Origin of the sequence: Planococcus citreus (assembly GCF_003664125.1) — a bacterium.
Taxonomy (GTDB): Bacteria; Bacillota; Bacilli; order Bacillales_A; family Planococcaceae; genus Planococcus; species Planococcus citreus.
In genome coordinates this window covers 346,029-403,699 of the sequence record NZ_RCCP01000002.1, presented here as the reverse complement: position 1 = coordinate 403,699, position 57,671 = coordinate 346,029, and the positions used below count along the sequence as shown (strand labels likewise).

The following is a 57,671-nucleotide window of genomic DNA, read 5'->3' as shown; positions in this document are numbered from 1 at the left end:
GCGGAAATCGAAGCGGAGACACGCGACTTGCTATCATCACTAATCGAAGAATACGATATCGGCATTTCCGTCTTGGCGGTCAAGCTTCAGGATGTGGAGCTGCCGAACGAAGAAGTTCGCGCAGCGTTCACGAACGTGACGGATGCCCGTGAGACGATGAACACGAAAATCAACGAGGCGAATAAATACGAAAACCAGAAACGCAACGAAGCTCTAGGCGAGAAATCCGCCATTAATTCACGGGCGGAAGCTCAGAAAGTCGAACGAGTTGAGCAAGCGACAGGGGATGTAGCGGTATTCGATAAACTGTATGCTGAATACGAAGGCAATCCCGAAGTGACGAGGCAGCGTTTGATCATGGAAACCTTGGAGTCGGTGCTACCGGATGCCAAATTGTATATCATGAATGACGATGAAGGAACAATGAAATATTTGCCGCTCGGTGAAATGCAGACTGTGGTACCGCCGGCAGCGGAAGAAGAAACTGATGAAGGGGGCGGCAACTGATGGATCCAAAACAGCCATTCGGCAACTCCAATACAACGGACATCTTCGGCAATAAAAATCGGGCCAAAAAACCGAGAGAACCGAGAGAGCCGATCAATTACCGGAAATACTGGAAACCGATTCTCATCTCGACCATCGTCTTTTTCGCGCTGTTGATCGTCTTGACCAACACCTATATCGTAAAAGAAAACGAATATCGCGTTGTCCGGCAGTTCGGGGAAGTTGTTAAAGTCCAGGAAGACCCGGGCATCAAGATGAAAATCCCGTTCATCCAAAGCATCACGACGATTCCGAAATACCAGATGACTTATGATGTGTCGGAAGCGGAAATCAATACAAAAGACAAAAAACGCATCTTGATCGATAATTACGCAGTATGGCGAGTGACTGACCCACTGAGCATGATTTCGAATGCCGGTACGATCATCAATGCTGAATCGCGCATGGAAGAGTTCATTTATTCTGTCGTGCGTACCGAGCTAGGCCAGTTAAATTATGATGAAATCATCAACGATGAAAATTCATCGCGCGGCAGCTTGAATGATACGGTGACAGAGCGAGTCAATGAATTGCTCAACACCGACCAGTACGGCATCGAAGTTGTCGATGTCCGCATGAAACGCACCGACTTGCCGGCAGAAAACGAACAAGCCGTCTTTACGCGGATGATCTCGGAGCGGGATTCAACTGCACAGGATTATTTGTCGCAAGGCGATGCACGCAAGCGTGAAATCGAAGCGCAAGCCGACCGCGAAGCACAGGAAGTCATTGCGACCGCTAAAAAAGAAGCGGCCTTGATCCAAGCTGACGGGGAAGCGGAAGCCGCCCAGATCTACAACGAATCGTTCTCGAAAGACCCTGAATTTTATGAGTTATACCGTTCACTCGAATCGTATTCGAAAACGGTCGGTGAAGATACGGTCATCATCATGCCGTCGGATTCACCTTATGCAAGACTGTTATCCGGAAATCTTGAATAGTGACTGGAGCCGTCATTTCTCTTCTATTTGCCTGCGTGGTAAAATAAAGGGAATGACGGCTTTTTTTATGGAAAGGGGTAATTTTGTGTCAAAGAAAATCTTATTGCTTGATGGCAACAGCCTGGCATACCGCGCATTTTTCGCGCTGCCATTATTGACGAACGACAACGGAGTGCACACGAATGCAGTCTACGGCTTCACGACGATGCTGCAAAAGCTATTGGAGGAAGAAAAGCCGACGCATATGATGGTGGCATTCGACGCCGGGAAAACCACTTTCCGCAACGAAGCCTATAAAGAATACAAAGGCGGCCGGCAAAAGACTCCGCCGGAACTGTCCGAACAGTTCCCGTATTTGCGTAAGCTGCTTTCAGCATACAAGATCAAACAATACGAACTCGATAATTACGAAGCGGATGATATCATCGGCACGTTGAGCCTTCAAGCCGAACAGGCGGGCGACCAGGTCGTCGTCGTTTCGGGAGACAAGGATTTGACGCAGCTCGCCTCAAACTCGACGGTCGTCTATATCACCCGCAAAGGCATCACCGATATCGAGAAATACACAGTGGACCATATCCAAGAAAAATACGGCCTGACGCCGCTGCAGATTATCGATATGAAAGGCTTAATGGGCGATTCCTCCGATAACATTCCGGGCGTTCCAGGCGTCGGGGAAAAGACGGCCTTGAAGCTGCTCGCCAAACACGGGTCGGTTGAAGGTGTCTATGAAGCGATAGAGGAACAAAAAGGCAAAATGAAAGAAAAGCTCGTGGAAAATGAAGAGCTTGCCTATTTGTCCAAAAAACTAGCGACAATCGAACGCCAAGCGCCCGTAGAAGTGTCGATCGATGAACTTGATTATGCAGGGCCTGACCAGGATGAATTGGTGCGCATCTGGAACGAGCTCGCATTTAAATCATTGCTGGAGAAGCTGGATTATACGGCTGAGGAAACTGAAAAGGAAGACTTGAATTTTGAAGTGCTCGAAACGGTCGATGCGAGCCTGTTAGAGGACGGCATGTCGGTGCATCTGGAATTATACGACGAGCATTACCATAGCTGTGATTTGCTTGGTGTTTCATTGGCGTCCGAAAAAGCGACATATGTCATCCCGATGGAAGTAGTGGTGGAGTCGGATGCGCTGAAAGCTTGGCTCGAAGATGCATCCGTTAAGAAGTATATGTCCGATTCCAAAGCGGCGACAGCAGCATTCCTAAGAAAAGGCATCAAAATCGACGGTGTCGACTTTGATCTAATGCTCGGGGCCTATATTGTCAATCCATCGCTGAAGTATACGGATTTAGCCGATATCGTCCGTGAATACGGGTATTCGGATGTGTCGACCAACGAACAGGTCTACGGCAAGGGAGCAAAGAAAAAAGTTCCGGAAGCTGACGATTTAAATGAGCATATGGCAAGAAAAGCGAGAGCCATTTTCAACGTACGCCCAGTAGTGGTCAAAAAGCTTGAGGAGAATGAGCAATTCGATTTATACGATAAATTGGAGCTGCCGCTTGCAAAAGTGCTCGGCCAAATGGAATCGCTCGGCGTCAAAGTGGACCGCGAGCAATTGGCAGATATGGGCGTGGAGTTGAAGCGCAAGCTCGGCATGATCGAACAGGAAATCTATTCGCTTGCCGGACAGGAATTCAATATCAATTCGCCGAAGCAACTTGGGGTTATATTATTCGAACAGCTCGGTTTGCCAGCTATCAAGAAAACCAAAACCGGCTACTCGACGGCTGCGGATGTATTGGAGAAATTGGAAGGCAAACACGAAATCATCCACCATATCTTGATGTACCGCCAGCTCGGTAAATTGCTGTCGACGTATATTGAAGGATTATTGAAAGAGATTCACGAGGACGGCAAGGTCCATACGCGTTTCCAACAAGCCTTGACGACAACGGGCAGGCTCAGTTCCACGAACCCGAACTTGCAGAACATCCCGGTACGCTTGGAAGAAGGGCGCAAAATCCGCAAAGCGTTCGTCCCGTCACAACCTGGCTGGATCATGGTCGCAGCGGATTATTCACAGATCGAATTGCGCGTACTTGCCCATATGTCGAAAGACGAAAGCTTGATCGAAGCGTTCCAATCGGATCTGGATATCCACACGAAAACAGCCAGTGACGTGTTCAATGTATCGCTCGAAGAAGTGACTTCAGATATGCGCCGTGCGGCCAAAGCGGTCAATTTCGGCATCGTTTACGGCATCAGTGACTACGGCTTGTCGCAAAACTTGAACATTACCCGCAAAGAAGCAGCTGACTTTATCGAGCGGTATTTGGCAAGTTTCCCTGGAGTGCAGGGCTATATGACCTCAATTGTCGAACAGGCGAAAAAAGATGGCTTTGTCACAACCTTAATGAACCGCCGCCGCTATTTGCCGGACATTAACAGCTCGAATTTCAATTTGCGCAGTTTTGCGGAACGTACCGCGATGAATACGCCAATTCAGGGAAGCGCGGCCGATGTCATCAAGCAGGCGATGATCGAAATGGATATCGCGCTTGAACGCGAAGGGTTGCAGTCGAAGATGATCTTGCAAGTGCATGATGAATTGATCTTTGAAGCGCCTGCCGAAGAACTCGAAAAACTCATGGAACTGGTTCCGGAAGTGATGGAGTCCGCCGTGAAACTTAATGTGCCACTGAAAGTAGATATCGCGTCAGGTGATACTTGGTACGATACAAAATAAGGAGGAATGTGTGATGCCGGAACTTCCGGAAGTAGAAGGGGTGGTCCGGCAAATCCGCCCCGTGTCGATCGGCAAACGCATCGTCTCGGTCGATGTGTCCGATACGATCCGAAAATCAAAACAATCGGGTAAAGAAGCGATCTTGAAGCGCATCGAAGCGGATGACTTTCAAGAGCGCCTGACTGGTGCCCAAATTCTCGCTGTCGAACGGCGCAGCAAATATATTTACATGACCATGAAAAGCGAGCAGGAATTCTTGCTCGTCAACCATCTGGGCATGTCGGGTGCATGGTTTTTCGTCGATAGCCTGCTGGCGATCCCGGAAGACAAGTTCAGGCGCCACGTCCATGTTGTGCTGACGCTCGATGACGGCAACTTGTTGGCGTTCTCGGATATCCGCCGTTTTGGGGAAATGCGGGTATTGGAGACAGAAGGGGATTTTCCGCCGCTTCTGTTAATGGCGCCGGAACCTTTCGCTGACGAAGCCCTGGAATGGTTTTTGCAGCAATCGGAAAGCCCGAAATTCCGCAACAAACCGATCAAGGAAGTCATCATGGACGGCACGGTCATCTCTGGATGCGGCAATATATACGCCACAGAAGCGCTGTTCCGCATGAAAATCCACCCAAAACGCGCCGCAAGCCGTATCAGCCGCAAACGCAAAATTGAATTGTTCCAGACCATTGCCGCCATTTTGCTCGAGAGCATCGAAGCAGGGGGCAGCACGATTTCCGATTACCGCAATATCAACGGGGAATCAGGCAGCATGCAGAATCGTTTTGGCATGTATGGCAAGAAGACGTGCACGGTTTGTGGAACGGAAACTAAAACAGTGAAAATCGCGAGCCGGGCGTCTGTTTACTGCCCGTCTTGCCAGAAATGAGGAAACTACATGATCATCGGATTGACCGGCAGCATCGCGAGCGGCAAAAGTACCGTCTCGCAAATGCTCAAGGAATTGGGATATCCGGTCGTTGACGCAGATCTGGTTGCCAGACAAGTTGTCGAGCCCGGAACGGACACATTGAACAGCATCGAGCAAGCTTTCGGCGCGGAAGTGATACGCGCTGATGGGTCGATGGACCGCGAGAAAGTTGGGGCAATCATCTTCAACGACCCGGCGAGCAGAAAAAAATTGAATGATATCATCCACCCGGCAATACGCCGGGAAATGCTTAGGCAGCGCCAAGCATTTTTGGATGAAGGATATGAAACCGTTATCATGGATATTCCGCTGTTATTCGAAAGCAAACTCCAACACATGGTCGACAAGATCCTGGTCGTCAGCGTGTCGGAGCAGGAACAATTAAAACGGCTCATGGAGCGCAACGGATTGGCCGAACAGGAAGCCAAAGCGCGTATTGCGTCACAGTTGCCGATCAGCGTCAAAGAACAAGGAGCCGACGAAGTGCTCGATAACAACGGTTCTCTTGATCACACCAAGGGCCAATTAATGCGCATATTAGCCAACTGGCAGACACGCCCGTAAAAAAGTATGCGCTTTCTTTCGTTTTCAGGTTCTCTAAACTGAATAATGTGTTATACTATATATCGAATTGAAAATATGAGTATGACTTATTTAATTGGGGGACAAATACATGACAGTTTCGATTGCAATTAACGGGTTTGGCCGCATCGGCCGTATGGTTTTCAGACAAGCAGTTTTGATGGATGACGTGACGATTTCGGCGGTCAACGCCGGTTATCCGGCAGAAACACTTGCTCACTTGATTAAGTATGACACAAATCACGGTACCTTCTCCGGTGAAGTGAAAGCGGAAGAAAATGCGTTGGTTGTAAACGGAAAGCGTATTCAATTGGTTAACGAGCGCGACCCATTGGAACTCCCGTGGGGGGAAATGGGCGTCGATATCGTCATCGAAGCGACAGGCAAGTTTAACTCGCGCGATAAAGCTGCTCTTCATTTGGAGGCAGGAGCAAAGAAAGTCATCTTGACTGCTCCTGGCAAAAACGAAGACATCACGATTGTGATGGGCGTCAATGATGATAAATTGGATGTCGAAAAACACCACATCATCTCAAATGCCAGCTGCACGACGAATTGCTTGGCGCCTGTCGCTAAAGTGCTGAATGATGCATTCGGCATCGAAAACGGATTGATGACGACTGTCCATGCGTACACTAATGACCAAAAGAATTTGGACAACCCGCATAAGGATCTTCGCCGCGCACGCGCTTGTGGACAGTCAATTATCCCGACTTCGACAGGGGCTGCAAAAGCTTTGTCCTTGGTTCTACCTGAACTGGAAGGGAAAGTGCACGGTTTGGCACTTCGCGTCCCGACGCCGAATGTGTCACTTGTCGATCTTGTCGTCGATGTCCAACAGGATGTGACGGTAGAAGACGTCAACCGTGCATTCACGGAAGCGTCGGAAGGGGCACTAGCGGGCATCCTCGATTTGACAATGGAGCCGCTTGTGTCGATCGATTTCAATACGAACCCGAGCTCTGCAATCGTTGACGGTTTGACTACCATTGTCATGGACGACCGCAAAGTGAAAGTGCTCGCTTGGTACGATAACGAATGGGGCTACTCGGCCCGTGTTGTCGACTTGATGAAAAAGGTAGCCAATTCTATGGCTGTCGCTTCAAAATAATGCAAAAAGATTCCGCTTTTCTTCTTATTGAAAAGCGGAATCTTTTTTGTCGTTATATTAAAAAAAATGCCCACTGGAGCATTTATTTATTGCATTTCGAAAACATTCATCATATACTATGAATCGTAGCCAAAAACGGCTGCCACTTCTCAATTCTATTTATTATGTAGAGCAAGGAATTAGGAGCGTATATTATTATTCTTATGACTGCTTAAAGGGTTAGGACCTCTCTGGACTAACTTTCCCCCGTGGTAGTCAACTTTGAATATTTTGCGCAAAACCAAAATGTTATCAAAGGGGGAAACGAACCATGGAAACTATGGGACGTCACGTAATCGCAGAACTTTGGCAGTGTGATTTTGACAAATTAAACGATATGGACTATATCGAAAAGACTTTTGTTGATGCAGCACTCAAATCAGGTGCGGAAATCCGCGAAGTCGCTTTTCATAAATTTGCACCACAGGGTGTCAGCGGCGTAGTCATCATTTCGGAATCACACCTGACTATCCACAGCTTCCCGGAACATGGGTACGCGAGTGTCGATGTGTACACTTGTGGAGATCTTGATCCAACAATTGCAGCTGATTACATCGCGCAAGCTTTGGATTCAAAGCAGAGCGAAGTAACTGAAGTGCCACGCGGCATGGGACCAGTCGGCGCCGGAGCGACAAAAGTGTCACTGACGGTGTAATTGACCGCTAATAACGCAAAACACAAGCAGAGGAGAAAATCCTCTGCTTTTTCTAATGTTTGGGGAATTTTTTTGTTATACTGTTACTACCAGATAGAGAATTTTCGGGGAGATGTCTACCATGAAATGTCCAGCTTGCCAGCATAACGGCACCCGCGTAGTAGATTCGCGGCCAATAGATGAAATGAAATCAATCCGCAGGCGTCGTGAATGTGAAGCATGCGGCTATCGCTTCACCACCTTCGAGAAAGTGGAAGAGATGCCGCTGATCGTCGTGAAAAAAGATGGCTCCCGTGAAGAATTCAGCCGCGAGAAAGTGTTGCGCGGCTTGATCCGCGCGTGTGAAAAACGCCCAGTCTCGCTCGACATGCTTGAAGGGGTCGTTTTCGATATCGAAAAAGAACTTCGCCGGAGCGGCAATCCTGAAGTGAAATCGGAAGAAGTCGGAGAACTGGTCATGAACCGTTTGGCGGATATCGATGAAGTGGCCTATGTCCGCTTCGCTTCCGTCTATCGCCAGTTCAAAGACATTACGGTCTTCATCGATGAACTCAAGGATCTGCTTGATCGCAATCCCGGTGACAAGGACAGCAAATAAGGCGGTGACCACATGACGATGTACAAAGAACTTCAGCCCGCCGACTTGTACCGGATCCGCATGCCGTATCCATTTTCCAATTACGACCGCCAATTGCTGACGCTCCTCTATCAGCCGATGATCGGGTCTGACGCCATCTCCCTTTACTTGACGCTTTGGGCCGACGGTGAAATGCGGTCTGAGGATTCGACGCATTATACACTGATGAACACGCTCGGAAAACCCGTCAAGGCGATTTTTGAATCCCGCATCCAACTCGAAGCGATTGGCTTATTGAAAACTTTCCGGAAAGACGGGGAAAACCGTTCCTTCATCTATGAACTGTGCCCGCCGCTCGACCCGAAAACCTTTTTTGCCGACCCGCTATTGTCGATGTTCCTGTTCAGTAAAATCGGGGAATCGTCTTATCGGCGCGTCCGCGATCGTTTCGTCATCCAGACGCCGCTCGCAACGGGATACACAGAAGTTTCCAGGACTTTTACGGATATCTTCCAGCCGGTGCATGCGAAGTCGGGGTACCCTGCAGACGAAAAAGAGCTTGAATCCCGGACAGACGGGGAATATGAGATGGAACAGGACTTTGATTTTGCGCTATTACGCCAAGGACTGTCCGAACAGCTTGTGCCGAAGCGCGTGCTGACGCCGGCTATCCGCCATTTTATCGTAAAGCTTTCATTTCTCTACGGTTTCGGCCCGCTTGAGATGCAAAAGGTCGTATTGCTGGCGATTGAAGATGATTACCGGATTGATGAGGAAGGGCTGCGAAAAGCTGCTTCCGATTATTATAAAATGACCGTCACGACAACTGCGCCGAAACTCGAGCCTGTCAAAAAGGCAGAACCGAAAACGCAACAACCTGATGCACAACAAGGACCTGTAAACAAAGAAGACGAGTTGATCGCATATTTGGAATCAGCGTCGCCGCTTCAAGTGCTGCGTGACATTGCAGACGGCAAAGAACCACTGCCGGCCGATGTGCAATTGGCGAACCAGTTGGTGACGCAGCATGGCATGGAGCCGGCTGTCGTCAATGTGTTGCTTCAATATGTCCTATTGCGCACGGATATGAAACTGACAAAAGCGTATGTAGAGAAAATTGCCTCACATTGGCTGAGAAAAAATGTCACGACAGCCAAGCAGGCGATGGAATTTGCACGCATCGAACATACACAGTATATGAAATGGAAAAATGAATCAGGTGCCGCCCCTAAAAAAGCGGCATCTTCGGGCCGCAAGCCGATCCGAGAAGAAAAGCTGCCTGAATGGTTCAATAAGAAAGACGAAGTGGAAACGCCTGGACAAGGAGCTTCTAGCGAACAGCTCGAACAGGAAAAACAGAAATTGCTTGCGAAGCTTGCGTTGAAGAAAAGAAAGGGTGATTAGATGGAACCGATTCGTGAAACGATGAAGCGAGTGGTCAATGCGCCCTCATTTTCCGAGCGCTATGATGCGATGAAGAAAGAAGTGCTGGAACATCCCGGCGTCCTCAAATTCCTGAAAGAACACGAAGAGGAAATTGACGGCCCGACAGTGGAAAAAGGCATGGGCAAGCTATACGAATATATCGACCAATCGCATGACTGCAATAAATGTCCAAACCTCGGCGGCTGCATCAATCATCTAAAAGGATTCGAACCGAATCTCGTATTGGAGCGCGGCAATATCGGCATCTCGTATACGAAATGCCGTTTGAAGACCGCTGAAGACAATAAACGCCATGCTTCTTCCTTGATCCACAGCATGTATATGCCAAAAGAAGTGATGGCGGCGAGAATCGAAAACTTCGAGCTCGATGACCGTAGGCTGCCAGCTTTCCGCGCAGTCGATGATTTTCTGGAGAAAGCGACAGGCCCGGATTCGCTTCCGGAAAAAGGCTTGTATTTATACGGCAAGTTCGGGACTGGCAAATCCTATTTGCTAAGCGCGGTCGCGAATGAACTCGCGGAGATCAATGTGAAAACGGTTCTTGTGTTCGTGCCGGAATTCATGCGCGAAATGAAACAAGCGATTGGTGACCATACGCTGCAGGAAAAAATAGAATACGTCAAAAAAGCCGATGTGCTCATGCTCGATGATATCGGAGCTGAAGCGATGTCGAGCTGGACGCGCGACGAAGTACTAGGTACGATCCTTCATTACCGGATGGCAGAGAAATTGCCGACTTTCATGAGTTCGAACTTTAGCTATTCTGAACTCGCGCACCATTTGACCTATTCGCAGCGCGGCGAAAAAGAAGACTTGAAAGCAGCGCGCATCATGGAGCGCATACAGGCATTGACCGTTCCCGTGAAACTTGAAGGCGAAAACCGCCGCAACAAGTAAGAGAAACTATTGCCTTTTGATTTTTTTCATCGTATAGTAAGAATCATCAATAATGATTTACATGCAACGACAAGGACATGAGCGATCACGCATGGCACACAGAGAGGGAAGACACGGCTGAAAGCTTCCCGGCACAGCGTTTTTGTTTACCCCCTTCGAGCAGCGCCTGCGAACTCCAGTAGCAGGCGACGGTACCGGCCCGTTAGCCGATGCAGAGCTTCATTCCGTGCGCAAAAAATGTGCGGAAGAGAAGAAGGGTGGAACCACGAACAGAGCTTCGTCCCTTTTGGGATGGGGCTTTTTGTGTGGAAAAAAAGAAAAGCGGAATCGCCTGTTCAGCTCCGACAGGCTTAAGGCACACTGGCGAAGCGGCGCTTTCTGCCGCACAGCCAGGGTGACTTAAGACCCCGAGGAGCTAGGCGCTGAAGCTAGACATCAAGAAAAGCGAAGGCAGCCAAAAGCGGAAGCTAACCTAAGTGCGCGACGTCCTGTCGCAACGGTTAGCTGACCCACATCCTGCGACCCTCCGACAGGCTTAAGGCGCACTGGCGAAGCGGCGCTTTTTGCCGCAAAAGCAAATTGGCTTGTGACCTCGAGGGTCTGGCTGCCGGAGCTAAACACCAAGAAAAGCGGAAGCTGCCGTTCTGGCTCGACAGGCATAAGCCGGGTTCCCGAAGCGGTGCTTTTTGCCGCACAGGGAAACTGGCTTACGACCCGAGAGGCAGGCAGCTGAAGCTAGACACCAAAAACCCTGAAGAGCTGAACCAGATCCTGTGGTTCGCGATTCACCCGATATCATTCAAAGGAGAGATTCATATGGCAGACATGATTCAATTAACATTCCCGGACGGCGCAGTAAAAGAGTTCGCCAAAGGAACATCTACAGAGGAAATCGCTCAGTCCATCAGCCCGGGCCTTCGCAAAAAAGCGGTGGCAGGCAAGCTTTCCGGCAACTTGGTCGATTTGAAAGCACCTCTTGAAGCGGATGGCGAGATCGCGATCATCACGCCGGAATCCGAAGAAGCATTGGAAGTACTACGCCACAGCTCAGCGCATTTGATGGCTCAAGCAGTCAAGCGCCTGTATCCGGATGCCAAGCTTGGGGTGGGGCCGGTCATCGAAAACGGCTTCTACTATGATATCGATACAGAGTCGGCGATTACAGCTGAAGATCTGCCGGTCATCGAAAAAGAAATGAAGAAAATCATCAATGAAAACTTGGACATCGTCCGCGTGGAAGTATCGAGAAACGAAGCGCAGCAACGCTTTGAAGCGATCAACGATCCATACAAGCTGGAGCTTCTAGAAGCGATCCCAGAAGATGAGCAAGTGTCGATCTACGAACAAGGCGAATTTTTCGATTTGTGCCGCGGCATCCACGTGCCATCAACTGGAAAATTGAAAGAATTTAAATTATTGAGCGTCGCTGGAGCTTACTGGCGTGGCGATAGCGACAATAAAATGCTTCAGCGTATCTACGGAACTGCCTTCTTCAAAAAAGAAGAATTGAAAGCGCATCTCGAAATGCTCGAAGAAGCGAAAGAGCGCGACCACCGCAAAATCGGTAAAGAGCTCAATTTGTTCATGAATTCCCAAAAAGTCGGCCAAGGCCTGCCGATGTGGCTGCCGAAGGGTGCAACAATCCGCCGCATCATCGAACGCTATATCGTCGACAAAGAAGAGCGCATGGGCTATGACCACGTCTACACTCCGGTTATGGGCAGTGTCGAATTGTATAAAACAAGCGGCCACTGGGATCACTACCAGGAAAACATGTTCCCGGTCATGCAAATGGACAACGAAGATTTGGTGCTGCGCCCGATGAACTGCCCGCATCACATGATGATCTACAAGCAAGGCATTCATTCCTATCGCCAATTGCCGATCCGCATCGCAGAACTTGGCTTGATGCACCGCTATGAAATGTCAGGTGCCTTGTCCGGCCTGCAGCGCGTGCGCGGCATGACATTGAACGATGCCCACCTATTCGTGCGTCCGGATCAAATCAAAGAAGAATTCAAACGCGTCGTCAATCTCGTCATTGAAGTGTACAAAGACTTCGATTTAAAAGATTATTCGTTCCGCGTATCTTACCGCGACCCGGCTGATAAAGAAAAATACTATGACGATGACGCCATGTGGGACCGTGCGCAATCGATGCTGAAAGAAGCGATGGATGAACTGGGCCTCGATTATTTTGAAGCAGAAGGTGAAGCAGCGTTCTACGGGCCAAAACTCGACGTTCAAGTGAAAACAGCACTTGGCAAAGAAGAAACTTTGTCGACTGTCCAGCTTGATTTCTTGTTGCCGGAAAAATTCGATTTGACGTATATCGGCGAAGACGGCAAACAGCACCGTCCGGTCGTCATTCACCGCGGCGTCGTTTCGACAATGGAGCGTTTTGTTGCCTTCCTAATCGAAGAATACAAAGGTGCATTCCCGACTTGGCTCGCGCCGGTGCAAGTGGAAATCATTCCGGTATCGCTCGATGTGCACAGTGAATACGCAAAAGAGCTTCAGGAGAAAATGCAGCAGCATAAATTGCGCGTCGACATCGATGAGCGTGACGAAAAACTGGGCTATAAAATCCGCGAAGCACAAATGCAGAAAGTTCCATACATGCTCGTTATCGGCGATAAGGAGCTCGAAAGCGGCTCGGTCAACGTACGCAAATACGGCGAGCAGAACTCGGAGAGCATGCCGTTCGAAGACTTCCTTAAACTCGTCCAATCCGAACTTCGCTAAAGTGCTTGACAGTAAAAGCGCTGCGTGATATTCTTATTTAGGTTATTGAATACTTATATGTGCAAGCAGGAGCGCCCGCTTCTCACCTGATCGACCGATTGTTGGCAGGTAGACACGATTGACTTTTACATGCATCTAGCATGTGTCATATTATGGCGGGCGAACTCCTCGGGGTTCGCCCGCTTTTTGTTTGCGCCTGTGAACCGGATCGTCCGGTTTACACATTTAAGCTATTCGCGACACTACCCGGAGGTGGATCATTATTAGCAGAGACAACAATGTAAACGAAGGCATTCGTGCACGTGAATTACGGGTTATTGACCAAAATGGTGAACAGCTCGGAATCAAATCACGCAACGAGGCGCTCGAGATTGCAGCTCGTGTCAACTTGGATCTAGTACTAGTGGCTCCTCAAGCTAAGCCGCCGGTCGCACGGATCATGGACCACGGCAAGTTCAAATTTGAACAGCAAAAGAAAGAGCGCGAAATTCGTAAAAACCAAAAGATCATCAACGTCAAAGAGGTTCGTTTGAGCCCTGGCATCGATGACCACGATTTTAACACGAAGCTCCGCAATGCCATCAAGTTCCTTGAAAAAGGCGACAAAGTGAAAGCTTCAATCCGTTTCAAAGGCCGTGCGATCACGCACAAAGAAATCGGACAACGCGTCCTTGAGCGCTTCGCAGAAGAGTGCAAGGAAGTCGCGACGGTTGAACAGCGCCCGAAAATGGAAGGCCGCAGCATGTTCTTGATGCTGAACCCGGTCAACGAGAAGGAATAATAGCATAATTGTTTAGGAGGAACCCGAAATGCCGAAAATGAAAAGCCACAGTGGAGCGTCTAAACGCTTCAAGAAAACTGGAACTGGTAAAGTAAAACGCAACCGTTCCCACACAAGCCACTTGTTCGCAAACAAGTCAACTAAGCAAAAACGTAAGCTCCGTAAGGGCTCATTGGTTTCTGCAGGCGACTTGAAACGCATCAAATCATTGATCTACAACATGAAGTAAGAACGAAAAGCGGAAACGGCCGCTCAGCTCCGGCCGACTTAAGATGTACTTCCGAAGCGGCGCTTTATGCCGCACAGGAAGGGCAGCTTAAGGCCGAGGAGTTGGCCGTTGAAGTCTAGACAACACCCACAACTACAAAAATCGAATTTTTCATATTCAAGCAGGAGGTAATTCAATATGCCACGCGTAAAAGGCGGAACAGTGACGCGCAAGCGTCGTAAAAGAGTATTAAAATTAGCTAAAGGTTATTACGGTTCGAAACACTTACTATTTAAAGTAGCGAACCAACAAGTCATGAAGTCAGGTAACTATGCTTACCGTGACCGTCGCAACAAAAAACGTGATTTCCGCAAATTGTGGATCACTCGCATCAACGCAGCAGCTCGTTTGAACGACATTTCTTACAGCCGCTTGATGCACGGATTGAAACTTGCTGGCATCGACATCAACCGTAAAATGCTAGCTGAAATCGCTGTATCTGATGCAGCTGCTTTCACAGCTTTGGTTGACCAAGCGAAAAAAGCATCTAACAACTAATTCACACTAGGCCTAGTGCCTGGTTCGATAGAAAGGAGGCCGGCTAATTGCCGGCCTTTTTTTGTTGAAGCCGATCGGGAGGGAAGAGAATGATCATTTTGGCAGCTTATTTAGCCGCCATGTCGAGTTTTGCTTTTATCATGATGTGGGCAGACAAAAGGCAGGCGCAAGCACGTGGGCCGCGCATCCCGGAAAAACGCCTGTGGCTAGTCGCAGTAATCGGCGGGGGCATCGGGGCATATCTGGGAATGATGCTGTTCAGGCATAAAACAAAGCATACGAATTTCCGCATCGGATTCTTTGCCTTGGCATTGGTACAGGCAGGCTTGCTCTTATGGCTCGCAATGGCATAAGAAAAGAGGAAGAAGCTCAGGCTTCTTCCTCTTTTTTCATCAATTGTTCGATTGGGCTTTTCCAGGAAATGTCCGCATCCGGATAATTCATGCGGATCTCCTTCTCCAGGAAATGAAAATCCTCTTTCGAGAAGCCGATCAATTTGTCAGGCGTTTCGGTCCAGATGAAAATGGAGACGACATCAAATGCCTCTTTTGTGGTCCCTAAATATTTCTCGCCTTCAAACAGAACACCGCGCATGGCGATAAAAAAATTCTTGCGGACGTTCCCCACATCGTCATGGAAATAATAAGTGCCGGATTCAAGCGCGGCATCGAGCTTGCGCTTTGGGTCAAAAATGAATTTGAGGAGACGGTAAAACAAGTAAATGATCAAGGCGATGATGATCAAGCGAATCAAAAATGCCATCGGATTGCCCCCCCTTACTAGGATAGTCTTGTGTATAATACGTAACAGAAGCTTGGAAGTTTCACTAATTTGGTCGAAAAGGAGAAAGTCTATGAACCTTCAGGAATTATTTCACATGCAGCGGGAGCTTGACCGCTATATCCAATCGAACAGAAACGTCGAGGAATCGGTGTTCCGCAAGAAAGTGCTAGCACTTCAAGTAGAATTATCGGAACTTGCCAACGAAACGAGATGTTTCAAGTTCTGGAGCACAAAGGGGCCGTCAGATAAAAATACCTTGTTGGAGGAGTATGTGGACTGCATTCATTTCATCCTGTCGCTTGGCATTGAAAAGGGCTTTGATTCACTGGAAAAATGGCCAGCCCCGACCAGTGAACAAGACCTGACGGAACTGTTCCTCTCTGCCCATCAAGGCGTCGGCCGGTTTGCAGAACAAGCAACGCACGAAGAGTATTTGAGCTTATGGCAGACCTTCGGGGCACTAGCAAAAGCACTCGGTTTCAGCTATGAAGAAGTGCTGACAGCTTATATAGAAAAGAATGAAACCAATTACAAGCGCCAGCAGCAAGGGTATTGAATGAATCTTTTGATAACGTAACCGCTTTCCTATATACTGAAAAAGCAATGACTATTTAGGAGGTCGAAATAATGTCGAAATTAGATGAAACACAACAAATGCTGAAAGAACTTACAGATGCGAATGGCATTCCCGGCAACGAACGCCAATCCCGCGAGGTTATGAAGAAATACATAGAGCCGTTTGCCGATACGATCGAGACGGATAATCTCGGGAGCTTGATCGCTAAAAAAGAAGGGCTTGCAGATGGGCCGAAAATCATGGTCGCCGGACATTTAGATGAAGTCGGCTTCATGATTTCACAGATTGACGACAAAGGATTCCTGAAATTCCAAACGGTCGGTGGCTGGTGGAACCAGGTCATGCTTGCTCAGCGCGTGACGATTACAACGCGCAGCGGAAAAGAAATCACAGGGGTTATCGGATCCAAACCGCCGCATATCCTGTCTCCGGAAGCACGCAAAAAACCGGTGGAAATCAAGGATATGTTTATCGACATCGGCGCATCTTCACGTGAAGAAGCAAAAGAATGGGGCGTAACGCCAGGCGATATGGTCACTCCTTATTTCGAGTTCACTGTCATGAACAACGATAAGCTATTGATGGCGAAAGCTTGGGACAACCGCATTGGCTGCGCAATTGCCATTGATGTTTTGAAAGGCTTGAAAGGCGTCGACCACCCGAACATCGTGTATGGCGTCGGAACGGTCCAGGAAGAGGTCGGCTTGCGCGGCGCGAAAACGGCGACTTCATTCATCCAGCCAGACATCGGTTTTGCAGTGGATGTCGGGATCGCAGGTGACACGCCAGGCGTCACATCAAAAGAATCCAACAGCAAAATGGGCGACGGCCCGCAAATCCTGTTGTTCGACGCCTCGATGGTGTCTCACCGCGGCTTGCGTGAGTTGGTAGTCGATACAGCGGAAGAATCAGGAATCCCGTTCCAGTTCGAAACGATTGCAGGCGGCGGAACAGATGCCGGCTCGATCCATTTAACGGCAAACGGCGTACCGGCCTTGTCGATCGGTGTAGCGACGCGCTACATCCATTCACACGCAGGCATCTTGCACCGCGACGATTACGAAAATGCTGTAAAATTGATCATTGAAGTAATCAAGAAGCTCGACCGCGACACAGTAACGAAAATTACATTCGATTGAATAATGAAACCCCTCCAATTTTTGTGGAGGGGTTTTTTATTGGTTAAAAGCCGAAGTGAAATTGCAAAAAAGCGTTTATATTTCGCATATAAAATAAGCCAATTGGCAAACAACCAGAGAAATACCACAAATAAATCATAGGGTTTTGCAAAGAACGGTAACCATCCCGCAAACAAAATGATTGGAAAAGCCCATAAGCGCCAATTTGTGGTGAAAGAGGCATCGCCGAATGCTATACTTCAACTATCATATTAGGAGGTGTTCAATGGGCAAAAAAGAAATAGCATTATTATCTGAAACAGAGTCGCTGGAGAGTCTATTACATCGATTGCCTGACAATCATTCGCGCCGGGAATTTATCCAAGTTGAAATTTTTAAGGCAATGGCCGGAAAAAGGGGCGAAGAGAGGATGCACCGGAAAATGATTGAATTCGAGACAGAGGAACAACACCGATTTTTGAAAAATGTATGCTTGTCAAGAGATCGGTGGAAAGTCCAAGTGGATGGATTGTTATTGACGGAGCGCGGGGCAATCGTCATTGAATCGAAAAATATTAGCGGCCAACTTTATTTTGATGATAAAACCGGTGAATTTTCAAGAACCAATATAGAAGGCGTAAAAACGATAATGGAAGATCCGACGATCCAGTTGAACAAGCATATCCGTTTCTTGAGGTTATTTTTCAAAAGGCAGAATATCGATTTGCCCGTTTCGGGGATTGTCGTATTTACATCTAAACATTGTGAATTTCTGGCTAAGCCAAAGCAACACCACGTCTGCAAAACATATCAATTGGTCGATTATTTATTCAACATCCTTCAGGAATTCCCCCTAAAAAGCAATCCTCATGATTTATCGGAAATTCAGGAACTCCTCGAGCAATCTAGTACCCCTTATAAGAGAAAACCATTGTGTCATTTATATTCAATAGAAGAAACCGAGCTGTATATGGGTATACTGTGCACAAGCTGTAAAAATCTTAGTATGATGCGAAAGCATAAGAAAGGATGGATTTGTGCCGACTGCCAAGCGGTGGACCCGCTCGCTTTTCAACATACAATCCGGGAATATTTTTCGCTGATTAATACACACCTTAGCAATAGGAAACTCCGGAAATTCTGCAATCTCGAATCGCCTTATATTACTTCCCGTCTGTTAGGGATATATGATTTAGAGACTGCTGGTGCTTTGCGCAATCGGACGTACTCTTTAAAGAAAAAAGACTAGCTTTTCACGAAATGTGAAAAGCTTTTATGGGGTTATGCAAATAAATCGATGTATTCCGCAAACAATGAATAGTATTCCGCAAATAACTCAACGAATTTCACTAATAACCTAATGCATTCGGCAAAGAATCCTCCATATTCCGCAAATATATCGAAACTCCCCAATAAAATAATTGCTTCTACATTAGCTTTACTTGATAAAATGTTAAGTGTAGTATACATTATGTTATATAAACTTAACATTTTTGAAGAAAGGATGAAGTGGATGCTGAAAAACCGGGTGAAAGAGTTGCGGGCTCGCTATGGGTTTACACAAAGCGAGCTGGGCAAGCAAGTGGATGTGACGCGACAGACGATCGCGTTTATCGAGAAAGGCGAATTTTCACCGTCAATTACATTGTCTTTGAAGCTCGCTAAGGTCTTGCAAGTGGAAATAGGAGATTTATTTTGGTTGGAGGAGGAGTAAAGATGAAACAGGATTTTCGCATGACATACCCACTGTGGAATATGGCATTTATCTTGATACTGGCAGTGATGGCGGTCGGGTTCACTTCAAGCTTCGTCAATGTCACCAAGACTGATTCGAGCTTGAGCATAGAAGCGCAAGCGGTGGAAGGGTTCTTGCTGTTCGCGGCACTGATCGCGTATTTAGTATTAATCACGATTTATTTGATTGCTTTGCAATCATACAACCGAAAAAATCCAGAAAGAAAAATTTCGGCGTTCTCGATCCGTCCCCCTGAATACATGGAACAAGACGAGGGAATGACGTTCATCACAAGAAAAGCGGTACAGAAAGTGTATACATTCATCACCTGGTCACTGCCGTTTTTGGCGCTCATCGTCATGCTAGCGCCGATTCCGAAACTATATATCGTCTGGGGAATCCTCGCTGTCGCATTCGGCCAGAACCTGATTTATTATATGGAGATGCGCAGGCATCTGAAGGAGGCGGCTGAATGATTTATGAATACGCATTAATATTCCTCGGGGCGGCGATTCCGTGGTTAGAAATCGCGCTCGTCATCCCGCTCGGCATTGTCTGGGGCTTGTCACCGGTATGGGTCATGATCACGGCATTTGTAGGGAATATGCTGACGGTGATGCTGCTTATTATCGGCTTCGACAAATTCCGAATCTGGTACGATAAGCGCCAGGAAGCAAAAGGCAAGGAGCCGTCGAAGAAAAACGAACGCGCAGTGCGCATCTGGAACAAATACGGGCTGCCGGGGCTATCGCTTTTAGGGCCGATCTTGATCGGCACGCATATCGCGGCATTCATCGGCATGACTTTGGGTGCGACGAAGCGCAATACGACCGTCTGGATGATTATCAGCATCGGGGTCTGGACGCTCGCGTTCGGGATTTTGACAGCACTTGGCTTTGATTTCTTTACTGCGTAAATCGGCCCTATGCTATACTGGAGCTATTCTGAAAAAAGTGGTGAACGTATTATGAAACGAATTGAATCATTGCAGAACTCGCTCGTCAAACATTGGAAGAAACTGAGCACAACCCGTAAAGAGCGCGATAAATTCGGGGAATTTCTCATCGAAGGATTTCATTTGACGGAGGAGGCATTGAACAAGAAAGACGGCATCAAAGGCTTGATCGTCCGAGAAGGCACGGATATTCCGGATGCTTGGGACATTGAAGGTCTGGAGCTTTATGTAGTGACGGCGCAGATCGCCAAGGAAATTGCGGAAACTGAGCATACGCAAGGCATTTTCGCCCATTGCACACAGTTGGAGTACGGTGAGTCCATTCAAGAGCAATGGCAGACTCTGCTATTGATCGATGCCGTGCAAGACCCGGGCAATGTCGGGACGATGATCCGCACCGCGGCAGCTGCCGGGATTGACGCTGTCGTTCTCGGAAAAGGTTCGGTGGATGCGTACAATCCTAAAACGGTGCGCTCTGCACAAGGTGCTCATTTCCAGGTGCCGATCGTTAAAGGCGATTTGTTCGATTGGGTTGAACGCTTGAAAGGGCGGGACATTCCGGTTTACGGGACGGCGCTTTACCAATCGGTGCCAATGTACGAGGCGGAATCGAAAGAGCGTTTCGCGCTGATTGTTGGAAATGAAGGAAGCGGCGTCGAGCCGCAACTGCTCGAGCAGACCGACCAGAATCTCATGGTGCCGCTTTACGGACCGGCAGAATCATTGAACGTAGCCGTAGCAACTGGAATTCTATTGTATAGCCTCGTTCCAAAAACTGGTGTTTGATTAACAGGCGGAAGTTCATTATAATAGAAGAGAAATAAACAAGCGTTGACCGGGAAAAGTACGTAGTCCCCTGCATACAAGGAAGTCCGCCCTCGACTGAAAGCGCGGATATGCAGGAACTCCGGAAGTTCACCCCGCGAGCTGCTAGAAGGGGACCGGCCGAGTGCCGTAAAGTCTAGCCGGTGATGAGCCGTTATTCAATGGAGTGATCGCCTACGCGCGATAACTAGGGTGGTACCGCGAATCAATGCCTCGTCCCTTTTTGGGGTGGGGCTTTTTTATGTTCAAGGAGGAGAGAAAATGGAAGCAAGATTGCAGGAATTGAAAAATGAAGCATTGGAGAAAATCCAGGCAGCGCAAACAGTCAAGGAATTGACGGACGTGCGCGTAGCGTATTTAGGGAAAAAGGGGCCGATCACCGATGTCCTGAAAGGCATGGGCAAATTGCCGGCGGAAGAGCGTCCGAAGATGGGCGCGCTCGCAAACGAAGTGCGTGCAGAAGTGACTGAGTCGCTCGAAGTGCGCATGGTCCTGCTGGAAGAACAGGCGATCAATGAAAAGCTGCAAAGCGAAACGATTGATATTTCTTTGCCAGGACGTCCGGCGAAGACAGGCAATCCACATCCACTGACGCGGGTTGTCGAGGAAATCGAAGATCTTTTCTTGTCGATGGGATACGAAATCGCAGAAGGCCCGGAAGTCGAGAAGGATTATTATAATTTCGAAGCACTCAACTTGCCAAAAGGGCATCCAGCGCGCGATATGCAGGATTCCTTCTATATAACAGAAGATATTTTGCTGCGCACGCATACCTCACCGGTGCAGGCGCGCACGATGGAAGCAAAAGGCGGAGAGCCGATCAAGATCATTTGCCCGGGCAAAGTGTACCGCCGCGACAATGACGATGCGACGCATTCGCATCAATTCACGCAAATCGAAGGGCTTGTTGTTGGCGAGGACATCCGCATGAGCGATTTGAAAGGGACTTTGTCCGTCTTCGCCAAGAAGATGTTCGGCGAAGACCGCGAAATCCGCCTGCGCCCGAGCTTCTTCCCGTTCACGGAGCCTTCCGTTGAAATGGATATTTCTTGCTTTAAATGTGGCGGGTCTGGCTGCAATGTCTGCAAAAAGACCGGCTGGATCGAAATTCTGGGCGCCGGCATGGTGCATCCGAACGTTCTGGAAATGGCCGGCTATGATTCGAAGCGCCTTACAGGATTTGCATTCGGCATGGGGCCGGAGCGCATTGCGATGCTGAAATACGGCATCGAAGATATCCGCCATTTCTACACGAACGACGTGCGTTTCTTGACGCAATTTCAACGGACGGAACTTTAAGGAGGAACTTTCATGTTAGTATCGACAAAATGGTTGAAAGAATATGTAAATACACAAGATTTGCCCCCAGTGGAGCTAGGTGAAAAAATTACGCGCGCAGGAATCGAAGTTGACGCCGTAATTGACCGTTCGGAAGGACTGGCCAATTTGGTCGTCGGTTATGTGACGGAATGCGCGAAGCATCCGGAAGCCGATAAACTATCGATTTGCCAAGTGGATGTCGGCGGTGGGGAAATCGACCAGATCATCTGCGGCGCACCGAACATCGCACAGGGCCAGTCGGTCATCGTGGCGCGTCCGGGCGCGAAACTTCCGGGCGGCATGAAGATCAAAAAAGCGAAGCTGCGCGGGGAAGTGTCGAACGGCATGATCTGCTCGCTGCAAGAACTTGGAATCGAAACGAAATTGGTGCCGAAAAGCTATGCAGAAGGCATCTATGTCTTGCCTGAAAAAGCAGAGCCTGGCACAGACGTGCTGTCCTATTTGGACTTGGACGATACGGTCCTGGAACTTGGCCTCACGCCGAACCGTGCGGATGCAATGAGCATGCTCGGTGTCGCTTATGAAGTCGGCGCGATTTTAGAAGAGGAAGTCAGCTTGCCGGAAATCGAATATGCCGAAGCAGCGGACTCAGCGGAAAGCATGCTATCGCTCGAAGTGGATGCACCAGAAGCGAATCCTCTTTATGTCGCGAAAGTCGTGCGCAACGTCAAAGTGAAGGAATCTCCGCTTTGGCTGCAACAGCGTTTGATGGCAGCCGGCGTGCGCCCGCATAATAATGTCGTCGACGTGACCAATTATATTTTGATGGAATACGGCCAACCGCTCCATGCGTTTGACTATGATTCTCTTGGGACAGGAAACATCACCGTTCGCCAGGCAAAAGAAGGCGAAAAAATCACTACCCTTGATGATACGGAACGCACCTTATCTGCGCATCAATTGGTCATCACCAACGGCACAGACCCTGTTGCACTTGCCGGCGTCATGGGCGGTGCGAATTCGGAAGTGAGCGACGAGACGACAACGGTCGTCATCGAGTCCGCTTATTTTGCTTCAGATTCGATTCGCCGTACGTCGAAAGACCATAACTTGAGAAGCGATGCGAGCTCACGCTATGAAAAAGGCGTCGACCCGAACCGCGTCATCCCGGCTGCAGAACGCGCTGCCCAATTGCTGTCTGAACTGGCAGAAGGGGAAGTGCTTGCCGGATCGCTCATCTTCGACCAGCTCGATAAGCAAGAGCGCGTTGTCAAAGTTTCTCCGGACTTCATCAATAGCCGCCTCGGCATGAAGATCCGCCTTGAGGACATGCTCGATATTCTCAGCCGTTTGAAGTTCAACACAGAAGCGGTGAACAACCAATTGATCATTGAAGTGCCGACACGCCGACAGGATATTCAGATCGAAGAGGATGTCGTGGAGGAAATCGCGCGTCTTTACGGCTACGACGAGATTCCGGCAACCTTGCCGCGTACCGATGCGACACCTGGCGGATTGAGCCCTTACCAGGCGAAACGCCGCATTGCACGCCATTTCCTGGAAGGCGCGGGCTTGCTTCAGGCTACGACCTATTCTTTAACCTCGGAAGCTGCAGCGACGCAATTTGCACTGGAGCCGACGGAAACGACCCGTCTGTTGATGCCGATGAGCGAAGAGCGCAGCATTTTGCGCCAAAGTTTATTGCCTCATCTGCTCGAGTCGCTTTCCTACAATACGGCACGCCGCATTGATTCGGCAGCTTTGTATGAAACGGGTTCGGTGTTCTTGAAAGGCCAGGATGAATTGCTCGATGAACAAGAGCATTTGGCGATTGTCATGACGGGACTGTGGCTCGACCATAGCTGGCAGGGCGAAAAGAAAGCTGTCGACTTTTTCGTGGCAAAAGGCATCGTGGAAGGGCTTGCTGAAAAGCTGGGCCTAGAACTGTCATTTGAACGCGGCGAAATGGACGGTTTGCATCCAGGTAGAACGGCATTTATCCTGCTCGATGGCAAGCGCATCGGCGTTATTGGCGCCTTGCACCCGTCCGAGCAGAAAAAACGCGATTTGAAAGAAACAATCGTGATGGAATTGAACTTGGCGACGTTGCTGACGCGTGAAACGGAAGCGCTTGTCTATACACAAGTATCCCGCTACCCGACAATTTCACGCGACGTGGCGTTGGTCTTGTCGAATATCGTGGAAGCGCAGACGATTGAAGGGGTCATCCGCAAAGCGGGCGGCAAGCTTTTGAAAGATGTCCGCGTCTTCGATCTGTACGAAGGCGACCGCATGGATGAAGGCAAGAAATCCTTGGCGTTCTCGTTAAGATATTTCGACCCGGAGAAAACACTGACCGATGAAGAAGTGAACGCAGCGCATGAGAAAATCATCAAAGCGCTCACGGAATCAGGAGCGGAACTCCGTTAAAACCAAAAACAGTCTTGGGCTCATGGTGAGTCCAAGACTGTTTTTTTATGTGCGTTTTTTCTTCGCTGCCAAGGCTTGCGCTTTTTTCGTATTGGCAAAATGGGCTTTCGTAATGCTTTTCAGGAAGGTTTCTCCGCGCGACAACAAGATCTTGGCCGCGGCTTCATCGACAATCGCGCCAGCGCCTTTTGGCAAAGAGACGCCTGCAACTGTGCTGAGACGGTCCATTTCCTCTAAGAAAGCGACACGCGCAATGATCGATGCGCAGGCGACCGAAACATGGAGATTTTCCGCTTTCGTGGAAAACAGCACATTCTCGCGGATGATGTCGGATTCTTGTGCGATGTGCCGATAGTAGATGCCGCGCTCTGCGAATTGGTCGATCAGGATCGCTTCGGGTTTTTCCGGTGCCATTTTCCGCAAGACATGCTTCAACGCCTGGTTGTGGAGCAAAGCTTTGATCTTGCCTTGCGACCAGCCTCGCGCCTGCACTTGATTGTATTTCTCGTTATCTAAGGTCAGCACGCTATGAGTGAACGCGGCTTTTAAGTCAGGCGCGATCTTCCGCATATAATCATCCGTCAATTGCTTGGAATCCTTAACACCGAGTTCTTTTGCGAGTTCAATTTGCTGTGCGGGTACATAGCAAGCGGCGACAGTAATCGGGCCGAAAAAATCGCCTGTGCCGGTTTCATCGGAGCCGAGCACAGAGCGGTTGGCGAAATCGGGCGGCAATTGATCGCCTTTCGCTGCCGACGTTTTCTCTTTGGTGCTGTCGCCAGCGCCCCATTTGGCGGTTTCGCGTTCAGCGCCAGCGCCTTGGAACATGACTTTGCCGGATGTGTAGACGGTAATCATCGCATCCGACAGCTTGGCAGCAAAGCGTGCATGGGGATTCTTGGTGGTTATTTCCTTATTACGGTAATGTTCAATCAATCTTTTTAAGGCTTCTTCTGGCAGTTTCAAGACGCTATTGGTCATTGGGAGTCCCCTTTCTTATGATTCACAATCCGCTCGAGTTCGTGTTATGATGGTCTATAGAATTCCAAAGGGGGAACGCGCATTGCAAGAGCAGCATAAAATTCGCACTGTCGTTGATATATATGGCCATACATATAAGATGCTCGGTACCGAGACATCCGGCCATATGAGGCTTGTCGCTTCCATGGTCGACAGCAAGATGCGGGAGATCAACGCCGCCAATCCATCGCTTGACCAAGCGAAACTAGCCGTATTGACCGCGGTAAATGCGACACATGAATATCTTAAACTGAAAGAGCAGCTAGAACAAATGGAAATTGAATTGAATAACTTGAAGGGCTGACGGATATGCTTGATTTAATCTTATTGGTATTGCTTCTGGCGGGGATTTTGGTCGGCTTCAAGCGAGGGCTGGTACTGCAATTCTTACACATGGTAGGATTTGTCGTCGCGCTCATTGTTGCCTACACGTATTATAAACCGCTATCGGAAAACTTTGTGTTATGGGTTCCATACCCGACGGTCGACGAAAGCTCGCGCTTTGCGATGGCTTTTGAACAATTGAATCTGGACCAAACTTTTTACCAGCTGTTGGCATTCGCACTCATTTTCTTCGTCGTGAAATTTTTGCTGACGCTGATCGCATCGATGTTCGATTTCATCAAATACATACCGGTGCTCGGGTTTTTGAGCCGTATTTTCGGTGCAGTCCTTGGACTCATCGAAGCGCACATCCTATTGTTTATCGGACTCTACGTATTTGCGTTATTGCCGATCGATGTGATTCAAAACCAAATCGAAAATTCCGGGATCGCCCGTGCCATCCTCGAACACACGCCGTATTTCTCTGAGAAAGTGAAGGAATGGTGGTATATTTATATGTAGTAGGAACTTCTCTCTTACGAGGGAAGTTTTTTTATGAACCGATTAGGGAGGTTTGTTTCGCATGAATAAAAAAATTATTATCCGTACTTTGGAAAATATTGCGTTATATATGGAATTAAAAGGGGACAACCCGTTTAAAGTATCGGCTTTCCGCAAAGCTGCCCAAGCTCTAGAACTCGACCAGCGCAGCCTGGATGAGATTGAAGATGTCACGAAGTTGAAAGGCATCGGAAAAGGCACAGGCGATGTCATCACCGAATTGATTACCGACGGCAAATCGTCTGTCCTCGAAGAGCTTCAGGAAGAAGTGCCGAAAGGGCTTGTGCCGATGCTGAAACTGCAAGGGCTTGGCGGCAAGAAAATTGCCAAACTCTACAAAGAACTCGGCGTGGATTCAATGGAATCCTTGAAGCAGGCGTGCATCGATGGGCGTGTCCAAGCGCTTCCGGGATTCGGCGCAAAATCCGAAGAGAAAATCCTGCTTGAGCTGGAAAACTTCGAAACCGACCCGGGACGCCACCCCATCTGGAAAACGGAAGAAACGGTGGCATTCATTGAAAACTTATTGACGACGATTTCCGATGTTGCGGAATTTTCAGTTGCGGGAAGTTTTCGCCGCACAAAAGAGACGAGCAAAGACCTCGACTTTATCGTAGCGACCGATGAACCGGCAAAAGTGAAAGAACAACTGCTCGCCGGCTTGCCTGTAAAAGAAACCATTGCATCAGGCGACACGAAAGTCTCTGTTGCGGTGGAAGTGGTCGAGCCGATCGATGTCGATTTCCGCCTCGTTGCACCAGAAGAATTTGCGACAGCGCTGCATCATTTTACCGGTTCAAAAGACCATAATGTCCGCATGCGCCAATTGGCCAAAGCGAAAAAAGAGAAAATTAGCGAATACGGCGTGGAACAGGAAGACGGTTCCGTGTTGACATTCGAATCAGAAGAGGCATTTTTCGCCCATTTCGATTTGCCATTCATTCCACCGACCGTGCGCGAAGATGGCCGTGAAATCGACCGAATTGACGAATTGCCGTCGCTCGTCTCGCTCGACGACATCCGCGGCGACTTGCATATGCACACAACCTGGTCAGACGGGGCGCATTCCATCGATGAAATGATCAATGCTTGCCAAGACCAGGGTTACGAATACATGGTCATCACCGACCATTCACAATACCTGAAAGTCGCGAACGGCTTGACGCCTGAGCGCTTGATTGAACAGAACGGGAAGTTGCGTGAGGCCAATAAACGCCATGATGGCATCGAAGTATTGTCCGGAACGGAAATGGACATCTTGCCGGATGGCAGTTTGGATTTCGACGACGAAGTGCTCGCGCAATTGGATTTCGTCATCGCGAGCATCCATTCGAGTTTCCAACAGCCGCAAGAACAGATCATGGCGCGCATTTTGACGGCCATGAAAAACCCTTACGTCCATATGATCGCGCATCCGACAGGCCGAATCGTCGGAAAACGCGACGGATATAATCCGGATGTTGAACAAATCCTCGATTGGGCCAAAGAATACGGCAAGATCGTTGAATTGAACGCGAGCCCGTATCGCCTCGACCTCGCAGTGGAATGGCTGGTCATGGCACAGGAAAAAGGCGTACCAGTCGCCATCAATACCGATGCCCATGCAATCGAAGGGCTGGAGGTCATGGCAACGGGCGTCCGCCACGCACAGAAAGCATGGCTGAAAAAAGACAATGTGGTCAATACATGGCCGCTTGAGAAGTTACGAGATTTCTTGAAACGATAAAGGAGGAGTTTATATGATCGCAGAGCGCGCATTACGAACTCTCGAATTTTATAAAATCCGTGAAGAAGTGGCTGCATTTTGCACTTCATCACTTGGAAAAGGGTTAGTGAAAGAATTGCTGCCGTCTACTGACATCGCGGAAGTGAACCGTTTGTTGGAAGAAATGGATGAAGCAGCGCAATTATTGCGTATCAAGAATAATGTGCCGATGGGCGGGATCTCCGATATCCGCCCCCATGCGAAACGTGCACAAATCGGCGGCAGTCTGAGCCCGGTGGAGTTGATGGAAGTCTCCTCAACGATCCGTGCAAGCCGGATCTTGCGCCATTTCCTTGAAGCTATCGACGCGGAAGAAGATATCGCTATTCCCCACTTCATGGAGAAAAAAGAAAACATGCCGATATTGACGCAGCTTGAGCACGATATCAATGCATGCATCGATGACAACGGGACTGTGGTCGACAGCGCGAGCTCGGAACTTCGCAGCATTCGCCAATCGCTGCGCGCGCAGGAAAGCCGCGTGCGCGAAAAACTCGAGAGCCTGATACGCGGGCGCAATGCGTCGAAAATGCTGTCGGATTCGATTGTCACCATCCGTAACGATCGCTTCGTTATCCCGGTCAAGCAAGAATACAGAAGCCATTACGGCGGCATTGTCCACGACCAATCATCGTCAGGCCAGACGCTGTTCATCGAACCGGATGCTGTCGTGCAAGCAAACAATGAAGTGCGCCGGCTGAAGTTGAAAGAACGGGAAGAAATCGACCGCATCCTGCTGATGTTGTCTATGAAAGTACAGGAAGTCGCACACGAATTGTTCACTTTGGTCGGCGTATTGGCAGAAGTCGATCTGATCCTGGCAAAAGCGAAGTACGGGCAAGCGCATAAATGCTCGAAGCCCGACATGAATACAGAAGGCTATATCAATTTGAAAAAAGCGCGCCATCCGCTCATTCCTCAAGATGAAGTGGTGCCAAACGATATCGAGTTTGGCCGTGACATTACGGCGATCGTCATCACCGGACCGAATACAGGCGGAAAGACCGTTACTTTGAAAACGGTCGGCTTGTCGACTTTGATGGCACAGGCAGGGCTCCCTGTACCGGCGCTCGAAGGTTCGGAACTGGCTGTATTCGACCAGATCTTTGCCGATATCGGCGATGAGCAATCGATCGAGCAAAGCTTGAGTACGTTCTCCTCCCATATGGTCAACATCGTCGACATCCTCGAGAAATTCGATGAAAACTCACTCGTCATTTTCGATGAGCTTGGTGCCGGTACTGACCCGCAAGAAGGCGCGGCGCTTGCCATTTCATTATTGGATGAAGTACATGGCAGAGGCGCGCGCGTCATTGCGACGACCCATTATCCGGAACTGAAAGCTTATGGCTATAACCGGGAAGGCGTCGCCAATGCCAGCGTCGAATTCGATGTGGAAACATTGAGCCCGACCTACCGTTTGCTGATCGGTGTGCCGGGACGCAGCAACGCTTTCGAAATTTCCAAACGCCTCGGCTTGCCGGAGCATATCATTTCCCATGCGAAGAGCTTTACAGGAACCGATCGCAAGGAAGTCGACTCGATGATTGCTTCGCTTGAGAAAAGCCGTCGCGAAGCGGAACGGGATGCAGAAGAAACCCGTTCTGTGCTTGAAGAATCCGAGACGCTAAAAGAAGACTTGGCGAAACGACTCGCGGAATACGACAGCCGCAAAGAGCTGCTTGAAGACAAAGCAAAAGAAAAAGCGCGCAAAATCGTCGATCAGGCGCGCGCGGAAGCGGAAACGGTCATCAAGGAACTGCGCCAAATGCAGCTCACCCAGCAGACCGGCGTGAAAGAACATCAACTCATCGATGCAAAAAAACGGCTGGAAGATGCCATGCCGGAAAACCGCGTCCTGAAAAAAGCGAAAAAGAAAAACGAACCGGTCGCCCTGAAACCGAATGACGAAGTAAAAGTGCTATCCTACGGGCAAAAGGGGACATTGGTCGAAAAAGTTTCCGACACGGAATGGGTCGTACAGGTTGGCATCTTGAAAATGAAACTGCCTGAATCCGACCTCAGCTACACGAAACCTGAAAAGCAAAAAGAAACTCGCACGATGACCAGCTTGAAAGGCCGTGAAGGCTATACGAAAATGGAGTTGGACCTTCGCGGTGAGCGCTACGAAGATGCCTTGTCACGCGTCGAGAAATATTTGGATGATGCTTTATTGGCGAATTACCACCAAGTCTCCATCATTCACGGCAAAGGAACAGGCGCGCTTCGTCAAGGGGTGCAGCAATACTTGAAGAAACATCCGCGCGTCAAGAGCTATCGCTTTGGCGAACCGGGTGAAGGCGGATCGGGTGTAACAGTCGCTGAATTGAAGTAAGGGCGGAAGGGGAGTTTGCAAATGTTCGAGGAAGGATTTTGGACCCATCCGCTCGTTGAGACGGCCGGCTATTTCAGTGTGGTAGTCTTATGCTTGATCGTAGCGATGGTTATTTTTGAAGTCGTAACAAAATATAAGAACTGGGAAGAAATCAAAAGCGGCAATTTGGCCGTGGCGATGGCCACAGGCGGAAAGATTTTCGGCGTCACGAATATTTTCCGCTTTTCGATTGAACAGCACACGACGCTGTTTGAGATGATCGGCTGGGGACTGTTCGGGTTCGTATTATTGATTTTTGCTTATCTGCTCTTTGAGTTTTTGACGCCAAAATTCAAAGTGGATGAAGAAATCGCCCGCGATAACCGTTCGGTCGGCTTGATTTCGATGACCATCTCAGTCGGCTTGTCGTATGTTATCGGAGCCAGTATTTCATAGGAGTTGGAACGAATGGAAAACCTGATCAAAATCTTAATCGTTTTTTGCATCTTGTTTGTGCTTGTAGGAATCGTCTTCCTATTCGTGTTTTAAAAACGGCCTGTGTGCCGTTTTTTTTTATGGATTAAAACCTCATAGAAAATAATGTTTGAAAGCGTTATCATAATTCTTTATACTTAAAGTAGGAATATTCTCACGATTCCGATAAAAGAGGGGGAGGTAGAAAGTATGTCCGAAAAACCGTGGTTAGCTCATTATCCGGCGGAAGTACCGCACACGCTAACGTATCCGAGCATGCCAGTCCAGGAATATTTGACGAAAGCCTATGAAGACTTTCCGCAAAAGACCGCAATCCATTTCCTGGGCAAGGACCTTAGCTACGAAGAGTTGTACCAATCTGCCATGAAGATGGCCAATTACCTTCAAAAGCTAGGCATCCAAAAAGGCGACCGGGTATCCATCATGCTGCCGAACTGCCCACAGGCGGTCATCAGTTTTTATGGGATCCTTTACGCTGGGGGCGTCGTCGTCATGACAAATCCGCTTTATACGGAGCGGGAAATTTCCTACCAGATGAAAGATTCCGGTGCCAAGGCAATCATTGCGCTAGATATCTTGTTCCCGCGAATCAACAAAGTGATCAAAGAAACGGATCTTGAGAACGTTATCGTCACGGGCATCAAGGATTACCTGACATTCCCGAAAAACCTCGTGTACCCGTTCATCCAGAAAAAGCAATACGGCATGACGGTGAAAGTCGAACACCGGGGGATCAATCACCTCTTCACGGAAATCATGAAAACAGCTTCGCCGCAAATTACCAAGCCGCCATTTGATTTCGACGAAGACTTGGCGCTGCTGCAATACACCGGCGGAACGACCGGATCGCCAAAAGGCGTCATGCTGACGCACCGTAACTTAATCTCGAATGCGACAATGTGTGACGCTTGGCTCTATAAATCGAAGCGTGGCGAAGAGACGATCATGGGCATCATTCCTTTATTCCATGTGTACGGTTTGACGACTGTCTTGATCTTATCTGTCATGCAGGGCAATAAGATGGTGCTCTTGCCGAAATTCGATCCAGAGCAGGCCTTGAAAACCATCAACAAGCAAAAGCCGACCTTGTTCCCTGGCGCACCGACGCTTTATATCGGTTTATTAAACCATCCGGACATCAAGAAATACGATCTATCTTCCATTGAAGCATGCTTGAGCGGGTCTGCTCCGCTGCCGACGGAAGTACAGGAGAAATTCGAACGCATCACGGGAGGCAAACTGGTCGAAGGCTATGGCCTGACCGAAACCTCGCCGGTTACCCACTCGAATCTCGTATGGGGCGAACGGACGAAAGGCTCGATCGGCATGCCGTATCCGGATACAGATTGCGAAATTTTCCTTCCGGGAACGACTGATCCTGTTCCAAACGGCCAGATCGGTGAAATAGCCATTCAAGGCCCTCAAGTGATGAAAGGCTATTGGAACCGTCCGGATGCTACAGCGGCAACGATTGTCGATGGCTGGCTATTGACTGGGGATCTTGGCTATATGGACGAAGAAGGGCAATTCTTTATCGTCGACCGCAAAAAAGACATGATCATCGCCGGAGGCTTCAATATCTATCCAAGGGAAATCGAAGAAGTGCTGTATGAACACGAAGCGATCCAGGAATGTGTCGTTGCCGGAATCCCGGACCCGTATCGCGGCGAAACGGTAAAAGCATACATCGTGTTGAAAGAAGGGTATACTGTTACAGAAGAACAACTGGATAAACATTGCCGTGAACACCTCGCAGCGTTCAAAGTGCCGCGTATTTATGAGTTCCGTAAAGAACTCCCGAAAACAGCGGTCGGTAAAATCCTGCGCAGATCGCTGGTGGATGAAGAAATCGCCAAGCGCAATGAAGCGGTTCCTTCCTAACTAAGGCAAAAGCTTGACACAATTTAAACAAAACGATAATATGAAAATATGAATGAATCGCCATTCATATTTTCATATTTTTTTGGGTGGTGACAGGATGGTAAAGAAGGATAAACCGAAATATAAGCAAATCATTGACGCTGCGGTCATCGTCATCGCAGAGAATGGTTACCACCAAGCGCAAGTTTCTAAAATTGCCAAGCAAGCAGGTGTAGCGGACGGTACGATTTATTTGTATTTCAAGAATAAAGAAGACATTCTCATTTCCGTCTTCCAGGAGAAGATGGGCGTGTTCGTCAGCGAATTGGAGAAAATCATCGCGAAAGACGCAAGCGCAGCCGATCAGCTCGGCATGATGATCAATAGTCATTTCAGCTTGCTCGCAAACGATCTGCACCTGGCGATTGTGACCCAGCTAGAACTTCGGCAATCCAATCATGACATCCGCATGAAAATCAATAATGTCTTGCGGGGTTATTTAAAATTGATGGACCGGATCTTGATCAGCGGCATCGAATCAGGAGAATTTGATCAAAATATGGATATTCGTTTAGCCCGCCAGATGGTTTTTGGTACAATGGATGAGACCATTACTACCTGGGTGATGAACGATCACAAGTATGATTTGGTCGAACTCGCACCGAAAGTGCAGCGCTTATTGCTGAAAGGCATGCAAGCGTAAAGGGAGGGGATGAGCAGGTGGAATTTATCAGCTGGAAAAAAGAAGATAGGGTAGCGATCGCGACAATCAACCGGCCGCCGGCAAATGCATTGTCTCGGGCGCTGATCTTGGAAGTCGATGCACTTCTGGATGAAGTGAAAAACGACCCGGATGTCCGTGCGATCGTCTTGCACGGGGAAGGGCGTTTCTTCTCGGCAGGCGCCGACATCAAGGAGTTCACGGAAGTGACTTCGGGAGAAGAATTCTCGAAACTGTCGGCAAGCGGGCAAGCCGTATTTGAACGCGTGGAAACATTCCATAAGCCGGTTATTGCCGCTATCCACGGCGCCGCACTCGGCGGAGGTTTGGAGCTGGCAATGAGCTGCCATATGCGTTTTGTTACGGAAAATGCTAAACTGGGATTGCCGGAACTTCAATTGGGATTGATTCCTGGATTTGCAGGAACACAGCGTTTGCCGCGTTATGTCGGAGTGGCCAAAGCCGCTGAAATGCTTTTGACGAGCGATCCGATTACAGGCGAAGAAGCAGTGCAGCTCGGTCTTGCCAACCGTTCTTTCGGCGAAGAAGACCTTCTTCCGCAAACGCTTTCAATTGCGAAGAAAATTGCGAAAAAGAGCCCGGTGTCCGTCAAGGCGGCCATCGACATGCTTCAGTATTCGAAGCACGGGGCTTTTGAAGAAGGGGTCAAGGCAGAAGCGGATTCGTTCGGTACGGTTTTCGTATCGGAAGACGCGAAGGAAGGCATTAGCGCTTTCCTGGAAAAACGCGAAGCACAATTTAAAGGGAAATAATACTTGGGAGGTTTACGTTCATGAACATTTATGTATTGGTAAAACGTACGTTTGACACAGAAGAAAAGCTGGTTGTCTCTGGTGGCCAGATTCAAGAAGATGGCGCTGAATTCATCATCAACCCATATGACGAGTATGCGATCGAAGAGGCCATCACGGTCCGCGACGCTCACGGCGGCGAAGTGACAGTTGTCACAATCGGCGACGAGGAAGCTGAAAAGCAATTGCGTACAGCACTTGCAATGGGCGCTGACAAAGCGGTCTTGATCAATACAGAAGACGATGTCGAGGAAATGGACCAGTTTACGGCAGCTTACATACTGGCAGAGTACTTGAAAGACAAAGAAGCGGACTTGATTCTTGCAGGAAACGTAGCGATCGACGGCGGATCTGGCCAAGTCGGACCGCGCGTAGCTGATTTGCTTGATATCAATTACGTGACGACGATCACAAGCCTTGAAATCGAAGGCGAAACAGTGAAAATCGTCCGTGATATTGAAGGGGATGCAGAAGAGCTTGAAACTTCATTGCCTTTATTGGTCACAGCCCAACAAGGCTTGAACGAACCGCGCTATCCATCTCTTCCAGGAATCATGAAAGCGAAGAAAAAACCGCTTGAAGAGCTTGAGCTCGATGATCTGGATATCGACGAAGAAGATGTAGAAGCGAAAACAGAAACGATCGAAGTATACTTGCCGCCGAAAAAACAAGCCGGCCGTATTTTGGAAGGCGAAATTCCAAGCCAAGTTTCTGAACTGGTCAGCTTGCTTCGCTCTGAAGCGAAAGTTATATAAACGTACGCCAATCATTCATTTTCACATCTACTTAGGGGGTTAACGGACTATGTCGAAAAAAGTATTAGTATTGGGCGAAACGCGTGAAGGCGCTTTGCGCAACGTATCATTTGAAGCAATTGCCGCAGCCAAGAAAATTTCAGGCGGCGGGGAAGTCGTTGCTGTCTTGCTTGGGGAAGCAGTGAGCGAGTTCGGAAACGAATTGGTAGCTTACGGCGCTGACCGTGTCATTACGGTTGAGCACCCACACTTGAAATCTTATACATCTGACGGCTACGGCCAGGCATTTATGGCAGTTGTTGACCAGGAGCAGCCTGAAGCAATCGTCTTCGGCCACACTGCAGTCGGCAAGGACTTGTCGCCAAAAATCGCATCGAAATTGCAAACCGGCTTGATTTCCGATGTAACGGATATCGAAGGGGAAGGGGACGACGCTGTCTTCATCCGCCCGATCTATTCCGGTAAAGCATTTGAAAAAGTGAAACTGAAAGAAGACGGTGTTGTCTTCATTACAGTACGCCCGAACAACATCGCTCCGCTTGAGCGTGAAGAACGTTCTGGCGATGTATCGAGCTTGTCGGTCGATATCACGAACTTGCGCACGATCATCAAAAACGTCGTCCGCAAATCCGCAGAAGGCGTAGACCTTTCAGAAGCGAAAGTCATCATCGCTGGCGGACGCGGCGTCAAGAGTAAAGACGGATTCGAGCCTTTGCAAGAACTGGCTGACCTTCTTGGCGGCGCAGTCGGAGCATCACGCGGCGCATGTGACGCAGATTACTGCGATTATTCCTTGCAGATCGGACAGACAGGGAAAGTCGTTACACCTGATCTCTACATCGCAGCGGGAATTTCCGGCGCGATCCAGCACATGGCAGGGATGTCCAACTCCAAAGTCATCGTTGCGATCAATAAAGACCCGGAAGCGAACATCTTCAAAGTAGCAGACTACGGAATCGTCGGAGACCTATTCGACGTCATCCCGTTGCTTACAGAAGAATTCAAGAAAGTCATGTAATCACAGCAGCCCGCAATGTAGCGGGCTGTTTTTTTGCGTGCCCCTGTAGCGGAATCTCCTAAATTTTAAATACATTGACTACATCAAATCCAGGCAGTTTAACGCCAACAACAGCCGGGTATGGAAGGACTAGGCAAATAAATAGCTAGCGTAAATCACGTCTGCTATAATCGAAATATAGTTTGGTTATCACTTAAGGAGGAATTATACATGGCAATCGTTAAAGGAACAGATCAGAATTTCAAACAGGAAGTTTCAGAAGGTCTCGTATTGGTAGACTTTTGGGCAGCATGGTGCGGGCCTTGTAAAATGATCGCTCCAGTTCTTGAAGAACTTGATGCAGACATGGACGACAAAGTGAAAATCGTGAAATTGGATGTTGATGAAAACCAACAGACAGCTAGCGAATACGGTATCATGTCCATCCCGACACTTCTTTTGATGAAAAACGGCGAAACAGTCGATAAAGTTGTCGGCTTCCGTCCAAAAGAAGCTTTGGCTGAATTGGTTGAAAAACACGCATAATTCCAAAACCGGGTCCCATTCGTGGAACCCGGTTTTTTAAATAGGGTGAGGAAATGAAAAATGAAATGATTCAACATAAATTGGCAGTTTTGCCGGACCAGCCGGGCTGCTATTTGATGAAGGACCGCCAAGGGACAGTCATCTATGTCGGCAAGGCGAAAGTGTTGAAGAACCGTGTGCGTTCCTATTTCACTGGCAGCCACGATACGAAAACACAGCGCCTCGTCAATGAAATCGAGGACTTTGAATACATTGTCACATCTTCCGACAAAGAAGCATTGATCCTTGAATTGAACTTGATCAAAAAGCATGACCCGAAATACAATATCCGCCTGAAAGACAATAAGACTTATCCGTATTTGAAAATCACGGGCGAACGCCATCCGAAATTGGTCATCACGAGACAGGTCAAAAAAGACAAAGGGAAATATTTTGGCCCTTATCCGAACGCCTATGCAGCGAGCGAGACGAAGAAGCTGCTGGACCGTTTGTATCCGCTCCGCAAATGCCATACGATGCCGGACCGCGTCTGCCTCTATTACCATCTCGGGCAATGCCTCGCGCCTTGCGTCAAACCGGTAGAGAAGGATACGTACCGTGAAATGATCGACGGCATCAGCCGGTTCTTGAACGGCGGCTTCCGCGAAGTGAAGCAGGAGCTGACCGAGAAGATGAGCGAAGCGGCGGAGAACCTGGAGTTCGAACGGGCGAAAGAATACCGCGACCAGATCAGCCACATTGAATCGGTCATGGAAAAACAGAAAATGGCCATGAACGATTTCACCAACCGCGACGTCTTTGCTTACGCTGTCGATAAAGGCTGGATGTGCGTGCAAGTATTTTTTGTGCGCCAAGGAAAGCTGATCGAGCGCGAAGTGTCGATGTTCCCGTTGTACCGCGACCCGGAAGAAGAGTTCTTGACCTTCCTCGGCCAATTCTATGAAAAGCCGGATCATATCAAACCGAATGAAATCCTGTTGCCGGAAGCGGAAGATGAGGAATTCCTGAAAGAATGGCTCGGCGCGAAAGTGCTCGTCCCGCAGCGCGGCAAGAAAAAAGATTTGGTCTTGCTTGCGCGCAAGAATGCGGAAATTGCCATCAAGGAGAAATTCCAGCTGCTCGAGCGCCAGGAAGAACGCACGGTCGGTGCCTGCAACGAATTGGGCGAAGCGATGAACATCCACACGCCGCTGCGCATCGAAGCATTTGATAACTCCCATATCCAAGGGGCGGATGCCGTGTCTGCGATGGTCGTCTTTATCGACGGCAAACCCTCGAAAAAAGATTACCGGAAATACAAGACCCGCTCCGCGCAGAAGCCCGATGATTATGCGGCGATGCGTGAAGTGGTCCGCAGGCGCTACAGCCGCGTGCTGAAGGACGGCTTGCCGCTGCCCGACTTGATCATTATCGATGGGGGCAAAGGCCAGATCGAATCGGCGCGCGAAATCGTTGAAGACGAACTCGGGCTCGATATCCCGATTGCAGGACTTGCAAAGGATGCCAAGCACCAAACGTCCCAGTTGTTGTATGGCAATCCAGTTGAAATGGTGGAACTCAAGCGCACGAGTGAAGCGTTTTATTTATTGCAACGCATTCAAGACGAAGTCCACCGATTTGTCATCACGTTCCACCGCCAATTGCGCGGCAAGAATTCGATTCAATCCGCTTTGGACGGCTTGCAAGGCGTCGGCCCGAAACGCAAGCAGCAATTGCTCAAGCATTTCGGCTCCGTCCGGAAAATCAAGGAAGCGAACGCCGGCGAGATCCAGCAGGCCGGTATTCCTGAGAAGCTGGCCGTGGAAATCGAACGGCATTTCAAAGAACAGCCGTTGCAACAGGAATAACTTCGTGGTATTGTATTAACACAATTGAATCACTTGTAAAAAGTGATGATAGAGGAGCGGACGTCATTAGTAAGCATCCCGAGATTTGCAGAATCTGTGAAGGATGCCGAAAGGGACGCCCGCCGAAGTTTACGCGCACTGCTTGCGTGTATGCTGGTCCTGCATTTAAGAGATGCAGGGCTGTCAGAGTTTGACTCTGGAGGGCTATCTCACATGGACGTTTGAAATCGTACATGAGAAGAGAGGTAGCTTGCCGGGCAATCGGCGAGTTGCCTCTTTTTTGTTGAGGGCCACTTATCTTAAGTGGGAGTGAAGAGAATGACAACAATCGTAATGAAATTCGGCGGGACGTCCGTGGCGTCTCCGGAGAAAATCGTGGGCGTAGCAAGACGCGCCATCCAGGAAAAACAACAAGGCAAGCGCGTCGTCATTGTCGTCTCGGCGATGGGCAAAACGACAGACACGCTGCTTGGGCTTGCGGGAGAGATTTCCGCAGAGCCGCCAAAGCGTGAAATGGACATGCTGCTTGCGACCGGTGAACAAGTGACCATTTCGCTGTTGGCGATGGCGTTCAAAAAACTCGGGTATGATGCCTTGAGTTTCACAGGCTGGCAGGCGGGCATCGAAACGGAATCCGTTCCGCGCAATGCGCGCATCGAGACGATCCATACACAGCGATTGGAAGAGGCGCTCGACCTCGGACTGTTCTGCGTGGTCGCAGGGTTCCAGGGCGTCGACAAGAACGGCAATATCACGACGCTTGGCCGCGGCGGGTCCGATACGACCGCTGTGGCGTTGGCGGCTGCGCTCGGTGCTGAAAAATGTGAGATCTACACGGATGTTGACGGAGTTTACACTTCCGATCCCCGTTATGTCACAGGCGCCCGCAAACTTGAACAGATTTCATACGACGAAATGCTCGAATTGGCCAATCTCGGGGCGGGTGTCCTTCATCCGCGAGCCGTAGAATTCGCCAAGAACAATCAAGTGCCCCTCTCTGTAAGGGCCAGCTACTCGGATGAACCGGGGACTATCATTCAAGAGGTGATCACTGTGGAAAAAAATCTAATCGTGCGCGGCGTGGCATTCGAAAAAGACATCGCCCGCATCACTGTCAGTTATACGAAGCCATTCAACGGGTCGCTTGCCAATATCTTCACGAGTCTTGCGAATCACTTGATCGATGTCGATATCATCGTGCAAAGCATCAGTGAGGAGTTTCCGCCGTCTGTTTCTTTTTCAATCAAAGAAGACAGCCTGGCAGAAGCCCAGCGCGTCTTGTCGGAAGCGCAAGAAAAAATTGGCTATAACGCCATCGATATCGAAACCGGCTTGGCAAAAGTATCGATTGTCGGCTCCGGCATGGTATCAAATCCCGGCGTAGCGGCAAAAATGTTCGATATTCTCCGCGCGCAGGATGTGCCGGTGAAAATGGTCAGCACTTCCGAAATCAAAGTCTCTGTCGTCGTGCCGGCTAGTGAAATGGAACGTTCAGCAAATGCGCTCCATGATGCATACGGACTGACGCCAGCGTCTGTCAGATAAGCCAAAAGCCCAGCCTAGCTGGGCTTTTTTGAATTGCCGAAAGTTTGTGCAAAAATTCACAATTTGTTCAAATTTGAAATCTTGCCTTCACGGTCCTATATGAGCTTATAAAACCTCGAAACAGATGCCTGTATCTCGCCTGTTTCGAAATGAAAATATAGCTTTTCATGAATTCTTTCCTATTTAATATCCGCAAAAACCTTCACAGACCCTAGACTGGATACGCTTAAAAAGGTTTCCTTGCCTTGACGCTCCTAGAGGGGGGGAGTACAATAAATATGTCATATTCTTGTACATGATGCTTACAGCAACGTGAATATGTTTTCCTGATATAGGAAAGCTTTACGCTGCCAACTAATGTTTTTGAGGGGGGTAAAATTTTTGGATAACAATCGTGAATTTTTAATGCGCAGGCTGCACTCTTTACTCGGGGTCATTCCAATCGGTTTGTTCTTGACGCAGCATTTGATCGTCAACCATTTCGCTACGCAAGGCGTGGAAGCGTTTAACCAAGCTGCCCACTTCATGGCAAATCTTCCATTTGTCATCTTCCTGGAGATTTTCGTCATCTACTTGCCGCTCATGTATCATGCTTTCTACGGATTATACATAGCGTTCACAGCGAAAAACAACCCGGGGCATTACAGCTACATGCGCAACATTTTATTCGTTGCCCAGCGTTACACCGGGATTTTCCTTGTGGTCTTTATCGCATGGCACGTGTTTGAGACAAGATTCCAAGTTGCGATTGGTGCAGCAGAGGCAGATTTCAACATGATGGAAAACATCCTGTCGAATCCGTTCATGTTCGCCTTCTACGTAGTAGGTGTCCTGTCCGCGACGTTCCACTTGGCGAACGGATTGTGGTCTTTCTTTGTAACGTGGGGAATCACGGTTTCAGAGAAAGCACAGCGCTACTCAACTTACTTCACACTTCTAGTCTTTATTGTATTATCGATCATTGGTATCAGAGCATTGTTTGCATTCGTTTAAGGATGTCCCAAACATTGGTGAATTAAAAGAGGAGTGAACACTACAATGGCGAAAGGCAAAATTTCTATCGTCGGTGGGGGCCTAGCTGGCCTAATGGCAGCGATCAAAGTTGCCGAAGCAGGAGCACCTGCCGATCTATTTTCCATCGTTCCAGTTAAACGGTCTCACTCTGTGTGCGCACAGGGCGGCATTAACGGAGCGGTGAATACAAAAGGTGAAGGGGATTCCCCGGCAATTCACCTAGATGACACCGTTTACGGCGGTGACTTCCTAGCTAACCAAAGACCGGTCAAAGCGATGGCCGACGCAGCACCTGGCATCATCCGCCTGCTTGACCGCATGGGCGTCATGTTCAACCGTACGCCTGAAGGGCTTCTTGACTTCCGTCGTTTCGGCGGCACGATGCACCACAGAACGGCATTTGCCGGCGCGACAACGGGCCAGCAATTGCTATATGCACTTGATGAGCAAGTCCGCCGCTATGAAGTTGCAGGCTTGATCACGAAATATGAAGGCTGGGAATTCCTGGGCCTCGTCATCGACGATGAAGGCGTTTCACGAGGAATCACTGCACAGAACTTGACGACAATGGAGATCAAATCGTTCCGTTCGGATGCCGTCATCATGGCAACTGGCGGACCGGGGATTATCTTCGGGAAATCCACAAACTCTGTCATCAACACAGGTTCTGCTGCATCGATCGTGTACCAGCAAGGCGCTTATTATGCGAACGGCGAATTCATCCAAATCCACCCAACAGCGATCCCTGGCGACGACAAGCTCCGCTTGATGTCAGAATCTGCACGCGGTGAAGGCGGGCGGATCTGGACGTATAAAGACGGCAAGCCTTGGTACTTCCTGGAAGAGAAATATCCTGCATACGGAAACTTGGTCCCACGTGATATCGCAACACGCGAAATCTTCGACGTGTGCGTTAACCAAAAACTCGGCATCAACGGCGAGAACATGGTGTACTTGGACCTTTCCCATAAAGATTCGAAAGAACTCGACATCAAACTGGGCGGCATCATCGAAATCTATGAGAAATTCACAGGCGACGATCCGCGTAAAGTTCCGATGAAGATTTTCCCGGCAGTCCATTATTCCATGGGCGGGCTATGGGTTGACGATCATCAGATGACGAATATTCCTGGCGTTTTGGCAGCGGGCGAATGTGATTATTCCCAGCACGGTGCGAACCGTCTAGGCGCAAACTCGCTCCTGTCAGCTATCTATGGCGGCATGGTCGCAGGACCGAATGCCCTTGAGTATGTCAAAGGCTTGGAAGTTCTTGCAGAAGACTTGCCAAACGATATTTACGCGAAGCACGAAGCTGAAGAGCAGCGTAAATGGGATGAAATCTTGGCACTTGACGGAACTGAAAATGCTTACGTCTTGCACAAGGAACTTGGCGAATGGATGACGGACAACGTGACGGTCGTACGCTATAATGACCGCCTCGAAGAAACAGATCGCAAAATCCAGGAGCTTCTTGAACGCTTTAACCACATCAGCATGACGGATACGCAACTTTGGAGCAACCAAGGCGCAATGTTTACCCGCCAGCTGAAAAATATGCTACATTTAGCACGTGTCATCACTATCGGTGCGTTGAAACGCAACGAAAGCCGCGGCGCACATTACAAGCCGGAATTCCCGGAACGTAATGACGAGGAATTCCTGAAGACGACTATGGCGAAATTCAATGGTTATGATGCGCCGATCTTCCATTATGAAGAAGTCGACACTGGCTTGATCCCGCCACGCAAACGCGACTATTCCGCGAAAGCATAGCAATAAGAAGGGAGCTAATTTACCATGGGTGAAGCAGCAAAAACGGTTATTTTCGAAATCGAACGCCAGAACTCTACGGACGAAAGCTCGTACTGGGAAAAGTTCGAATTGCCATATCGCGCCAACATGAACGTCATTTCCGCATTGATGGAAATCCGACGCAACCCGGTCAACATGGACGGGAAGAAAACAACTCCAGTCAACTGGGACATGAACTGCCTTGAGGAAGTTTGTGGCGCATGTTCTATGGTCATCAACGGCAAAGCACGCCAGTCGTGTACAGCTCTTGTCGATCAGCTGGAGCAACCGATCCGCCTTCAGCCGATGAGAACATTCCCGGTCGTCCGCGACTTGATCGTAGACCGCAGCCGCATGTTCGACTCACTGAAGAAAGTCAAAGCGTGGGTGCCGATCGACGGTACGCATGATCTTGGCGAAGGTCCGCGTATGCCTGAGCGCAAACGCCAATGGGCTTATGAATTGTCTAAATGTATGACGTGCGGCGTATGCCTTGAGGCTTGCCCGAACGTCAACGATAAATCCGACTTTATCGGTGCGGCTCCGCTTTCTCAAGTGCGCTTGATGAACGCGCATCCAACAGGTGCCATGAACCGTGACGAGCGTTTGAACGCTATCATGGGCGAAGGCGGCCTTGCGGATTGCGGTAACTCCCAAAACTGTGTGGAATCTTGCCCGAAAGGCATTCCTTTGACAACTTCTATCGCAGCTTTGAACCGCGACGTGAGCATCCAAATGTTCCGCAACTTCTTCGGAAGCGATCATATGGTCGACTAAGTTACACTCCGCCTTTATGGCGGAGTTTTTTTGTTTCAGCCGAAAATACCCAAGCTTGGCTGAAACAGATGTCCTTTGCGCCAGTTTTTGCTATACTTACAAAATGAGTAATGTATACAGGGGGAACTGGAATGAGAGCGTCTTACATAAAGGATTTCAATGAATGGCAGGAAGGCTTTTCTTTTTACGCGCCGGTGCATGTGCGCTTTTCAGAGACGGATATGTTCGGGCATGTCAACAATACGGTGCCGATCGCTTATTTTGAGTATGCACGGATCGAGTTCATGAAAGAAGTGGGCTTGATGCAAGCATGGCTTTCAAAAGACAGCGACTTGATTCCAGTCGTGGCGGATATGCAGGTCGATTTTGTCCGACAGGTATTCTTTGATGAACAATTGAGAGTTTATGTGAAAGTGGAGTCGATTGGAAACTCTTCCGCAGACATCCATTATTGGGCAGTGAATGATAAGCAAGAAACTTGTTTCACCGGCAGGGGCGCCGTCGTACAGATTTCCAAGACGAGCGGCAAAGGCCATCCTTGGAGCGACGAGGAGAAGACGATGCTGCAAAGCGGAAATCTAACTTCTTCCGGCAAATGAAGCAGTCCCTGTCTTGAGAGAACGACCGTGTCACGATGGAACAAATACCAGTAGCTAGGGAGTGAACCAAGTCCATGACTGAAGACAACTTAAACCGCCGCCACGACTTGGAGCGTGTGGCATTTATGGAAAAGGAATTGCGTTATATATCCGGGATCATCAAGCAAAAAGGCCGTGAAATCCTGAATTCGTATACCATTACTCCGCCGCAATTCGTGGCGCTTCAATGGCTGTTCGAACATGGCGACATGACCATCGGAGATTTATCGAATAAAATGTTCTTGGCGTTCAGCACGACGACCGACCTGGTCGACCGGATGGAGAAGAACGAGTTGGTTGTGCGCATCCGCGAGGAACAGGACCGCCGGGTGGTACGCATTAAATTATTGAAAGAAGGCGAGCGGATCATTGAAGAAGTGATCAAGAAGCGCCAGGATTATTTAGAAACTGTACTTGAAGACTTCAGTGTAGAAGAAGTCGAGCAATTTTCAAGCTTGTTGGAGAAAATGCATATCAACATGAAATAGGAGCGGGGCTATGACATTGAATGCGCCAATCGGAGTCATTGATTCAGGTGTCGGGGGGTTGACCGTCGCCAAGGAAATCATGAAACTTTTGCCTAATGAAAAAATTATTTACATCGGTGACAATGCGCGCTGCCCGTATGGCCCGCGTCCACTTGCAGAAGTTCGGCGCTACACATGGCAGATGGCAGAAGCGCTCATGAAAATGAATATCAAAATGCTGGTCATCGCCTGCAATACGGCAACAGCGGCAGCGCTCAATTCCTTGCAAAAGAAATTGCCGATCCCAGTTATCGGTGTCATTTTCCCGGGAGCCCGCGCTGCTATCAAATCGTCTTCGACGAAGAAAATTGCGGTGCTCGGCACGTCCGGAACTGTCAAGAGTGGGGCTTACGAAAAAGCCATCAAGTCGCTTGTTTCAGCTTCTGACGTGGTCCAATTGGCATGCCCGCGGTTTGTGCCGCTCGTGGAAAGTGATGAGTACGAAGGGGAATTCGCCCGCCGCATGGTGGCAGAAACGTTATCGGCGATCAAATCGAAGGAATTCGATACCGCCATCCTCGGATGCACCCATTACCCGCTGTTGCAGGGCTTTATCGAGCAAGAACTTGGCACCACAGTGACGGTTCTATCGTCAGCGCAGGAAACGGCGAAAGACGTATCGCGCCACTTGAGCTATCAGGACAAATTTGCGGATCGCCGCAAACCGCCCGTCCATCAATTTTATACATCCGGTTCGACGGAGATTTTCCGCACGATCATCAAAAAATGGCTTGCCATCGACGAGCCGTGCATCCGTTCAATCCAGTTCCCAAAAACCTGACGGCTCAGCCGCCGGGTTTTTGTCGTCAAGACAGAATTATGGTAAGATTTTTTGAGTACATGAGGAGGATTCAATGATGATAAGAATTGATAATAGACAAGCAGACGAACTGCGCCCGGTGGAAGTGGAGACGGATTATTTGATCCACCCAGAAGGATCGGTCCTGATTACGGTCGGCCAGACGAAAGTGATTTGCACAGCGACGATCGAATCTCGTGTTCCGAGTTTCTTGAGAGGCCAAGGCAAAGGCTGGGTAACGGCTGAATATTCCATGTTGCCACGCGCGACTGGAAGCCGCAACCAGCGCGAAGCGACACGCGGCAAGCTCGGTGGGCGCACGATGGAAATCCAGCGCCTGATCGGCCGCTCCTTGCGCGCTGTCGTCGATCTCGAGAAGATCGGTGAACGCACACTATGGATTGATTGCGACGTCATCCAGGCGGACGGAGGGACGCGTACAGCGTCTATCACGGGAGCTTTCATCGCCATGACCATCGCACTCGGCAAATTGGACGTACCGGTATTCCCTGTGACGGATTATCTGGCCGCTACAAGCGTCGGCATCAACAGCAGCAAGCAAGCCATCCTGGACCTGAATTACGAAGAGGATTCAACGGCAGCGGTCGATATGAACCTGGTCATGACAGGATCCGGTGAGTTTGTGGAAATGCAAGGCACCGGCGAAGAAGCGACATTCAGCCGCAAGGAATTGAACGAAATGCTCGATCTCGGTGAAGCAGGGATCCAGCAATTGATCAAAATCCAACAACAAGCGATCGGCGAATTGTCGTCGCGGATCGGCGAAAAGGTGGAATCCGCACTATGAAAAAAATCGTCATTGCCACACAGAACAAAGGAAAAGCAAAAGACTTTGAAACCTTGCTGTCCCCTCTAGGCTATGAAGTATTGACCTTGAGAGATGTCGCAAAAGACCTCGACATCGAAGAAACCGGCACAACGTTCGAAGCCAATGCCATCCTGAAAGCGGAAGGCGTCGCTAAAGAACTCGGCATCCCAGTCATCGCAGACGACAGCGGCCTTGAGATCGATGCCTTGGACGGAGAGCCGGGCGTCTATTCCGCACGCTATGCGGGAGGCGAAAAGAGCGACGACGCCAATATCGATAAAGTGCTGGAAAAATTGTCTGGCGTACCGGACGGAGAGCGCAGTGCGCGATTCCGCTGCGTCTTGGCGGTTGCGGCACCGGGTGAAGAAACCCAAACCTTCTCCGGCTCGTGTGAAGGCGAAATACTGCGATTGCGCAGAGGCGACCACGGCTTCGGCTACGACCCGATCTTTTACGTTCCTTCCCAGGAGCGTGCCATGGCGGAACTCGAACCCGAAGAAAAAGCCGCCATCTCGCACCGCGGGCAAGCATTGAACAAGCTCAGCAAAGCAATGCCAGAGTGGATATAGTTTTTCCAATGAAATTATAAATAATTGGGCAGTCTAAAGATATGGAACAACATAGCGTAGGAAACCATGCTGCTCAACAGTTTAATACACTGCTTCGCAAAGACTTGAACTCGCAAGCATCGTTCAAGTCTTGCCTGCGGGATAGCGAGACAGATGAGACCCTGCAGGAGCGCAGCGACGAAGCGGCTCAGCGCTCGCCCGCGGCAAGCTTAGCTATTTTGTGTAATATCGTTATGAGAAGAATTATAATTTATACTTTATGAGATATTTTTTTGAAATAGCATTGACTTTTTCTCGGATGATTTCTATAATTAAAATTGTCTTTCGTGAGGAAAGTCATGTCTCAGTAGCTCAGCTGGATAGAGCAACGCCCTTCTAAGGCGTCGGTCGGGGGTTCGAATCCCTCCTGGGACGTCTCAAAACCTTGTTTTCCCCCATCGGGAAAGCAAGGTTTTTTATTTTGTGAAAAACGCTTGTGAAGAAATGATGGACATTTGATTTTTCGCTGTTTATTTGTGAGGTATGTCGTATAATGGAAAAAGATAGAGAATAAACAGACCAAAAGGTGGAAACGAGACGTGTTCAGAAACAAATGGAAACGGATTTTGATTATACTTTCCCTTGTACAAACGATTTTAATTGCAGCGACAGCGACGAGCATTTGGACATTTGCCAGTGAATCTGAGGTGATACAAGCCGATGCGGCAATCGTGCTCGGCACGAAAGTCATCGGCGAGGAGCCTTCACCGGTGCTCGAACAGCGCATACGCCACGCCATCGATCTATACGAAGCGGGCTATGTCGAGAAAATCATCTTCACGGGCGGTATCACGGACGGGGCGGACTTCGCCGAGTCGGTCGTGAGCCGCGACTTCGCGATCCGCAACCATGTCCCTGAAGAAGATATTCTGATCGAAACCCAATCGCTCATCACGGAAGAGAATTTCCGTTTCGCCGGTGAACTGGCGGATGAAAACGGCTTGTCGAGCTTTCTCGTCGTCAGCGATCCCTTACATATGAAACGTGCACTGCTTATGGCGGAACACGCCGGAATCGATGCCCATTCCTCACCGACGCCTTCGACCGAATTCAAGGGCTTTTCGAACATCGCGCCGTTCTTCGCACGTGAAGTTGTTTGCTATATGGCTTACGTCGCGATGCACGCTGTCATTTAATGAAACTGTCCCGCTGATGCGTGGACAGTTTTTTAATTTAACAGATGAACAGGGCAGCCCTGAGTGATACACTGATAAAAAGCTGTGAGGAGTGTGTTGTAGATGGAAACCGATCAACTGAAGCTCAGCACGAAATGGCAAGGGGATTTTGTATTTGAGGCTGCTGGACAAGGCGGCCACACGCTGCGGATGGATGCTCATCAGGGAGTCGGGAACGACCAAGGATTGCTTCCGATGCAGGCGCTGCTCGGCTCGCTTGCCGGATGCGTCGGCATGGACGTCGTGATGATTCTGCGTGCCAGGATGAAAGATGTTCGCTCTATCGAAATCGTCACGGAAGGAGACAAACGCCGGAACCCGCCGAAGGAATTTTTGGCGATTACGGTTACCTTTATCGTGGAAGGGGACATCGACGCGGATAAAGTCTGGCATGCCATCGAAGTGAGCGGGGAGAAATACTGCCCGGTCGCCCATTCCTTAAAAGCGGACGTCGCGTATAAACTGGTTTTGAACGGCAAAGAGGCTGGCGCAAAATAGCGCCGGCTTTCGTTTTCACAGCGTATTTCCCTATGGTATGATGAATGGACAAAGAGGTGGTAGGATGCGGAAGAAGTTTGGGGATTTGAAGCGCAAGGGCAATGTCATCGTCTTTCCGACGACGGTCACTCGGCTGCTATCGGAGGGGATGACCAGTTTAAAGAATGAACAATACGCCGATGCCCGCGATAAACTGTACCAAGTGCTCGTCTACGAGCCAGACCATGCGGCGGCGCTCGGCGGATATGCCTACAGCTTATATGAGCTGGGGGAATTCGAGGAAGCGCTCGAAGTCGTGCAGGAATTGCTGCGCATCGGACCGATCCATTATTTGGAGACGATGGAACTATACATAAGCATTCTAATGCAAGTGAAGGAATTCGAAGAAGCCGAGAAGATGATCGAAGTGCTCATCGAGGAAAACGTCCTGCCGAAAGAGCGTTTGGAGCAATTCCATCAATTGCGCGATCTTAATGAACGCATTGCCGAAAGCGCAGCCTCTGCCAAACGGGAAACAGGCCAATTTAGCCTGGAGCAATTTTTGCCGCTTAGCGCTTCCGAACAGGAGCAGCGGGTGACTGAATTGCCGAAAGAAGCGTATGGTGCCATGAGGAACCAGCTGATTGAATTGATCAAGCATCCGGAAGTGGATTGGGTGGCGAAATCCTATCTGCTGCTCATGCTCCGTGAACAACAGATAAGCGGGACGGTGAATGTCGGAAAGTTTCATTATAAAAACGAGCTTGCGATCGACAAGCTACCGGACCCATTGAAAGACGCCCGTCTAATCGGGATTCGCAAGCGTTTGGAAGAGTCTTTGGAGAAAGAGCCGGCCAAGCTGCAGATGGCGATGGAGTTGGTCGATCGGCACATTTATCTGCTATATCCGTTTTTCTGGGAAGAGTTTGAGGAAGCGGAAATTGCCGAAGCCTACCACGCGTATCTCGATAGTTTGTTCAGCGGAGAAGCGGGAGCAAAAGCCGATCCGAAATTGCTGGAATTGCTCATGCAGGCCGAGGCATACATAGAATTGCGCAATGGTTAGAAATAGTTGAACCTGCTCGTATGTGTGATATAATGTGGAGGTTGTCAAAAATCGTACAAATTTCGTACATGACTTTGTAAAAAATTGTTTGGAGGGCTTATACATGTCAGCAAAATGGGAAAAGCAAGAAGGTAACGTCGGAGTACTTACAGTAGAAGTGCCGGCTGAAGAAGTAAACGGCGCGCTTGATAAAGCGTTCAAAAAAGTCGTTAAAGAAATTAACGTACCAGGATTCCGCAAAGGGAAAATGCCACGCCAAATGTTCGAAAAACGTTTCGGTGTAGAATCTCTTTACCAGGATGCACTTGATTTCATCCTGCCTGACGCTTACGCGAACGCAGTCGAAGAAGCAGGCATCAACCCGGTTGACCGCCCTGAAATCGACATTGAAAAATTGGAAAAGAACGAGCCGTTGGTATTCACTGCTAAAGTAACAGTGAAACCTGAAGTAGAACTCGGCGAATACAAAGGCCTTGAAGTTTCCAAAGAAGACACGAACGTGACGGATGAGGAAATCGAAGAGCAATTGAAAGAAAGCCAAGAACGCATGGCTGAATTGACTGTCAAAGAAGACGGACAAGTTGAAAACGGCGACACAGCTGTCATCGACTTCGAAGGATTCGTAGACGGAGAAGCGTTTGAAGGCGGAGCAGGCAACGACTACTCCCTAGAAATCGGTTCTAACTCATTCATCCCAGGCTTCGAAGAGCAATTGATCGGCGCTAAAACGGGCGAACAAAAAGACGTTGAAGTCACTTTCCCTGAAGAATACCACGCTGAAGAGCTTGCTGGAAAATCGGCAACGTTCAAAGTGACGGTAAACGAAGTGAAAGCGAAAGAACTTCCTGAACTGAACGATGAGTTCGCTAAAGAACTTGACGAAGAAGTAGAAAGCCTTGACGCACTTCGCACGAAAATGAAAGAAAACTTGAAAGCGGAGAAAGACAACGCTTCTGAAACACAAATGCGCGATCAGCTTGTACAAAAAGCGGCAGAAAACGCTACAGTTGAAATCCCGCAAGCGATGATCGATTCTGAAATCGACCGCATGATGCAAGACTTCGAACAACGCCTAAGCCAGCAAGGCATGAACAAGGAATTGTACTTCCAGTTCTCAGGCCAAGACGAAGACGCTCTTCGCGAGCAAATGAAGGCTGATGCTGAAACACGCGTACGCGTATCATTGACGCTTGAAGCAATCGCGAAAGCAGAAAACATGGAAGTCACTTCTGAAGACATCGACAAAGAACTTGAGAAAATGGCTGGCCAATTCAACATGGACGCTGAACAAATCAAAACAGCTCTAGGCGGCACTGAAATGCTAGAAAACGACATCCGTATGCAGAACACGGTTGAGTTCCTAGTGGAGAACGCTAAAGTTACTGACGCTAAAGCTGCAGAATAACACATAAGATTCTTAATAGGACAAGGTGCGGCAACCGCACCTTGTTTTCTATACATAATGGCAAACAAATTCAAGTTCCTACATATAAAGGCTGTTTCTTTGGCATAGTTCTAATTAGTTGATACAATCAAAATAATCTTGTAACATAATGGCTTGAATAGGGGTGACTAAATTGTTCAAATTCAATGATGAAAAAGAGCATTTGAAATGTTCGTTTTGCGGTAAGCCGCAGGAACAAGTTCGTAAACTGGTCGCAGGGCCAGGTGTATATATTTGCGACGAGTGCATCGAGCTTTGCACGGAAATCGTAGAAGAGGAACTCGGAACAGAAGAAGAAACTGAGTTCAAGGAAGTACCAAAACCGAAAGAAATCATGGATATCCTTGGCGGTTATGTAATTGGCCAAGACAAGGCGAAAAAATCCTTGGCAGTAGCGGTTTACAACCATTACAAACGCGTCAATTCCCAAAGCAAGATCGACGATGTCGAACTTTCGAAATCGAATATCGTCTTGATCGGGCCAACAGGGAGCGGGAAAACTTTGCTTGCGCAAACACTCGCGCGCATCCTGAATGTGCCGTTTGCAATTGCGGATGCAACATCGCTTACTGAAGCTGGGTATGTCGGGGAAGATGTCGAGAACATCTTGCTCAAATTGATCCAAGCGGCAGACTACGATGTGGACCGTGCAGAAAAAGGTATCATTTATATCGATGAAATCGATAAAGTGGCGCGCAAATCCGAGAACCCGTCGATTACACGCGACGTTTCCGGTGAAGGCGTACAACAAGCTTTATTGAAAATCCTGGAAGGCACGACAGCGAGCGTTCCCCCACAAGGCGGGCGCAAGCATCCTCATCAGGAATTCATCCAAATCGATACGACGAACGTCTTGTTCATCGTAGGCGGCGCGTTTGACGGCGTTGACCAAATCATCAAACGCCGTCTCGGAAATAAAATCATCGGCTTCGGTGCAGATCCGAACAAAGAAGAAATGGACGAAAAATCCCTTCTTAGCCAATTAATTCCAGAGGACTTGTTGAAATTCGGCTTGATCCCTGAATTTATCGGCCGTCTGCCAGTGCTCGCAAGCCTTGAGCAATTGGACGAAAATGCACTTGTGCAGATTCTGACAGAGCCGAAAAACGCACTTATCAAGCAATACCAGAAGATGATGGAGCTTGATGGCGTCACATTGACATTCGAACACGACGCGCTGATCGAAATTTCACGCCTCGCAATCGAGCGGAAAACAGGCGCACGCGGATTGCGCTCAATCATCGAGAACATCATGCTTGATGTGATGTATGATTTGCCATCCCGCGAAGATATCGTCGAATGCATCATCACAAAAGAAACAGTGACCGAGAATTCCCAGCCGAAATTGATGCTGGAAGACGGCACTGAGTTCGATAACGGTAATAACGAAAAAACATCCGCTTAAAGTTTGGCTGATGCACAAGAATAGGATGATACGGGCTGACTCTGAATCGTGCACATCCGCGCGTATGGGGGTCAGCCCTTTTTCCACGAAAAAACAACAGTCTTCGAGATAATTGGAGCAGACTGACAGAGAGAAAGAGAAATGACGGAGGTGCACTTAGTTATGGCGAAGAAAAAAGTGACAAAACAAGTCCCGCTCTTGCCGCTTCGCGGACTGCTCGTCTTCCCGTCGATGGTCTTGCATATTGATGTCGGCCGGGAGCGTTCAGTAGCAGCGCTTGAGCAAGCGATGATGGATGACCAGATCGTCTTTTTGGCGACCCAGAAAGATATGGCAGTAGAACAGCCAGATAAAGACGATTTGCATAAAATCGGCACATTGGCTTATGTAAAACAAATGCTGAAATTGCCGAATGGCACGATCCGCGTGTTGGTGGAAGGCCTTGAACGCGGCCAGTGGAACCAATACGAGGACGGCGAGAAATTCACGCAAGTGGAAGTGACGTCATTCCCGGATGAACCGGAACGCGATGCAGAGCAAGATGCGTTGATGCGCATTTTGCTGGAGCAATTTGAAATCTTCGGCAAAGGCTCGAAAAAAGTGACGACCGAAACTTTCAATACAGTGGCAGATATCGAAGAACCTGGCCGTTTGGCGGACATGATTGCTTCCCATCTATCGCTGAAATTGCAAGGGAAGCAGGAAGTGCTTGAAACTTTCGATATCACGAAACGCCTTGAACTCTTGATCAGCCGCCTGCATAACGAGCAGGAAGTGGCCGATATCGAAAAACGCATCAACGACCGTGTGAAAAAAGCGATGGAGCAAACGCAAAAAGAGTTTTATCTTCGCGAACAGATGAAAGCGATCCAAACCGAACTTGGTGACAAGGACGGCAAAGGCGCAGAAGTGGCCGACTTGAAAAAACGCATCGAAGAAGCCGGCATGCCGGAATCGACCGAGAAGACGGCGTTGAAAGAGTTGGACCGTTATGAGAAATTGCCTTCAGCTGCGGCGGAAAGCGGCATCATCCGCAATTACATCGAATGGCTTGTGACGATTCCTTGGTCTGAAACGACTGAAGACCGCCTCGATATCAATTACGCGGAAGAAGTGTTGAACCGCGACCACGACGGCCTTGAAACGGTAAAAGAACGCGTGCTTGAATATTTGGCTGTCCAGCAGATGACCAAGTCGCTGCGCGGGCCGATTCTTTGCCTTGTCGGGCCTCCGGGCGTCGGGAAGACATCTCTTGCCCGTTCGATCGCCGATTCGCTTGACCGCAATTTTGTCCGCATCTCGCTCGGCGGCGTGCGCGATGAGTCCGAGATCCGCGGCCACCGCCGCACGTATGTCGGCGCAATGCCTGGGCGCATCATTCAAGGAATGAAAAAAGCAGGCACTGTCAATCCGGTATTCCTGCTTGATGAAATCGATAAAATGTCCAACGACTTCCGCGGCGACCCGTCGTCAGCGATGCTTGAAGTATTGGACCCTGAACAAAACAATTCCTTCAGCGACCATTACATCGAAGAAAGCTATGATCTATCGAATGTGCTGTTCATCGCGACTGCCAATGACCTCGGATCGATTCCAGGGCCGCTGCGCGACCGCATGGAAGTCATTTCGATTGCAGGCTATACAGAACTTGAGAAGAAATTGATCGCCAAAAACCATTTGGCGCCGAAACAATTGAAAGAGCACGGCTTGACGCCGGAGCAATTGGATTTCCAAGAAGACGCATTCGTTTCCATGATCCGCTATTACACGCGGGAAGCCGGCGTGCGCGGTCTGGAACGCCAAATCGCTTCTGTCTGCCGGAAAGTAACCAAGCAAATCGTTTCAAAAGAAAAAGAACAGGTGACAGTCGGCGCGGAAGAAGTCGAGAGCTATCTTGGCAAGAAGAAATTCCGCTATGGCGTGGCTGAAAGTGAAAACCAAGTGGGCGTTGCGACTGGCCTCGCTTATACTGCTGTTGGCGGAGACACTTTACAGATCGAAGTGTCGCTATCTGCAGGCAAAGGCAAGCTGCAATTGACCGGTAAATTAGGCGACGTCATGAAAGAGTCGGCACAGACGGCGTTATCGTTTGTCCGGGCACAGGCGGAATCGCTTGGCATCGACCCGAATTTCCAAGAAGCTCATGACATTCATATCCACGTGCCGGAAGGAGCCGTTCCAAAAGACGGCCCATCCGCCGGTGTGACAATTGCGACAGCGCTTGTTTCCGCACTCACGAAGCGCCCCGTGCGCCGCGACGTCGGCATGACAGGGGAAATCACCCTTCGCGGACGCGTCTTGCCGATTGGCGGGCTGAAAGAAAAAACTTTGAGCGCCCACCGTGCAGGATTGAAGACGATCATCGTCCCTGCGGAAAATGAACGCGACCTTGACGATATTCCGGAAACGATCCGTGAAGAATTGGAATTCCACCTCGTCAGTCAAGCGGAACAAGCGCTCGAAATTGCGCTGGAAGGAGTAAAAGAATGAAGGTCCATAACGTAGAACTAGTGATTAGCGCGGTTCGTCCAGCGCAATACCCCGAAACCGAGCTTCCCGAGTTTGCACTCGCCGGACGCTCGAATGTCGGGAAATCGTCTTTTATTAATAAACTGATCGGCCGCAAAAGCATGGCGCGTATTTCGTCCAAGCCCGGCAAAACGCAAACTTTGAACTTTTACAAGATTGAAGAAGACTTGTTTTTTGTCGACGTTCCGGGATACGGGTATGCAAAAGTATCCAAAAGCGAACGTGAAGCATGGGGCAAGATGATCGAGACGTATATTACAAGCCGCGAGCAATTGCGTGCAGTGGTCCAAATCGTCGACCTTCGTCATCCGCCGAGCAAAGATGACCAGATGATGTATGATTTCATGAAACATTACGGTATCCCGTGTATCATCATCGCGACGAAAGCCGACAAGATCCCGAAAGGCAAATGGGACAAGCATAAGAAAATCGTCCGTGAAGGACTTGATATGGAGAAAGGCGATCCATTAATCGTCTTTTCTTCCGAAACTGGGCTCGGCCAAGAAGCCGCCTGGCAGGAAATCGAAAAACGCATGTAAGCAAACAGGCAATTCGCCTGACTGGCTTTCAATTAAACAGGACCCGGAAAATTATTGATTTTCCGGGTCCTGTTTTTTGTTTTGTAAATAGTGATCAGCTGAAATATATGAACCAGATAATTATACAAGTAAGCGAGATGAATGGCTCGTCGGTTATTTCTTCATAAAGTAGTCGCCTCCCACTTTGGGCATGCCTCCCTCAATAAGCCAAGAAGAACACTTGTCTTATTGCTCCGGCTCGCCCTTGTACGCGGTTCGGCTCTTAAATTTCACTGGATATTGTGTGCGAGGATGTATCACTGTTGATTGACTTCATCCGCTGTTGAGGATGCTTAGCTGAAATTGATAGTGACATGAATTGTTCATTATTGCCTGCATCTCTGAGTAGTCGCCTCCCGCTTGGGGCTGGCCTCCTGCAATAAGCCAAGAAGAACACTTGTCTTATCGCTCCGGCTCGCCCGTATGCGCGGTTCGGCTTTTAGATTTCATTGGATGTTGGATGCGAAGAAGTGTCACTGTTAATTGTTTTTATCCGCTCTTGGCGACGCTTAGCTAAACTTGATATTGCAGAGAAGTTCCGTGCGCTGTTCAATTTGAATTTATGGAGACGATTAAAGTTTTTCACGCTTGCTTCAGTGTATGACGAATTATATTTCCTATCTAAAACTAGAGATGAAGCGCAAAGGGGCGACTCTGGAGGGATCAGGACGAGCTGAAGACCCTGGACTGAGCGCTAGCGAGGGAAGCGGCTGAAGCCGGCCCCCTCAGAAAGCGTCCCCTTGAAGCGAAATCTCCACCGCATACATTTCCTATTCAAATTCTGTAACTCACATAACTTTTTCCCGATTCAACACCATGAAAATCACCATTCATTGTGCATAAGTTCACAGTTAATTCCGACTACAAGCGTTATACTTGTGACACCATAATCGCTTTGCTAGAATTGTAATTAGGTTAAGTTTAGAATGATTATAAAGTGGAGTTTCCACAGCGGAAACCCTTGTACGATAAAGCAAAGTTCAAGCAGGTTCATGCCTTGTTCACAAAATCGCAGGCATAATCTGATGGAAAAGTGGTATACTTAGGGAAATGAAATATTGAACGCGAAAGGTGTTTTAAGCCCATGCATACACTCGTAGTCGGGGTCAACTACCGTTCAGCGCCTGTATCGATCCGTGAGAAGCTGTCGTTCATCGAAAGCGAGCTTCCGCAAGCGATGCAAGCCCTGCAACAACAAAAAAGCATATTGGAGAACGTCATCGTATCGACATGCAACCGGACGGAGATCTATGCCGTCGTGGACCAACTGCATACCGGCCGTTTTTACGTGAAGCAATTTTTGGCTTCCTATTTCGACATTCCGATGGAGCAGTTCTCCCAGTATTTATTCCTTCATGAACAGGACGAAGCAATTGATCATTTGTTCCGTGTCACTGCCGGAATCGATTCGATGGTCCTTGGTGAAACGCAGATTCTCGGCCAAGTGAAATCGAGTTTCCTCGCAGGCCAGGAAATCGGCACGACGGGAACTGTCTTCAATCAATTGTTCAAGCAAGCGGTGACGCTGGCGAAACGTGCGCATAACGAAACAGCGATCGGCGAGAATGCCGTATCGGTTTCTTACGCAGCGGTCGAGCTTGGCAAGAAAATCTTCGGTTCGTTGAAGAACAAGCATGTCGTCATTCTCGGGGCAGGGAAAATGGGCGAACTCGCCATCAAGAACCTGCAAGGAAGCGGGGCGGATCGCATCACGGTCATCAACCGCACATTCGAGAAAGCGGAAGTGCTCGCCGGTAAATTCGGCGGCACGGCGAAACCTTTGAATCAATTGCAATGCGCCTTACTGGAAGCGGACATCCTGATTTCTTCTACTGGCTCGACTGATTTTGTCATCGACCTCGAATTGATGCAGTTTGTCGAGAAGCTGAGAAAAGGCAAGCCGTTGTTCATGGTCGATATCGCGGTACCGCGCGATATGGATCCGCGCATCGGCGATCTTCAGAACGTCTTCCTATATGATATTGATGATATGCAAGGCATCGTCGAAGCGAACCTCGCTGAACGTGAACGTG

At 49.0% G+C, this 57,671-nt stretch carries 55 protein-coding genes, 1 tRNA gene, 1 riboswitch and 1 other annotated feature (2 of these 58 cut by a window edge); of the genes, 54 read left to right on the top strand and 2 right to left on the bottom strand.

From position 1 onward, the window contains the following. The 15 genes from hflK to DFR62_RS10155 all read left to right on the top strand — a co-directional run. Window positions 1-507: the 3' portion of an FtsH protease activity modulator HflK gene (gene hflK, locus DFR62_RS10225; RefSeq protein WP_121300252.1), read on the top strand. 465 nt of this gene lie to the left of the window's left edge; only the last 507 of its 972 coding nucleotides appear in the window; its start codon lies beyond the left edge, outside the window; the stop codon is at window positions 505-507. Then, a complete protein-coding gene (gene hflC, locus DFR62_RS10220; RefSeq protein WP_121300250.1) occupies window positions 507-1,487 on the top strand; it encodes a protease modulator HflC in 981 nt (326 codons plus the stop codon). Before hflK ends, hflC begins: the two co-directional genes overlap by 1 nt. Window positions 1,488-1,554: 67 nt before the next feature. Next, window positions 1,555-4,191, top strand: a complete 2,637-nt coding sequence (gene polA, locus DFR62_RS10215; RefSeq protein WP_175578518.1) for a DNA polymerase I — start codon at window positions 1,555-1,557, stop codon at window positions 4,189-4,191. A gap of 13 nt (window positions 4,192-4,204) precedes the next feature. Continuing rightward, window positions 4,205-5,074 carry a bifunctional DNA-formamidopyrimidine glycosylase/DNA-(apurinic or apyrimidinic site) lyase gene (gene mutM / locus DFR62_RS10210; protein WP_121300246.1) on the top strand — a complete coding sequence of 290 codons (870 nt, stop codon included), beginning with the start codon at window positions 4,205-4,207 and terminating at the stop codon, window positions 5,072-5,074. A 9-nt stretch (window positions 5,075-5,083) separates the two neighbouring features. After that, window positions 5,084-5,680, top strand: coding sequence for a dephospho-CoA kinase (gene coaE / locus DFR62_RS10205; protein ID WP_121300244.1), 597 nt, complete (start codon window positions 5,084-5,086; stop codon window positions 5,678-5,680). 109 nt (window positions 5,681-5,789) lie between these two features. Then, window positions 5,790-6,809, top strand: coding sequence for a glyceraldehyde-3-phosphate dehydrogenase (locus DFR62_RS10200; protein ID WP_121300242.1), 1,020 nt, complete (start codon window positions 5,790-5,792; stop codon window positions 6,807-6,809). 310 nt (window positions 6,810-7,119) lie between these two features. Beyond that, on the top strand, window positions 7,120-7,503 hold the full coding sequence (speD, locus tag DFR62_RS10195) for an adenosylmethionine decarboxylase (RefSeq protein ID WP_068868886.1): 384 nt from the start codon (window positions 7,120-7,122) through the stop codon (window positions 7,501-7,503). Window positions 7,504-7,624: 121 nt separating this feature from the next. Continuing rightward, window positions 7,625-8,101: a transcriptional regulator NrdR gene (nrdR, locus tag DFR62_RS10190; RefSeq protein ID WP_101190108.1), complete on the top strand. Its 477-nt coding sequence runs from the start codon at window positions 7,625-7,627 to the stop codon at window positions 8,099-8,101. Window positions 8,102-8,113: 12 nt separating this feature from the next. Further along, window positions 8,114-9,484 (top strand): replication initiation and membrane attachment family protein, encoded by a 1,371-nt coding sequence (locus DFR62_RS10185; RefSeq protein ID WP_121300240.1) that lies wholly within the window; start codon window positions 8,114-8,116, stop codon window positions 9,482-9,484. Next, complete coding sequence (dnaI, locus tag DFR62_RS10180; RefSeq protein WP_101805172.1) at window positions 9,485-10,423, top strand: primosomal protein DnaI; 939 nt, start codon at window positions 9,485-9,487, stop codon at window positions 10,421-10,423. An 816-nt stretch (window positions 10,424-11,239) separates the two neighbouring features. After that, window positions 11,240-13,168 carry a threonine--tRNA ligase gene (thrS, locus tag DFR62_RS10175; RefSeq protein WP_058381066.1) on the top strand — a complete coding sequence of 643 codons (1,929 nt, stop codon included), beginning with the start codon at window positions 11,240-11,242 and terminating at the stop codon, window positions 13,166-13,168. A gap of 262 nt (window positions 13,169-13,430) precedes the next feature. Then, window positions 13,431-13,949, top strand: coding sequence for a translation initiation factor IF-3 (gene infC / locus DFR62_RS10170; RefSeq protein WP_083509123.1), 519 nt, complete (start codon window positions 13,431-13,433; stop codon window positions 13,947-13,949). Window positions 13,950-13,977: 28 nt separating this feature from the next. Continuing rightward, window positions 13,978-14,178 (top strand): 50S ribosomal protein L35, encoded by a 201-nt coding sequence (rpmI, locus tag DFR62_RS10165; protein ID WP_058381064.1) that lies wholly within the window; start codon window positions 13,978-13,980, stop codon window positions 14,176-14,178. Window positions 14,179-14,355: 177 nt separating this feature from the next. Then, window positions 14,356-14,715 carry a 50S ribosomal protein L20 gene (gene rplT, locus DFR62_RS10160; RefSeq protein WP_058381063.1) on the top strand — a complete coding sequence of 120 codons (360 nt, stop codon included), beginning with the start codon at window positions 14,356-14,358 and terminating at the stop codon, window positions 14,713-14,715. Between the two features lie 89 nt (window positions 14,716-14,804). After that, entirely contained in the window at window positions 14,805-15,068 is a 264-nt protein-coding gene (locus tag DFR62_RS10155; protein WP_121300238.1) for a DUF1294 domain-containing protein, read from the top strand. Window positions 15,069-15,084: 16 nt separating this feature from the next. Here DFR62_RS10155 and DFR62_RS10150 read toward each other — a convergent pair whose 3' ends face one another. Beyond that, the gene (locus tag DFR62_RS10150) at window positions 15,085-15,477 is read right to left on the bottom strand and encodes a hypothetical protein (protein WP_058381061.1); all 393 of its coding nucleotides are present in this window, start codon (window positions 15,475-15,477) and stop codon (window positions 15,085-15,087) included. Window positions 15,478-15,568: 91 nt separating this feature from the next. Between DFR62_RS10150 and DFR62_RS10145 the strand changes: the two genes are divergently transcribed. From DFR62_RS10145 to pheT, 9 genes are all read left to right on the top strand, one after another. Then, complete coding sequence (locus tag DFR62_RS10145) at window positions 15,569-16,054, top strand: dUTP diphosphatase (protein ID WP_121300236.1); 486 nt, start codon at window positions 15,569-15,571, stop codon at window positions 16,052-16,054. Between the two features lie 71 nt (window positions 16,055-16,125). Next, window positions 16,126-17,214: a M42 family metallopeptidase gene (locus tag DFR62_RS10140; protein WP_121300234.1), complete on the top strand. Its 1,089-nt coding sequence runs from the start codon at window positions 16,126-16,128 to the stop codon at window positions 17,212-17,214. A gap of 265 nt (window positions 17,215-17,479) precedes the next feature. Next, on the top strand, window positions 17,480-18,442 hold the full coding sequence (locus tag DFR62_RS10135; protein ID WP_121300232.1) for a nuclease-related domain-containing protein: 963 nt from the start codon (window positions 17,480-17,482) through the stop codon (window positions 18,440-18,442). 264 nt (window positions 18,443-18,706) lie between these two features. Further along, window positions 18,707-18,907, top strand: a complete 201-nt coding sequence (locus tag DFR62_RS10130; protein WP_121300297.1) for a helix-turn-helix transcriptional regulator — start codon at window positions 18,707-18,709, stop codon at window positions 18,905-18,907. Between the two features lie 2 nt (window positions 18,908-18,909). Further along, on the top strand, window positions 18,910-19,404 hold the full coding sequence (locus DFR62_RS10125; RefSeq protein ID WP_121300230.1) for a hypothetical protein: 495 nt from the start codon (window positions 18,910-18,912) through the stop codon (window positions 19,402-19,404). Then, the gene (locus DFR62_RS10120) at window positions 19,401-19,844 is read left to right on the top strand and encodes a small multi-drug export protein (protein WP_121300228.1); all 444 of its coding nucleotides are present in this window, start codon (window positions 19,401-19,403) and stop codon (window positions 19,842-19,844) included. Before DFR62_RS10125 ends, DFR62_RS10120 begins: the two co-directional genes overlap by 4 nt. Before the next feature lie 51 nt (window positions 19,845-19,895). Further along, the gene (locus DFR62_RS10115; RefSeq protein WP_121300226.1) at window positions 19,896-20,669 is read left to right on the top strand and encodes a TrmH family RNA methyltransferase; all 774 of its coding nucleotides are present in this window, start codon (window positions 19,896-19,898) and stop codon (window positions 20,667-20,669) included. Window positions 20,670-20,705: 36 nt separating this feature from the next. Beyond that, window positions 20,706-20,932, top strand: a binding site (T-box leader). Window positions 20,933-20,969: 37 nt separating this feature from the next. Beyond that, a complete protein-coding gene (gene pheS / locus DFR62_RS10110; protein WP_121300224.1) occupies window positions 20,970-22,007 on the top strand; it encodes a phenylalanine--tRNA ligase subunit alpha in 1,038 nt (345 codons plus the stop codon). Window positions 22,008-22,019: 12 nt separating this feature from the next. After that, window positions 22,020-24,419, top strand: coding sequence for a phenylalanine--tRNA ligase subunit beta (pheT, locus tag DFR62_RS10105; protein WP_121300221.1), 2,400 nt, complete (start codon window positions 22,020-22,022; stop codon window positions 24,417-24,419). A gap of 45 nt (window positions 24,420-24,464) precedes the next feature. Here the strand turns inward: pheT and rnhC are convergent, their stop codons facing one another. Further along, on the bottom strand, window positions 24,465-25,400 hold the full coding sequence (rnhC, locus tag DFR62_RS10100) for a ribonuclease HIII (RefSeq protein WP_121300219.1): 936 nt from the start codon (window positions 25,398-25,400) through the stop codon (window positions 24,465-24,467). 82 nt (window positions 25,401-25,482) lie between these two features. Here rnhC and zapA point away from each other — a divergent pair, with 82 nt between their 5' ends. From zapA to hemA, 30 genes are all read left to right on the top strand, one after another. Beyond that, a complete protein-coding gene (zapA, locus tag DFR62_RS10095; protein ID WP_058381052.1) occupies window positions 25,483-25,743 on the top strand; it encodes a cell division protein ZapA in 261 nt (86 codons plus the stop codon). A 5-nt stretch (window positions 25,744-25,748) separates the two neighbouring features. Further along, on the top strand, window positions 25,749-26,285 hold the full coding sequence (locus DFR62_RS10090; protein ID WP_121300217.1) for a CvpA family protein: 537 nt from the start codon (window positions 25,749-25,751) through the stop codon (window positions 26,283-26,285). 61 nt (window positions 26,286-26,346) lie between these two features. Next, window positions 26,347-28,050 (top strand): DNA polymerase/3'-5' exonuclease PolX, encoded by a 1,704-nt coding sequence (gene polX / locus DFR62_RS10085; RefSeq protein ID WP_121300215.1) that lies wholly within the window; start codon window positions 26,347-26,349, stop codon window positions 28,048-28,050. A 13-nt stretch (window positions 28,051-28,063) separates the two neighbouring features. Beyond that, a complete protein-coding gene (locus tag DFR62_RS10080) occupies window positions 28,064-30,424 on the top strand; it encodes an endonuclease MutS2 (RefSeq protein ID WP_121300212.1) in 2,361 nt (786 codons plus the stop codon). Between the two features lie 21 nt (window positions 30,425-30,445). Then, window positions 30,446-30,859, top strand: coding sequence for a DUF350 domain-containing protein (locus tag DFR62_RS10075; RefSeq protein WP_121300210.1), 414 nt, complete (start codon window positions 30,446-30,448; stop codon window positions 30,857-30,859). Window positions 30,860-31,087: 228 nt separating this feature from the next. Further along, window positions 31,088-32,779: an AMP-binding protein gene (locus tag DFR62_RS10070; protein ID WP_121300208.1), complete on the top strand. Its 1,692-nt coding sequence runs from the start codon at window positions 31,088-31,090 to the stop codon at window positions 32,777-32,779. Window positions 32,780-32,876: 97 nt separating this feature from the next. Continuing rightward, on the top strand, window positions 32,877-33,461 hold the full coding sequence (locus tag DFR62_RS10065) for a TetR/AcrR family transcriptional regulator (protein ID WP_101190124.1): 585 nt from the start codon (window positions 32,877-32,879) through the stop codon (window positions 33,459-33,461). Window positions 33,462-33,478: 17 nt separating this feature from the next. Further along, complete coding sequence (locus DFR62_RS10060) at window positions 33,479-34,252, top strand: enoyl-CoA hydratase (protein ID WP_121300206.1); 774 nt, start codon at window positions 33,479-33,481, stop codon at window positions 34,250-34,252. Between the two features lie 20 nt (window positions 34,253-34,272). Beyond that, on the top strand, window positions 34,273-35,046 hold the full coding sequence (locus DFR62_RS10055) for an electron transfer flavoprotein subunit beta/FixA family protein (protein WP_058381044.1): 774 nt from the start codon (window positions 34,273-34,275) through the stop codon (window positions 35,044-35,046). A 49-nt stretch (window positions 35,047-35,095) separates the two neighbouring features. After that, entirely contained in the window at window positions 35,096-36,064 is a 969-nt protein-coding gene (locus tag DFR62_RS10050; RefSeq protein ID WP_121300204.1) for an electron transfer flavoprotein subunit alpha/FixB family protein, read from the top strand. A 210-nt stretch (window positions 36,065-36,274) separates the two neighbouring features. Continuing rightward, complete coding sequence (trxA, locus tag DFR62_RS10045) at window positions 36,275-36,589, top strand: thioredoxin (RefSeq protein ID WP_058381042.1); 315 nt, start codon at window positions 36,275-36,277, stop codon at window positions 36,587-36,589. 53 nt (window positions 36,590-36,642) lie between these two features. Continuing rightward, entirely contained in the window at window positions 36,643-38,436 is a 1,794-nt protein-coding gene (uvrC, locus tag DFR62_RS10040) for an excinuclease ABC subunit UvrC (protein WP_121300202.1), read from the top strand. A 41-nt stretch (window positions 38,437-38,477) separates the two neighbouring features. Beyond that, window positions 38,478-38,651, top strand: a riboswitch (Lysine riboswitch). Window positions 38,652-38,754: 103 nt separating this feature from the next. After that, complete coding sequence (locus DFR62_RS10035; protein ID WP_121300200.1) at window positions 38,755-39,981, top strand: aspartate kinase; 1,227 nt, start codon at window positions 38,755-38,757, stop codon at window positions 39,979-39,981. Between the two features lie 381 nt (window positions 39,982-40,362). Continuing rightward, on the top strand, window positions 40,363-40,974 hold the full coding sequence (locus tag DFR62_RS10030) for a succinate dehydrogenase cytochrome b558 subunit (protein ID WP_121300198.1): 612 nt from the start codon (window positions 40,363-40,365) through the stop codon (window positions 40,972-40,974). A 45-nt stretch (window positions 40,975-41,019) separates the two neighbouring features. Beyond that, entirely contained in the window at window positions 41,020-42,768 is a 1,749-nt protein-coding gene (gene sdhA / locus DFR62_RS10025; protein ID WP_121300196.1) for a succinate dehydrogenase flavoprotein subunit, read from the top strand. 24 nt (window positions 42,769-42,792) lie between these two features. After that, a complete protein-coding gene (gene sdhB / locus DFR62_RS10020) occupies window positions 42,793-43,563 on the top strand; it encodes a succinate dehydrogenase iron-sulfur subunit (RefSeq protein ID WP_121300194.1) in 771 nt (256 codons plus the stop codon). A gap of 131 nt (window positions 43,564-43,694) precedes the next feature. Then, on the top strand, window positions 43,695-44,162 hold the full coding sequence (locus DFR62_RS10015) for an acyl-CoA thioesterase (RefSeq protein ID WP_121300192.1): 468 nt from the start codon (window positions 43,695-43,697) through the stop codon (window positions 44,160-44,162). A 74-nt stretch (window positions 44,163-44,236) separates the two neighbouring features. Then, entirely contained in the window at window positions 44,237-44,689 is a 453-nt protein-coding gene (locus tag DFR62_RS10010; protein ID WP_121300190.1) for a MarR family winged helix-turn-helix transcriptional regulator, read from the top strand. Between the two features lie 16 nt (window positions 44,690-44,705). Continuing rightward, entirely contained in the window at window positions 44,706-45,509 is an 804-nt protein-coding gene (gene racE / locus DFR62_RS10005; protein WP_121300296.1) for a glutamate racemase, read from the top strand. Between the two features lie 76 nt (window positions 45,510-45,585). Further along, window positions 45,586-46,335, top strand: coding sequence for a ribonuclease PH (gene rph, locus DFR62_RS10000; protein ID WP_121300188.1), 750 nt, complete (start codon window positions 45,586-45,588; stop codon window positions 46,333-46,335). Next, window positions 46,332-46,925, top strand: a complete 594-nt coding sequence (locus DFR62_RS09995) for an XTP/dITP diphosphatase (RefSeq protein WP_121300186.1) — start codon at window positions 46,332-46,334, stop codon at window positions 46,923-46,925. The genes rph and DFR62_RS09995 overlap by 4 nt, the downstream gene beginning before the upstream one ends. 340 nt (window positions 46,926-47,265) lie before the next feature. After that, a tRNA-Arg gene (locus DFR62_RS09990) sits at window positions 47,266-47,339 on the top strand. 164 nt (window positions 47,340-47,503) lie between these two features. Continuing rightward, entirely contained in the window at window positions 47,504-48,100 is a 597-nt protein-coding gene (locus DFR62_RS09985; RefSeq protein WP_121300184.1) for a YdcF family protein, read from the top strand. A 102-nt stretch (window positions 48,101-48,202) separates the two neighbouring features. After that, a complete protein-coding gene (locus DFR62_RS09980; protein WP_121300182.1) occupies window positions 48,203-48,637 on the top strand; it encodes an OsmC family protein in 435 nt (144 codons plus the stop codon). 64 nt (window positions 48,638-48,701) lie between these two features. Further along, the gene (locus tag DFR62_RS09975; protein WP_121300180.1) at window positions 48,702-49,682 is read left to right on the top strand and encodes a tetratricopeptide repeat protein; all 981 of its coding nucleotides are present in this window, start codon (window positions 48,702-48,704) and stop codon (window positions 49,680-49,682) included. A gap of 103 nt (window positions 49,683-49,785) precedes the next feature. Then, window positions 49,786-51,087, top strand: coding sequence for a trigger factor (gene tig, locus DFR62_RS09970; RefSeq protein ID WP_121300178.1), 1,302 nt, complete (start codon window positions 49,786-49,788; stop codon window positions 51,085-51,087). A gap of 172 nt (window positions 51,088-51,259) precedes the next feature. Beyond that, window positions 51,260-52,531 (top strand): ATP-dependent protease ATP-binding subunit ClpX, encoded by a 1,272-nt coding sequence (gene clpX / locus DFR62_RS09965; RefSeq protein ID WP_058381028.1) that lies wholly within the window; start codon window positions 51,260-51,262, stop codon window positions 52,529-52,531. A 162-nt stretch (window positions 52,532-52,693) separates the two neighbouring features. Next, window positions 52,694-55,021: an endopeptidase La gene (gene lon, locus DFR62_RS09960; RefSeq protein ID WP_121300176.1), complete on the top strand. Its 2,328-nt coding sequence runs from the start codon at window positions 52,694-52,696 to the stop codon at window positions 55,019-55,021. Further along, entirely contained in the window at window positions 55,018-55,599 is a 582-nt protein-coding gene (gene yihA / locus DFR62_RS09955) for a ribosome biogenesis GTP-binding protein YihA/YsxC (RefSeq protein ID WP_121300175.1), read from the top strand. The genes lon and yihA overlap by 4 nt, the downstream gene beginning before the upstream one ends. A 1,123-nt stretch (window positions 55,600-56,722) precedes the next feature. After that, window positions 56,723-57,671, top strand: the 5' portion of a protein-coding gene (hemA, locus tag DFR62_RS09950) for a glutamyl-tRNA reductase (RefSeq protein WP_121300173.1). 434 nt of this gene lie beyond the right edge of the window; only the first 949 of its 1,383 coding nucleotides appear in the window; it begins with the start codon at window positions 56,723-56,725; its stop codon lies beyond the right edge, outside the window.

Excerpts from the sequence above, each read along its gene's own strand:
- hflC (WP_121300250.1), top strand. The coding sequence starts at position 507 with ATGGATCCAAAACAGCCATTCGGCAACTCCAATACAACGGACATCTTC.
- polA (WP_175578518.1), top strand. The coding sequence starts at position 1,555 with ATGGAAAGGGGTAATTTTGTGTCAAAGAAAATCTTATTGCTTGATGGC.
- mutM (WP_121300246.1), top strand. The coding sequence starts at position 4,205 with ATGCCGGAACTTCCGGAAGTAGAAGGGGTGGTCCGGCAAATCCGCCCC.
- coaE (WP_121300244.1), top strand. The coding sequence starts at position 5,084 with ATGATCATCGGATTGACCGGCAGCATCGCGAGCGGCAAAAGTACCGTC.
- DFR62_RS10200 (WP_121300242.1), top strand. The coding sequence starts at position 5,790 with ATGACAGTTTCGATTGCAATTAACGGGTTTGGCCGCATCGGCCGTATG.
- speD (WP_068868886.1), top strand. The coding sequence starts at position 7,120 with ATGGAAACTATGGGACGTCACGTAATCGCAGAACTTTGGCAGTGTGAT.
- nrdR (WP_101190108.1), top strand. The coding sequence starts at position 7,625 with ATGAAATGTCCAGCTTGCCAGCATAACGGCACCCGCGTAGTAGATTCG.
- DFR62_RS10185 (WP_121300240.1), top strand. The coding sequence starts at position 8,114 with ATGACGATGTACAAAGAACTTCAGCCCGCCGACTTGTACCGGATCCGC.
- dnaI (WP_101805172.1), top strand. The coding sequence starts at position 9,485 with ATGGAACCGATTCGTGAAACGATGAAGCGAGTGGTCAATGCGCCCTCA.
- thrS (WP_058381066.1), top strand. The coding sequence starts at position 11,240 with ATGGCAGACATGATTCAATTAACATTCCCGGACGGCGCAGTAAAAGAG.
- rpmI (WP_058381064.1), top strand. The coding sequence starts at position 13,978 with ATGCCGAAAATGAAAAGCCACAGTGGAGCGTCTAAACGCTTCAAGAAA.
- rplT (WP_058381063.1), top strand. The coding sequence starts at position 14,356 with ATGCCACGCGTAAAAGGCGGAACAGTGACGCGCAAGCGTCGTAAAAGA.
- DFR62_RS10155 (WP_121300238.1), top strand. The coding sequence starts at position 14,805 with ATGATCATTTTGGCAGCTTATTTAGCCGCCATGTCGAGTTTTGCTTTT.
- DFR62_RS10150 (WP_058381061.1), bottom strand. The coding sequence starts at position 15,477 with ATGGCATTTTTGATTCGCTTGATCATCATCGCCTTGATCATTTACTTG.
- DFR62_RS10145 (WP_121300236.1), top strand. The coding sequence starts at position 15,569 with ATGAACCTTCAGGAATTATTTCACATGCAGCGGGAGCTTGACCGCTAT.
- DFR62_RS10140 (WP_121300234.1), top strand. The coding sequence starts at position 16,126 with ATGTCGAAATTAGATGAAACACAACAAATGCTGAAAGAACTTACAGAT.
- DFR62_RS10135 (WP_121300232.1), top strand. The coding sequence starts at position 17,480 with ATGGGCAAAAAAGAAATAGCATTATTATCTGAAACAGAGTCGCTGGAG.
- DFR62_RS10130 (WP_121300297.1), top strand. The coding sequence starts at position 18,707 with ATGCTGAAAAACCGGGTGAAAGAGTTGCGGGCTCGCTATGGGTTTACA.
- DFR62_RS10125 (WP_121300230.1), top strand. The coding sequence starts at position 18,910 with ATGAAACAGGATTTTCGCATGACATACCCACTGTGGAATATGGCATTT.
- DFR62_RS10120 (WP_121300228.1), top strand. The coding sequence starts at position 19,401 with ATGATTTATGAATACGCATTAATATTCCTCGGGGCGGCGATTCCGTGG.
- DFR62_RS10115 (WP_121300226.1), top strand. The coding sequence starts at position 19,896 with ATGAAACGAATTGAATCATTGCAGAACTCGCTCGTCAAACATTGGAAG.
- pheS (WP_121300224.1), top strand. The coding sequence starts at position 20,970 with ATGGAAGCAAGATTGCAGGAATTGAAAAATGAAGCATTGGAGAAAATC.
- pheT (WP_121300221.1), top strand. The coding sequence starts at position 22,020 with ATGTTAGTATCGACAAAATGGTTGAAAGAATATGTAAATACACAAGAT.
- rnhC (WP_121300219.1), bottom strand. The coding sequence starts at position 25,400 with ATGACCAATAGCGTCTTGAAACTGCCAGAAGAAGCCTTAAAAAGATTG.
- DFR62_RS10090 (WP_121300217.1), top strand. The coding sequence starts at position 25,749 with ATGCTTGATTTAATCTTATTGGTATTGCTTCTGGCGGGGATTTTGGTC.
- polX (WP_121300215.1), top strand. The coding sequence starts at position 26,347 with ATGAATAAAAAAATTATTATCCGTACTTTGGAAAATATTGCGTTATAT.
- DFR62_RS10080 (WP_121300212.1), top strand. The coding sequence starts at position 28,064 with ATGATCGCAGAGCGCGCATTACGAACTCTCGAATTTTATAAAATCCGT.
- DFR62_RS10075 (WP_121300210.1), top strand. The coding sequence starts at position 30,446 with ATGTTCGAGGAAGGATTTTGGACCCATCCGCTCGTTGAGACGGCCGGC.
- DFR62_RS10070 (WP_121300208.1), top strand. The coding sequence starts at position 31,088 with ATGTCCGAAAAACCGTGGTTAGCTCATTATCCGGCGGAAGTACCGCAC.
- DFR62_RS10065 (WP_101190124.1), top strand. The coding sequence starts at position 32,877 with ATGGTAAAGAAGGATAAACCGAAATATAAGCAAATCATTGACGCTGCG.
- DFR62_RS10055 (WP_058381044.1), top strand. The coding sequence starts at position 34,273 with ATGAACATTTATGTATTGGTAAAACGTACGTTTGACACAGAAGAAAAG.
- DFR62_RS10050 (WP_121300204.1), top strand. The coding sequence starts at position 35,096 with ATGTCGAAAAAAGTATTAGTATTGGGCGAAACGCGTGAAGGCGCTTTG.
- trxA (WP_058381042.1), top strand. The coding sequence starts at position 36,275 with ATGGCAATCGTTAAAGGAACAGATCAGAATTTCAAACAGGAAGTTTCA.
- uvrC (WP_121300202.1), top strand. The coding sequence starts at position 36,643 with ATGAAAAATGAAATGATTCAACATAAATTGGCAGTTTTGCCGGACCAG.
- DFR62_RS10035 (WP_121300200.1), top strand. The coding sequence starts at position 38,755 with ATGACAACAATCGTAATGAAATTCGGCGGGACGTCCGTGGCGTCTCCG.
- sdhA (WP_121300196.1), top strand. The coding sequence starts at position 41,020 with ATGGCGAAAGGCAAAATTTCTATCGTCGGTGGGGGCCTAGCTGGCCTA.
- sdhB (WP_121300194.1), top strand. The coding sequence starts at position 42,793 with ATGGGTGAAGCAGCAAAAACGGTTATTTTCGAAATCGAACGCCAGAAC.
- DFR62_RS10015 (WP_121300192.1), top strand. The coding sequence starts at position 43,695 with ATGAGAGCGTCTTACATAAAGGATTTCAATGAATGGCAGGAAGGCTTT.
- DFR62_RS10010 (WP_121300190.1), top strand. The coding sequence starts at position 44,237 with ATGACTGAAGACAACTTAAACCGCCGCCACGACTTGGAGCGTGTGGCA.
- rph (WP_121300188.1), top strand. The coding sequence starts at position 45,586 with ATGATAAGAATTGATAATAGACAAGCAGACGAACTGCGCCCGGTGGAA.
- DFR62_RS09995 (WP_121300186.1), top strand. The coding sequence starts at position 46,332 with ATGAAAAAAATCGTCATTGCCACACAGAACAAAGGAAAAGCAAAAGAC.
- DFR62_RS09980 (WP_121300182.1), top strand. The coding sequence starts at position 48,203 with ATGGAAACCGATCAACTGAAGCTCAGCACGAAATGGCAAGGGGATTTT.
- DFR62_RS09975 (WP_121300180.1), top strand. The coding sequence starts at position 48,702 with ATGCGGAAGAAGTTTGGGGATTTGAAGCGCAAGGGCAATGTCATCGTC.
- tig (WP_121300178.1), top strand. The coding sequence starts at position 49,786 with ATGTCAGCAAAATGGGAAAAGCAAGAAGGTAACGTCGGAGTACTTACA.
- lon (WP_121300176.1), top strand. The coding sequence starts at position 52,694 with ATGGCGAAGAAAAAAGTGACAAAACAAGTCCCGCTCTTGCCGCTTCGC.
- yihA (WP_121300175.1), top strand. The coding sequence starts at position 55,018 with ATGAAGGTCCATAACGTAGAACTAGTGATTAGCGCGGTTCGTCCAGCG.